At 70.3% G+C, this 56,695-nt stretch carries 54 protein-coding genes and 3 tRNA genes (1 of these 57 cut by a window edge); 38 read left to right on the top strand and 19 right to left on the bottom strand.

What is annotated here, in order from left to right; translation table 11 throughout:
• The first annotated feature begins 70 nt into the window (after positions 1-70).
• From NCG93_RS17690 to NCG93_RS17700, 3 genes are read left to right on the top strand one after another with little or no spacing between them, the layout of a single operon-like run.
• Entirely contained in the window at positions 71-1,144 is a 1,074-nt protein-coding gene (locus NCG93_RS17690) for an ABC transporter ATP-binding protein (protein WP_194413058.1), read from the top strand.
• Positions 1,141-1,980: an ABC transporter permease gene (locus NCG93_RS17695; protein WP_194413059.1), complete on the top strand. Its 840-nt coding sequence runs from the start codon at positions 1,141-1,143 to the stop codon at positions 1,978-1,980. The genes NCG93_RS17690 and NCG93_RS17695 overlap by 4 nt, the downstream gene beginning before the upstream one ends.
• A 56-nt stretch (positions 1,981-2,036) precedes the next feature.
• On the top strand, positions 2,037-3,713 hold the full coding sequence (locus NCG93_RS17700; RefSeq protein WP_252787590.1) for a DUF885 domain-containing protein: 1,677 nt from the start codon (positions 2,037-2,039) through the stop codon (positions 3,711-3,713).
• Between the two features lie 13 nt (positions 3,714-3,726).
• Here NCG93_RS17700 and NCG93_RS17705 read toward each other — a convergent pair whose 3' ends face one another.
• Together NCG93_RS17705 and NCG93_RS17710 are read right to left on the bottom strand one after the other, a co-directional pair.
• Entirely contained in the window at positions 3,727-4,968 is a 1,242-nt protein-coding gene (locus NCG93_RS17705) for a metal-dependent hydrolase family protein (RefSeq protein ID WP_194413061.1), read from the bottom strand.
• On the bottom strand, positions 4,965-6,263 hold the full coding sequence (locus NCG93_RS17710) for an isochorismate synthase (RefSeq protein ID WP_252787591.1): 1,299 nt from the start codon (positions 6,261-6,263) through the stop codon (positions 4,965-4,967). Before NCG93_RS17710 ends, NCG93_RS17705 begins: the two co-directional genes overlap by 4 nt.
• 22 nt (positions 6,264-6,285) lie before the next feature.
• Between NCG93_RS17710 and NCG93_RS17715 the strand changes: the two genes are divergently transcribed.
• The 5 genes from NCG93_RS17715 to NCG93_RS17735 all read left to right on the top strand — a co-directional run bounded on the left by NCG93_RS17715 (position 6,286) and on the right by NCG93_RS17735 (position 11,562).
• Positions 6,286-6,948 (top strand): DUF402 domain-containing protein, encoded by a 663-nt coding sequence (locus NCG93_RS17715; RefSeq protein WP_194413062.1) that lies wholly within the window; start codon positions 6,286-6,288, stop codon positions 6,946-6,948.
• Positions 6,949-6,958: 10 nt separating this feature from the next.
• The gene (gene ubiE, locus NCG93_RS17720; protein ID WP_194413063.1) at positions 6,959-7,750 is read left to right on the top strand and encodes a bifunctional demethylmenaquinone methyltransferase/2-methoxy-6-polyprenyl-1,4-benzoquinol methylase UbiE; all 792 of its coding nucleotides are present in this window, start codon (positions 6,959-6,961) and stop codon (positions 7,748-7,750) included.
• Between the two features lie 55 nt (positions 7,751-7,805).
• Positions 7,806-8,861, top strand: coding sequence for a polyprenyl synthetase family protein (locus tag NCG93_RS17725; protein ID WP_194413064.1), 1,056 nt, complete (start codon positions 7,806-7,808; stop codon positions 8,859-8,861).
• Between the two features lie 77 nt (positions 8,862-8,938).
• Positions 8,939-10,312 carry an FAD-dependent oxidoreductase gene (locus tag NCG93_RS17730; RefSeq protein ID WP_194413065.1) on the top strand — a complete coding sequence of 458 codons (1,374 nt, stop codon included), beginning with the start codon at positions 8,939-8,941 and terminating at the stop codon, positions 10,310-10,312.
• Positions 10,313-10,506: 194 nt separating this feature from the next.
• A complete protein-coding gene (locus tag NCG93_RS17735) occupies positions 10,507-11,562 on the top strand; it encodes an alpha/beta hydrolase (RefSeq protein ID WP_194413066.1) in 1,056 nt (351 codons plus the stop codon).
• Between the two features lie 200 nt (positions 11,563-11,762).
• On the opposite strand, the gene NCG93_RS17740 is transcribed toward NCG93_RS17735, so the two are convergent.
• Both NCG93_RS17740 and NCG93_RS17745 read right to left on the bottom strand, forming a co-directional pair.
• Positions 11,763-12,263 (bottom strand): hypothetical protein, encoded by a 501-nt coding sequence (locus tag NCG93_RS17740; protein ID WP_194413067.1) that lies wholly within the window; start codon positions 12,261-12,263, stop codon positions 11,763-11,765.
• Positions 12,264-12,306: 43 nt separating this feature from the next.
• Positions 12,307-13,065 carry an alpha/beta fold hydrolase gene (locus tag NCG93_RS17745; protein ID WP_194413068.1) on the bottom strand — a complete coding sequence of 253 codons (759 nt, stop codon included), beginning with the start codon at positions 13,063-13,065 and terminating at the stop codon, positions 12,307-12,309.
• A 249-nt stretch (positions 13,066-13,314) separates the two neighbouring features.
• Here NCG93_RS17745 and NCG93_RS17750 point away from each other — a divergent pair, with 249 nt between their 5' ends.
• The 3 genes from NCG93_RS17750 to NCG93_RS17760 all read left to right on the top strand — a co-directional run bounded on the left by NCG93_RS17750 (position 13,315) and on the right by NCG93_RS17760 (position 17,034).
• Complete coding sequence (locus tag NCG93_RS17750) at positions 13,315-14,175, top strand: phosphotransferase (protein WP_194413069.1); 861 nt, start codon at positions 13,315-13,317, stop codon at positions 14,173-14,175.
• Positions 14,176-14,513: 338 nt separating this feature from the next.
• Positions 14,514-15,710 carry a glycosyltransferase gene (locus NCG93_RS17755; RefSeq protein WP_194413070.1) on the top strand — a complete coding sequence of 399 codons (1,197 nt, stop codon included), beginning with the start codon at positions 14,514-14,516 and terminating at the stop codon, positions 15,708-15,710.
• Positions 15,711-15,783: 73 nt separating this feature from the next.
• A complete protein-coding gene (locus tag NCG93_RS17760) occupies positions 15,784-17,034 on the top strand; it encodes a hypothetical protein (protein ID WP_252787592.1) in 1,251 nt (416 codons plus the stop codon).
• A 38-nt stretch (positions 17,035-17,072) separates the two neighbouring features.
• Here NCG93_RS17760 and NCG93_RS17765 read toward each other — a convergent pair whose 3' ends face one another.
• Complete coding sequence (locus tag NCG93_RS17765) at positions 17,073-17,561, bottom strand: YajQ family cyclic di-GMP-binding protein (RefSeq protein ID WP_194413071.1); 489 nt, start codon at positions 17,559-17,561, stop codon at positions 17,073-17,075.
• A gap of 276 nt (positions 17,562-17,837) precedes the next feature.
• Between NCG93_RS17765 and NCG93_RS17770 the strand changes: the two genes are divergently transcribed.
• The 8 genes from NCG93_RS17770 to NCG93_RS17805 all read left to right on the top strand — a co-directional run bounded on the left by NCG93_RS17770 (position 17,838) and on the right by NCG93_RS17805 (position 25,282).
• Entirely contained in the window at positions 17,838-19,067 is a 1,230-nt protein-coding gene (locus tag NCG93_RS17770; RefSeq protein WP_194413072.1) for a sugar ABC transporter substrate-binding protein, read from the top strand.
• An 82-nt stretch (positions 19,068-19,149) separates the two neighbouring features.
• Positions 19,150-20,769, top strand: coding sequence for an ABC transporter permease subunit (locus tag NCG93_RS17775; RefSeq protein WP_194413073.1), 1,620 nt, complete (start codon positions 19,150-19,152; stop codon positions 20,767-20,769).
• Positions 20,770-20,884: 115 nt separating this feature from the next.
• Positions 20,885-21,781: a sugar ABC transporter permease gene (locus NCG93_RS17780; protein ID WP_194413768.1), complete on the top strand. Its 897-nt coding sequence runs from the start codon at positions 20,885-20,887 to the stop codon at positions 21,779-21,781.
• Positions 21,782-21,914: 133 nt separating this feature from the next.
• Positions 21,915-22,415 carry an FBP domain-containing protein gene (locus tag NCG93_RS17785; protein WP_194413074.1) on the top strand — a complete coding sequence of 167 codons (501 nt, stop codon included), beginning with the start codon at positions 21,915-21,917 and terminating at the stop codon, positions 22,413-22,415.
• Positions 22,412-23,353: a PfkB family carbohydrate kinase gene (locus NCG93_RS17790; RefSeq protein ID WP_194413075.1), complete on the top strand. Its 942-nt coding sequence runs from the start codon at positions 22,412-22,414 to the stop codon at positions 23,351-23,353. The genes NCG93_RS17785 and NCG93_RS17790 overlap by 4 nt, the downstream gene beginning before the upstream one ends.
• Positions 23,354-23,475: 122 nt before the next feature.
• Positions 23,476-23,560, top strand: a tRNA-Tyr gene (locus NCG93_RS17795).
• A 59-nt stretch (positions 23,561-23,619) separates the two neighbouring features.
• Positions 23,620-24,177 (top strand): YbaK/EbsC family protein, encoded by a 558-nt coding sequence (locus tag NCG93_RS17800; protein WP_194413076.1) that lies wholly within the window; start codon positions 23,620-23,622, stop codon positions 24,175-24,177.
• A gap of 124 nt (positions 24,178-24,301) precedes the next feature.
• Positions 24,302-25,282, top strand: a complete 981-nt coding sequence (locus tag NCG93_RS17805; protein WP_194413077.1) for a hypothetical protein — start codon at positions 24,302-24,304, stop codon at positions 25,280-25,282.
• A 139-nt stretch (positions 25,283-25,421) separates the two neighbouring features.
• Here the strand turns inward: NCG93_RS17805 and NCG93_RS17810 are convergent, their stop codons facing one another.
• A complete protein-coding gene (locus NCG93_RS17810; RefSeq protein WP_194413078.1) occupies positions 25,422-27,014 on the bottom strand; it encodes a phytoene desaturase family protein in 1,593 nt (530 codons plus the stop codon).
• 119 nt (positions 27,015-27,133) lie between these two features.
• On the opposite strand from NCG93_RS17810, the gene NCG93_RS17815 reads away from it, so the two are divergent.
• From NCG93_RS17815 to NCG93_RS17830, 4 genes are all read left to right on the top strand, one after another.
• Complete coding sequence (locus tag NCG93_RS17815; protein WP_194413079.1) at positions 27,134-27,937, top strand: inositol monophosphatase family protein; 804 nt, start codon at positions 27,134-27,136, stop codon at positions 27,935-27,937.
• Positions 27,938-28,151: 214 nt separating this feature from the next.
• Positions 28,152-30,128: a M23 family metallopeptidase gene (locus tag NCG93_RS17820; RefSeq protein WP_241741589.1), complete on the top strand. Its 1,977-nt coding sequence runs from the start codon at positions 28,152-28,154 to the stop codon at positions 30,126-30,128.
• A 62-nt stretch (positions 30,129-30,190) separates the two neighbouring features.
• Positions 30,191-30,262 (top strand) — tRNA-Thr (locus tag NCG93_RS17825).
• A gap of 36 nt (positions 30,263-30,298) precedes the next feature.
• Positions 30,299-30,372 (top strand) — tRNA-Met (locus tag NCG93_RS17830).
• Positions 30,373-30,457: 85 nt separating this feature from the next.
• Here NCG93_RS17830 and NCG93_RS17835 read toward each other — a convergent pair.
• Genes NCG93_RS17835 through NCG93_RS17865 form a run of 7 tightly spaced genes read right to left on the bottom strand, consistent with a single transcriptional unit; the run spans position 30,458 to position 36,034 of the window.
• Positions 30,458-31,462 (bottom strand): HoxN/HupN/NixA family nickel/cobalt transporter, encoded by a 1,005-nt coding sequence (locus NCG93_RS17835; RefSeq protein WP_206687308.1) that lies wholly within the window; start codon positions 31,460-31,462, stop codon positions 30,458-30,460.
• The gene (locus tag NCG93_RS17840) at positions 31,443-32,219 is read right to left on the bottom strand and encodes an urease accessory protein UreD (RefSeq protein WP_252787593.1); all 777 of its coding nucleotides are present in this window, start codon (positions 32,217-32,219) and stop codon (positions 31,443-31,445) included. The genes NCG93_RS17835 and NCG93_RS17840 overlap by 20 nt, the downstream gene beginning before the upstream one ends.
• 10 nt (positions 32,220-32,229) lie before the next feature.
• Positions 32,230-33,012: an urease accessory protein UreG gene (ureG, locus tag NCG93_RS17845; protein WP_252787594.1), complete on the bottom strand. Its 783-nt coding sequence runs from the start codon at positions 33,010-33,012 to the stop codon at positions 32,230-32,232.
• The gene (locus NCG93_RS17850; protein ID WP_194413081.1) at positions 33,005-33,679 is read right to left on the bottom strand and encodes an urease accessory protein UreF; all 675 of its coding nucleotides are present in this window, start codon (positions 33,677-33,679) and stop codon (positions 33,005-33,007) included. The genes ureG and NCG93_RS17850 overlap by 8 nt, the downstream gene beginning before the upstream one ends.
• 8 nt (positions 33,680-33,687) lie before the next feature.
• Positions 33,688-35,385 carry an urease subunit alpha gene (locus tag NCG93_RS17855; RefSeq protein WP_194413082.1) on the bottom strand — a complete coding sequence of 566 codons (1,698 nt, stop codon included), beginning with the start codon at positions 35,383-35,385 and terminating at the stop codon, positions 33,688-33,690.
• Entirely contained in the window at positions 35,372-35,722 is a 351-nt protein-coding gene (gene ureB, locus NCG93_RS17860; protein ID WP_194413083.1) for an urease subunit beta, read from the bottom strand. Before ureB ends, NCG93_RS17855 begins: the two co-directional genes overlap by 14 nt.
• A 9-nt stretch (positions 35,723-35,731) precedes the next feature.
• The gene (locus NCG93_RS17865) at positions 35,732-36,034 is read right to left on the bottom strand and encodes an urease subunit gamma (RefSeq protein ID WP_194413084.1); all 303 of its coding nucleotides are present in this window, start codon (positions 36,032-36,034) and stop codon (positions 35,732-35,734) included.
• Between the two features lie 458 nt (positions 36,035-36,492).
• Here NCG93_RS17865 and urtA point away from each other — a divergent pair, with 458 nt between their 5' ends.
• From urtA to NCG93_RS17905, 8 genes are all read left to right on the top strand, one after another.
• Positions 36,493-37,800, top strand: a complete 1,308-nt coding sequence (gene urtA, locus NCG93_RS17870; protein WP_194413085.1) for an urea ABC transporter substrate-binding protein — start codon at positions 36,493-36,495, stop codon at positions 37,798-37,800.
• Between the two features lie 93 nt (positions 37,801-37,893).
• Positions 37,894-38,778, top strand: coding sequence for an urea ABC transporter permease subunit UrtB (gene urtB / locus NCG93_RS17875; protein ID WP_194413086.1), 885 nt, complete (start codon positions 37,894-37,896; stop codon positions 38,776-38,778).
• Complete coding sequence (urtC, locus tag NCG93_RS17880; RefSeq protein WP_194413087.1) at positions 38,775-39,908, top strand: urea ABC transporter permease subunit UrtC; 1,134 nt, start codon at positions 38,775-38,777, stop codon at positions 39,906-39,908. The genes urtB and urtC overlap by 4 nt, the downstream gene beginning before the upstream one ends.
• Entirely contained in the window at positions 39,905-40,729 is an 825-nt protein-coding gene (urtD, locus tag NCG93_RS17885; RefSeq protein ID WP_194413088.1) for an urea ABC transporter ATP-binding protein UrtD, read from the top strand. Before urtC ends, urtD begins: the two co-directional genes overlap by 4 nt.
• Before the next feature lies 1 nt (position 40,730).
• On the top strand, positions 40,731-41,414 hold the full coding sequence (locus NCG93_RS17890; RefSeq protein WP_194413089.1) for an ATP-binding cassette domain-containing protein: 684 nt from the start codon (positions 40,731-40,733) through the stop codon (positions 41,412-41,414).
• Positions 41,415-41,487: 73 nt separating this feature from the next.
• Positions 41,488-43,194, top strand: coding sequence for a purine-cytosine permease family protein (locus NCG93_RS17895; RefSeq protein ID WP_194413090.1), 1,707 nt, complete (start codon positions 41,488-41,490; stop codon positions 43,192-43,194).
• Positions 43,191-43,784 carry a TetR/AcrR family transcriptional regulator gene (locus NCG93_RS17900; RefSeq protein WP_241741590.1) on the top strand — a complete coding sequence of 198 codons (594 nt, stop codon included), beginning with the start codon at positions 43,191-43,193 and terminating at the stop codon, positions 43,782-43,784. The genes NCG93_RS17895 and NCG93_RS17900 overlap by 4 nt, the downstream gene beginning before the upstream one ends.
• Before the next feature lie 41 nt (positions 43,785-43,825).
• Positions 43,826-44,371, top strand: a complete 546-nt coding sequence (locus NCG93_RS17905; RefSeq protein ID WP_252787595.1) for a TetR/AcrR family transcriptional regulator — start codon at positions 43,826-43,828, stop codon at positions 44,369-44,371.
• A gap of 20 nt (positions 44,372-44,391) precedes the next feature.
• Here the strand turns inward: NCG93_RS17905 and NCG93_RS17910 are convergent, their stop codons facing one another.
• Entirely contained in the window at positions 44,392-45,156 is a 765-nt protein-coding gene (locus tag NCG93_RS17910; RefSeq protein ID WP_194413092.1) for a GNAT family N-acetyltransferase, read from the bottom strand.
• 197 nt (positions 45,157-45,353) lie between these two features.
• On the opposite strand from NCG93_RS17910, the gene NCG93_RS17915 reads away from it, so the two are divergent.
• Positions 45,354-46,676 (top strand): M20/M25/M40 family metallo-hydrolase, encoded by a 1,323-nt coding sequence (locus tag NCG93_RS17915; RefSeq protein ID WP_194413093.1) that lies wholly within the window; start codon positions 45,354-45,356, stop codon positions 46,674-46,676.
• Between the two features lie 192 nt (positions 46,677-46,868).
• On the opposite strand, the gene NCG93_RS17920 is transcribed toward NCG93_RS17915, so the two are convergent.
• The 3 genes from NCG93_RS17920 to NCG93_RS17930 form a co-directional block, all read right to left on the bottom strand.
• Complete coding sequence (locus tag NCG93_RS17920; RefSeq protein WP_194413094.1) at positions 46,869-48,140, bottom strand: HNH endonuclease signature motif containing protein; 1,272 nt, start codon at positions 48,138-48,140, stop codon at positions 46,869-46,871.
• A 224-nt stretch (positions 48,141-48,364) separates the two neighbouring features.
• Positions 48,365-49,678 (bottom strand): LLM class flavin-dependent oxidoreductase, encoded by a 1,314-nt coding sequence (locus NCG93_RS17925; protein WP_194413095.1) that lies wholly within the window; start codon positions 49,676-49,678, stop codon positions 48,365-48,367.
• On the bottom strand, positions 49,675-50,739 hold the full coding sequence (locus NCG93_RS17930; RefSeq protein ID WP_194413096.1) for an LLM class flavin-dependent oxidoreductase: 1,065 nt from the start codon (positions 50,737-50,739) through the stop codon (positions 49,675-49,677). Before NCG93_RS17930 ends, NCG93_RS17925 begins: the two co-directional genes overlap by 4 nt.
• Positions 50,740-50,949: 210 nt before the next feature.
• Between NCG93_RS17930 and NCG93_RS17935 the strand changes: the two genes are divergently transcribed.
• The 6 genes from NCG93_RS17935 (at position 50,950) to NCG93_RS17955 (ending at position 55,509) form a co-directional block, all read left to right on the top strand.
• Positions 50,950-52,038 (top strand): amino acid ABC transporter permease, encoded by a 1,089-nt coding sequence (locus tag NCG93_RS17935; RefSeq protein WP_194413097.1) that lies wholly within the window; start codon positions 50,950-50,952, stop codon positions 52,036-52,038.
• Complete coding sequence (locus NCG93_RS17940) at positions 52,035-52,826, top strand: amino acid ABC transporter ATP-binding protein (RefSeq protein ID WP_194413098.1); 792 nt, start codon at positions 52,035-52,037, stop codon at positions 52,824-52,826. The genes NCG93_RS17935 and NCG93_RS17940 overlap by 4 nt, the downstream gene beginning before the upstream one ends.
• 52 nt (positions 52,827-52,878) lie before the next feature.
• A complete protein-coding gene (locus tag NCG93_RS17945; RefSeq protein ID WP_194413099.1) occupies positions 52,879-53,871 on the top strand; it encodes an ABC transporter substrate-binding protein in 993 nt (330 codons plus the stop codon).
• Between the two features lie 89 nt (positions 53,872-53,960).
• Positions 53,961-54,653, top strand: coding sequence for a GNAT family N-acetyltransferase (locus tag NCG93_RS17950; protein ID WP_194413100.1), 693 nt, complete (start codon positions 53,961-53,963; stop codon positions 54,651-54,653).
• Positions 54,654-54,884: 231 nt separating this feature from the next.
• Positions 54,885-55,016, top strand: coding sequence for a hypothetical protein (locus NCG93_RS20240; protein WP_284444966.1), 132 nt, complete (start codon positions 54,885-54,887; stop codon positions 55,014-55,016).
• A gap of 91 nt (positions 55,017-55,107) precedes the next feature.
• Positions 55,108-55,509, top strand: coding sequence for an ester cyclase (locus tag NCG93_RS17955; protein WP_194413101.1), 402 nt, complete (start codon positions 55,108-55,110; stop codon positions 55,507-55,509).
• Positions 55,510-55,545: 36 nt separating this feature from the next.
• Here the strand turns inward: NCG93_RS17955 and NCG93_RS17960 are convergent, their stop codons facing one another.
• Positions 55,546-56,631, bottom strand: coding sequence for an LLM class flavin-dependent oxidoreductase (locus tag NCG93_RS17960; protein WP_194413102.1), 1,086 nt, complete (start codon positions 56,629-56,631; stop codon positions 55,546-55,548).
• A protein-coding gene (locus tag NCG93_RS17965; protein ID WP_194413103.1) for a DUF1684 domain-containing protein crosses the window boundary here: on the bottom strand, positions 56,628-56,695 show its end. Its footprint extends 805 nt past the window's final position; 68 of the gene's 873 nt are visible here — the last part of the coding sequence; its start codon lies off the right edge, out of view; it ends in the stop codon at positions 56,628-56,630. Before NCG93_RS17965 ends, NCG93_RS17960 begins: the two co-directional genes overlap by 4 nt.

Genomic DNA, 56,695 nt, shown 5'->3' on the forward strand with positions numbered 1-56,695 from the left:
TCTCGCTCGTTCCTCGCTCGCTCAACGACCGGGAAGCCGCAACCACATTCAAAGGAAGGGATGCTTCGCCATGCCTGAAAACTCCACCGACCGCGGCACCGCCATCGTCGCCCGCGATCTCGTCAAGGTCTATCCGGGCCGCGGCCGCAGACCCGCTGTCCGCGCGCTGGATGGTCTCGGATTCTCGGTCGGCGCCGGACGCGTCTTCGGCCTTCTCGGTCCGAACGGCGCCGGCAAGTCCACCACGACAAAGATCCTCACGACGCTGTCACGCCCGACGAGCGGCACGGCGTCCGTTTCCGGCCACGACGTGTCGACCGACCCCGCCGCCGTACGCGCCGCGATCGGCTACGTCTCGCAGGGCTCGAGCACCGACCCCGTGCTGACCGCGCGTGAGAACCTCGAGATCGCCGGCCGGCTGCGCGGCGTGTCGCCGCGCGATGCCCGCGCCTGGGCCGTGCGCCTGCTCGACGAGTTCGGCCTGGCCGAGGCATCCCGCCGCCCCGTCGGCGCGTTCTCGGGCGGCATGCGCCGCCGGCTCGACGTGGCTGCGGCGCTGGTGCACCGTCCGCGCGTGCTTTTCCTCGACGAGCCCACGACGGGCCTCGACCCGGAGGCTCGCGCCACGATGTGGGCCGAGATCCGGCGGCTCGCGGGGCAGGAGCCGGCAGCCCGCGAGGGCCGGCAGCCGCTCACCGTCGTACTGACGACCCACTACATGGAGGAGGCCGACCGCCTGGCCGACGACCTGCTCCTGGTCAATCGGGGCCGGGCGGTCGTGCAGGGCACACCCGCCGAGCTCAAGGCCGCGCTGCACGGCGACTCGGTGCGCGTCTCGCTGGTCGAACCCGACCCCGCCGCCGTGCGCGCCGCGATCGGGCGCGTGCCGAGCCTCCGCGACGTCGTGATCGAGGCGAGCGGTGTCGACGGTGTGCTCGCCGCCCGCACCGACGATGCCTCTGCAGCTGTCGGGGCCGTCATCGTGGCTCTGGATGCCGCGGGCATCCGCTACGGGCAGGTCGCGGCATCCCATCCCACCCTCGACGACGTGTACCTCCACTTCGTCGGCCACACGTTCGACCCGACCACCAGCGGGAACACCGCGTCCCGCACGGACGCCGACACGACGGGAGTCGCCGCATGAGCACCGCACTCGCTCTCACCCACCACGAGGCCCGCCACACCCGTGTCGGTCGTGCCGGGTGGTTCACGCAGGCCGCACAGGTGCTGCGCCGCTGGCTCATCTCGTCGCTGCGCCAGGCGTGGGGGCCGGTGATGTCGCTCATCCAGCCGGTCATCTGGATCGTGCTGTTCGGCGCCGTGTTCTCGACGCTCGGCGACCTGCCCCAGTTCAGCGCTGCCACGGGAGCCGGGGGATACATCGACTACCTGGTGCCGGGCATCCTCATGATGACGGTGCTCTACTCCGGCGCGTGGGCGGGAACGGGCTACATCGACGACATCGGCTCCGGCGTCATGGACCAATACCTGACGTCGCCGGTGCACCGGTCGGCCATCATCAGCGGCCAGCTCGCCCAGCAGCTGATCATCAACCTCGCGCAGTCGCTGGTGGTCCTCGGCATCGGCTGGCTCGCCGGCGCCCGATACTCAGGCGGCCTCGGCGGCATGCTGATCACGCTCGGCGTCGCGACCCTGCTGGCGACGATCTTCTGCTGCGCCTCGACGGCCGTGGCCCTGATCTCGCGCAGTCAGATCGCGCTGATCAGCCTGTCGCAGCTCATCGTGCTGCCGGCGACGTTCCTGTCGACGACGATGATGCCCGCCGACCTCATGCCGGTGTGGGTGCAGGACGTCGCGCGCTGGAACCCCATGAACTGGGCCGTGGAGCTCGGCCGCGGCGGTCTCACCGGCGAATATCCGGCCGCGGGCTGGTGGCAGGCGGGAGGACTGGCGGTGCTCGCTGCGCTCGCCTTCCTCTGGGCGGTCCGGTCGATCCGCGCCTACCAGCGCTCGGTGTGATGCCGGGACGATCCCGGGACGGCCGCCCCGGGATCGTCGCGCCTAGGGTGGAGCGGGTGAGCACTCCCGATCCGGTCCGCCTCGCCGCCGACGCCTACGTCCGTGAACTCGCCGCCCACGAGCCCGACGCCGCGATGGCGATCGGCACCGCGGGCCCGCCGCTGCCCGACCTCTCACCCGAATGGCTGGTGCGCAAGTACGAGCTGCAGGGCGAGACGCTCGCGGCGCTGCGATCGGCCGGTCCCGGCGACGAGACCCTGCGCGCCGCGCTGGGGGAGCGGCTCGAGCGCGAGCGGACGCTGTTCGACACGGGCTTCACGCCGCGCCTGGTCGCCGGCCTCGCGACGCCGGTGCACCTGGTGCGCTCCTCATTCGAGGGACTGACGGTGACTCCGGATGCCGCCGGCCGGGCGCTCCTCGAGGGTCTGGAGGCGGCGCCGGCCGCGGTCCGCGAATACGAACGGGCCCTGCGCTGGTCGCGCGACCACGCCGATCGCTTCACGGGCACCGGCGTCGCGCCCGTCCGTCAGCTGGACACGCTCGCCGGTCAGATCGACGGCTGGATCGCGTCGGACTGGTTCGGATCCGTTCCGCTCGCCGACGGCGCCAGCGCGACGGACGCGGCCCGCGTGCGGGCGGCGGCCGATGAGACTGCGACCGCGCTCGCCGAGCTCGTCGACGTGCTGCGCGTCGAGCTGCGCCCGGTGGCGCCGGCGGCCGACGGCGTCGGCGAGGATGTCTACGCGGACCTGTCCGCCGGCATGCTCGGAGCCCGCATCGACGTCGGCGAGACCTACGCGTTCGGCTGGGCGGAGCTGGAGCGCCTGACCGGCGAGGCGCGTGCCCTCGCGCGCGAGCTCGGCGGCACGGGGGACGACCCGGTGCGGTCCGCGGCATCCGTTCTCGATGCCGACCCGCGGTACCGGCTGGACGGTGTCGACGCGATCCGCACATGGCTGACCACGCGCGTCGCCGAGACCATCGACGCCGTGGAGCCGGCCTTCGACCTGCCCGCGTCGGTGGGCAATGTGGAGTGCCTCGTGTCGGAGGCGGCATCGGGCGTGGTCTACTACACGCCCGGCGCGCCGGACGGATCGACGCCCGGGCGGGTGGTGTGGACGATTCCGAGCGGCGTTCCGGTCGCGGCCACCTGGCAGGAGGTGACGAGCGTCCACCACGAGGGCGTCCCCGGCCATCATCTCCAGTTCGCGCTCACCGCCGCCTATCCGCAGCTGCACCCCTGGCAGCGGCACCTGTGCCACATCCACGGCTATGCCGAGGGATGGGCGCACTACGCCGAGCAGCTCGCCGACGAGCTCGGTCTCATCCGCGACACCGCCGAGCGCCTCGGGCTGCTCCTCGGACAGATCTGGCGGTCGGTGCGCATCGTCGCCGACATCGGACTGCACACCGGTCGTGCCATCCCCGCGAACACCCTGGTGAGCGAGGGGGAGTGGACGCCGGAGCTCGCCCGCCGCATGCTCGTCGACTTCGCGCTGGTCGAGCCCTCTCTCGCCGGTTTCGAGGTCGACCGGTACCTGGGCTGGCCGGGCCAGGCCCTCGCGTTCAAGATCGGGGCGCGCCTCTGGCTGGAAGCGCGGGCCGCGCGCGAAGCCGCCGAGGGTGCCGACTTCTCACTCCGCGCCTTCCATCGCGACGCGCTCGCCCTCGGGCCGATGGGACTCGACCCGCTGCGCGAGCTGCTGGCAGCGCCGGTGAGCGCAGCCCGCTAGTCCCGGGGCTCGGCTACGCGCTGCGACCGTCGCGGTCATCGCGGACTATCACGCCCGAGGCCATGACGAAGTCGAGCGTGCGGAGCGCCCCGACGCTCGCCGTGGGGTCTTCTCGCATTGCGATGAGGTCGGCGGAGAGGCCGGGGCGCAGCATCCCGTACCGCTCCTCGTCGCCCAGCCAGCGCGCCGGCCCTGCCGTCGCAGCACGGATGACCTCCGTGGCCGAGAGACCGCCGGCCTGCATGTGCTCGAGCTCGCGCACGATGGCGCTGGTGCCCTCGAACGCCCAGTAGGGCGGCATGTCGCTGCCCAGCAGCACCTCGACGCCCGCGTCGAGGGCGTGACGGAACGACTCCAGGTGCCGCTCGGCGGCCCCGAGCGAGCGCTGCTGCATCCATGGCGGCACGCCCAGGTCGTCGAAGAACGCCTGCGCCCGCGTCACCACCAGCGTCGGCACGAGTGCTGTGCCGTGCTCAGCCATGAGCCGCGCGACCTCCGGGGTGAGCGCATAGCCGTGTTCGACGCAGTCGAGGCCGAGCGCGACGGCCTCCGCGATGACCGCCGACGGACCGGCATGGGCGGTGACCTTTCGGCCCCAAGCGTGCGCCGTCGTGATGGCGGCGCTCATCTCGTCGCGGGTCAGCTGGGCCGTCGAGATCTGCTCGTGCTCGCCGGCGATGCCGCCCGAGATCATCAGCTTGATGAGGTCGGCGCCCAGCGCGACCTGGCTGCGCACGCCGCGCGCGAACGCGTCGGCTCCGTCGCACTCGATCGTGTCGTCGGTGTCGTGGCCGTGGCCGCCGGTGCAGCACAGCGCGCGGCCTGCCGTGCGGATCCGCGGTCCGGGCACCTGTCCGGCCTCGATCGCCCGCCGCAGCGCGAAGTCCGCTCCGGCCTTCTCGGCCACGCTGCGCACCGTCGTCACGCCCGCGAGCAGCGTCCGCCGCGCGGCATCCGCCATGTACAGCGCCAGATCGTGCGGCCCCAGCGCACTCACCGCGTCGCCGCCCGGCCCGGGCAGCGAGAGCGAGAAGTGGTTGTGCATGTTGACGAGGCCGGGCATCACGAAGGCGCCGCCCATGTCGACGGACGCGACGGAGGCGGGGACGAATGCCGCGGCCGCTACGTCCGCGATCAGACCGTCCTCGATCACCAGCGCGAGGCCGTCCTGCGGCTCCGGCGTGACGCCGTCGACGAGGCGCAGATTCGTCAGCACCGCGTTCCCGCGGGTCGGCAGCGAAGCGGGTGCGCTCACGCCAGCGCATCCACGATGGGACGGAACTTCACGCGCGTCTCGAGCAGCTCCGCCTCGGGGTTGCTCTGCGCGACGATGCCGGCGCCGGCGTGCGCCACGACGGGGATCGTGTCGCTGTAGGCGGCGAAACGGCGCGCCGGCTCCGCGCCGATCTGCGCGCACCGCAGCGCGATCGCCCATTCGCCGTTGCCCTCGCCGTCGATCCAGCCGACCGGCCCGGCATAGCGGCCGCGATCGAACGGCTCGAGTCGCTGGATCAGGTCGAGCGCGGCATCCCGCGGCGTGCCCGCCACGGCCGCGGTCGGGTGCAGCGCGGCCACGAGATCGAGCGCCGACGCGTGGTCGGCGAGGTCGCCGGCGACATCGGTTGCGAGATGCCAGAGATTCGGCAGCTTGAGCGTGAAGGGCTCGGGGTCGGCGCGCAGATGGCTGACGTGCGGCCGGAGGGTCTCGAGCACGCTCTGCACGGCGAAGCGGTGCTCTTCGAGGTCCTTGGAGCTGTGGGCGAGGGAGCTGGATGCTCCGGCGTCGTCGTGCGCGTCGGTTCCTCGCGGGATCGTCCCTGCGAGCACGCGGGCCGTCACGACGCCGCGTGAGGCGGTGACGAGGGTCTCGGGACTCGCCCCGATGAGACCGTCCACGGCGAACGTCCACGTGTCGGGGTAGTCGTGCGACAGGGCGCGGACGAGGCGGCGCAGATCGGCGCCCGCCGGCACGGTGCCGACCAGGTCGCGCGCCAGCACGACCTTCTCGAGCTCACCGGCGACGATGGCGTCGACCGCCTGCCGCACCGCTGCCTGATAGCCCGCCGGGTCGAGAGTGCCGGGGCCGAGGGTTCCCGACCAGTGCGGTCCGTAAGGCCTCGGCTCGACCACGGGGTCGGTGAGGTCCGTGGAGGTCTGCCGGATCCGCGTGATCCACGACCGTCCGCGGTGCCGCCCGACGACGGCCTGCGGCACGATGAGGCGGCTGGTGCCCGACGACCGCCGGTCGAAGACGAGAGTGCCGAACGCCACGAGGCCCGTGCCGGGCAGGCCGAGCGGGTCGTCGACCTGGGCCGTCGCCGCGATGCCGCGCCAGGTGTCGGCGGCGCTGGGCACCGCGGCCGAGTCGATCCCCGGGGCGCTGTGCGGTCCGCGCTGGTAGCCGCCGACCTCGCCGATGCCGACGATGCCGTCCCCCCGACGCAGCCACGCGAGGGGCTCGTCGGGAGAGGCGTAGGCCAGGAGGTCGTCGACGTGCTCGATCTCGCGGGTCTCGACCACCAGCTGGGGCGGGCGATGCGCAGATGTCACCCCTCCAGCCTAGACTCGCGGGGTGACTGCCGACGCCGACGCACAGCACAGCTCCGTCCCCGCCGAGCGCCCCGCGCCGGGCGCTCCGCTGCAGTTCCGCTGGACGAAGTGGGACGGCGGCGACCACTGGGTCAACGACGGCATCTACCTCGGCAGCGACCGCTGGGGCGACTGGATCGGACAGCCGGACGGCTGGCGCAACGTGCGGCCCGGGCTCGAGTTCGTCGCCGACGGCCCGAACGTCACGCTGCTCCCGCCGAGCGGCGACTACGCCATGACCGTCCACGGATCGCCGCGGCGCGTGCGCATCTACATCGACATCGCCTGGGACGTCCACTGGGAGAACCGCGAGCCGCGCGGCATCGACATGGACCTCGACGTCGTGAAGGCGATAGACGGACGCGGGCTGTTCATCGACGATCGCGACGAGTGGGACGAGCACCGGGTCGCCTACGGCTACCCGATCGACGTGGTGGAGCGGCTCGACGCGCTCGCCCTCGACCTCGAGCGCCGCGTGGCCGCCGCGGAGGCGCCGTTCGACGACGCGACGCCGAACGCCTGGCTCGCCCGACTCGCCGCCTACGACGGGGTCGCCCCGCCGCCGCCCGTGTCGTTCCCCGCCGCTGCCGATGCTGCGGCCGCGGGCGCGGCCGCCGACCCCGCCCGGCCCGGCAGCGCGGCCTAGACTCGAACCCGTGGCATCCCACCCCTCTGATCACGAGCCGAACCGGGCCGACCTGCACAAGGATCCGTCCCGCGTGAGCGGCATGTTCGATCAGGTCGCTGCCGGCTACGACCGCACCAACACCGTGCTGAGCATGGGCAACGACCGGTTCTGGCGGGCTGCGACCACACGGGCGGTCGACCCCCGGCGCGGTCAGCGCATCCTCGATCTGGCCGCGGGCACCGGCGCCTCGAGCGTCGCGCTCGCCGGCCGCGGCGCAGAGGTGGTCGCTGCGGACTTCTCGCCCGGCATGATCGCCGAGGGGGAGCGCCGGCACGGCCGCAGCGCGCCGGGAGGCGGCATCCGGAATCTCTCGTTCGTGCAGGCCGACGCGACAGCCTTGCCCTTCGGGAACGACGAGTTCGACACCGTCACGATGTCGTTCGGGCTGCGCAACGTCAACGAGCCCAAGAAGGCGCTGCGTGAGCTGCTGCGCGTGACGAAGCCCGGCGGGCGGCTCGTGATCTGCGAGTTCTCTCAGCCGCCGTCGAAGGTCTTCAACGGGCTGTACCGCTTCTACAACGGCCGCGTGCTGCCGGTCGTCGCGAAGACGATGAGTTCGAACGCCGACGCGTACGACTACCTCAACGAGTCGATCCGCGACTGGCCCGACCAGCGCACGCTGGCGGCGTGGATCCGCGAGGCCGGCTGGACGGAGGTCGCCCACCGCAACCTCTCCATGGGCATCGTCGCGCTGCATCGGGCGACGAAGCCTCGAGACGCAGCGGCGAAGGCGGGCGGCGCGGGGAAACCCCTGGCCTAGTGCCGATCGACGCCGGCTGGACCGCGACGAAACGCACCCCCGGTAGGCTGGGCGTGTGACACCGACAGCGCCAGGCTCCCATATCGCGGGCAAGCTGGGCCTGACCGACCGCATCTTCGCCGGAGCGCGATCGCGCAGCCTGCTCAAGACTGTCGAGGCAGGCCTGAAGCGGGTCGACAGTGCGCTCGAGCGCGAACTGCGGGTGGCGGACGCCCTAGCGGACGCCACCAGCCGCTATCTCTACGACGCGGGCGGCAAGCGCGTTCGGCCGATGCTCGCGCTGCTGACGGCGCAGCTCGGCGACGGCGCGACCGACGAGGTCATCCAGGCCGCGACGGCGCTGGAGATGACCCATCTCGGATCCCTGTACCACGACGACGTGATGGATGCGGCGGACAAGCGCCGCGGCGTGCCCAGCGCCCACGCGGTGTGGGGCAACAACGTTGCGATCCTGACCGGCGACCTGCTGTTCTCGCGGGCGAGCCAGATCATGGCCCGCCACGGCGAGCGCGCCATCCGGCTGCAGGCCGACACGTTCGAGCGGCTCGTGCTCGGTCAGATGCACGAGACCGTCGGCCCGTCCGAGTCCGACGACCGCGTCGAGTTCTATCTGAACGTGCTCTCCGACAAGACCGGCTCCCTCATCGCAGCCGCGGCGCAGTCAGGCGTGATCTTCTCGAACGGGCCGAGGGAGTTCGAGGAGCCGATGGTGACGTTCGGCGAGAAGGCCGGTGTCGCGTTCCAGCTTCTCGATGACGTGATCGATCTGTCCGCCGACCCCGACGAGACCGGCAAGGTGCCGGGCACCGACCTGCGTGCCGGCGTGCCCACCATGCCGTATCTGGTGCTGGGCGAGCGGAAGGACGACGCATCGATCGAGCTGCGCGAGAGGATCGACGACGGCGTCGCACGCATCGCCGACGGCGCCGATCCCTCGATCCTCGACGAGCCACTCGCGCGGCTGCGCGATCATGAGGCGACCGAGGCGACCCGCGATCTCGCGCACGCCTGGTCGAGCCAGGCGATCGACGCCCTCGAACCCCTCCCGGACGGCGCGGTGCGCGAGGCGCTCACCCGATTCGCGCAGGCCGTCGCCGACCGCTCCAGTTAGACGTTCCCGCGTTTCGTCTCGCTTCGCTCGCTCAACGACCGGGGAATGCGACGAGCCGAGTTCCCGAAAGGACCCCCATGACCAAGCTCCGGCTGGCGATCGTCGGTGCAGGACCGGCAGGCATCTACGCCGCCGACATCCTGCTCAAGGCCGAGCGCAAGTTCGACGTGTCGATCGACCTGTTCGAGCAGCTCCCCGCCCCATACGGGCTGGTGCGCTACGGCGTCGCGCCCGACCATCCGCGCATCAAGGGCATCATCACGGCGCTCCGCGAGGTGCTGGACCGCGGGGACATCCGCATCTTCGGCAACGTCCGGTTCGGCGAGGACATCACCCTCGACGACCTGAAGCACCACTACCACGCCGTCATCTTCGCCACCGGTGCCATCCGCGACACCGACCTCGACATCCCCGGCATCGACGCCGCCGGCTCGTACGGCGCCGCCGACTTCGTGAGCTGGTTCGACGGGCATCCCGACGTGCCGCGCGAATGGCCGCTGGATGCGGCATCCGTCGCGGTGCTCGGCAACGGCAACGTGGCCCTCGATGTGTCGCGGATGCTGGCCAAGCACGCCGAAGATCTGCTTCCCACCGAGATCCCCGACAACGTCTACGAGGGTCTGGTGGCGTCGCAGGTGACCGACGTGCACGTGTTCGGACGGCGCGGGCCGGCGAACGTGAAGTTCACGCCGCTCGAACTGCGTGAGCTCGGCGAGCTGCGCGATGTCGACATGGTCGTCTACGACGAGGACTTCGACTACGACGACGCCGCGCGAGCCGCCATCGCGAGCAACAAGCAGGTCATGGTCATCGACCGCGTGCTCCAGTCCTGGCGCAAGCGCGACTCGGTCAACAACGCCGGCGGCACGGCATCGCGCCGCCTGCACCTGCATTTCTACGCGAAGCCCGTCGAAGTGAAGAAGGATGCCGAGGGCGGGGTGTCCGCGCTCGTCTACGAGCGCACGCGCCCCGACGGGGAAGGCGGTGTCGTCGGCACCGGCGAGCTGCGCGAGGTGCCGATCCAGGCCCTCTACCGGGCCGTCGGCTACTTCGGCTCACCGCTGCCGGGCGTGCCCTTCGACAAGCGCCACGGCGTCATCCCCAACCGCGAGGGCCAGGTCCTGAGCAAGGACTCGAACCAGCGCGTCAACGGTGTGTACGCGACCGGGTGGATCAAACGGGGGCCCGTGGGCCTGATCGGTCACACGAAGTCGGATGCGATGGAGACGATCCGCCATCTCATCAACGACCAGGGCACGTGGTGGCAGCCGGCGGACCCGTCGGAGGAGTCGATCCCCGAGCTGCTGGCGTCGCGCGGCGTGGCGTGGACCGACCTGGAAGGCTGGCACCGCCTCGACGAGCACGAGGTGGCGCTCGGAGCGCCGCATGAGCGGGCCCGTGTGAAGGTCGTGCCGCGCGATGAGATGGTGACGATCTCCCGCGGCGAGTGAGAACCCTCCGGTCGCTGAGCCGGAGCCCCGCTAGCGAGCCGCAGCCCCGGTCGCTGAGCCGGAGCCCCGCCCGGTAGCGAGCCGGAGCCCCGGTCGCTGAGCCGGAGCCCCGGTCGCTGAGCCGGAGCCCCGGTAGCGAGCCGCAGCCCCGGTCGCTGAGCCTGTCGAAGCGCACCGCACCCTAGGCTGAGGCCATGGCCGGGACGACTGCGGCGTGGGCACCCGACATCCTCGGGGAGCCGTTCGAGCAGCTGACGCTGCCGCTCGGCGTGAGCGGCGAGCACGGCGATCTCGTCGCCACTCTGGTGCGCAGCATCCCTCACCCGCTCGCGATCCCGTTCGCGCCGCTGCGCGACGTCGACGTGCTCTACGTGCACGGCTGGTCGGACTACTTCTTCCAGCGCGACCTGGCGCGGTTCTGGACGCAGCGGGGCGCCCGGTTCTACGCGCTCGACCTGCGCCGCTACGGACGCAGTCTGCGCGAGGGGCAGTCCCCGGGCTACATCGACTCGCTCGAGGACTACGACGTCGACATCGAGGCGGCTCTCCAGGCGATGGGGCACCACCCGGCGGCGACCGGAAAGGGACGCCGGGCGCACGGCGTGTTGAAACCGGACAGGCTGGGGGCGCGGAACGGCCGCCGGCTCGTGCTGATGGGGCACTCGACCGGCGGCCTCACTCTCACGCTGTGGGCAGACCGTCATCGCGGCCGCGCAGACGCGCTCGTGCTCAACAGTCCGTGGCTCGAACTGCAGCTAGGCCCCCTCGGTCGTCAGGCGCTCGCGCCGCTCGTCGACATGAGGGCCCGACTGGACCCGCGCGGGACGCAGCCGGCCGTCGATTTCGGGTTCTACAGCCGCGCGCAAAGCGAAATCGGCACCCTTCCGGACGGTGAGCAGCGCGCAGTTTGGCGGCCCGACCGGGGATTTCCCACAGCCCCCGGCTGGCTGTCGGCCGTCATGGCGGGCCATCGCCGTGTGGCGGCCGGCGTCGACGTCGGCTGTCCCGCGCTGGTGCTGCTGTCGAAGGCCTCGACCGCGCCGCTGTCGTGGCGCCCGTCGATGACGTCGACGGACTCCGTGCTGGTCGTCGACGACATCGCCCGCGCGGCGACGCGCATCGGCGGACTCGTGACGATCTCGCGCATCCGCGGCGCGATCCACGACGTCTTCCTCTCGCGCGACCGGGCCCGCACGGCGGCGTACGATGCACTGGACCGTTGGGTGAGCGGGTACGTCGTACCGGACTGACGGGCGGAAATTGTCCCCCGAAGAGGGGACAGCGCATTCCTAGACAGCGGGGTTACCCTTTAAGGGAGATGTCCCCAGCATCTCAGGGAAGGCCCTCCCCAAGAATCCTTCCCGAACCGTCGTCCAGCGCCGCTGACCGGGGGGTTGGTAGCGAGAGCAGACGACGACAGGCCCCGGGTGTCCCCAGCACCCGGGGCCTTTTATCGTCTGTTCGGTGCGGTGGTCGGTGGGGTTCCGCGCGAAAGCACGCGAATGAGCAGCACGTACGTCGTGAGCGAGAGCACGTAGCCGAAGACATACACCAGCAGCTCCTGGGCGAGGAAGCGGCTGTAGATCAGCTCACCGTCGATCAGCGCGGGCGCGTTCTGCCCGAGGAGGTAGGCCGCCGTCTGCCCGGCGGCGAAGATCGCCAGCAGCGCGAGCACGGCGAGCAGCGCGCGCCAGATCCGCGCCCGCCACACCCGCGCGGCGGCCGCCATCGCGGTGGTCGCGGTCCAGGCCGGCACCTCGGGATCGAGCCACCCGTTCACCCTCGGGATCAGGATGATCGCCGCGATGAACGCCGCGTTGAGCAGGGTGCCGCCGACGCCGCTGAACGCCGCGGTGCCGGCATCCCCGCGCACGAGCGGCGGGATCAGCAGGACGACGAGCACCGGCAGCGTCGCGACCACGGCCGACATCACGGCCCGGAGAAAGCGCATGGCCCGAGTGTAGGGCGGCGGTGTCGCCGAGCCGTCTCCCGACTCACGAGGCGAGCGTGAGGATCGCCGAGGCGACGGCCTTCGGGGCGGAGTGCTGCGCGACGTGGCGGTGGCGAGGGATGAGGGCGAGCTCGGCCGCCGGCGCGCTCCGGCGAAGCCGTCGGCACCATTCCAGCCCGGCGATGGGGTCGGCACCGCCCCTGATGAGGAGCAGGGGCACCGCGAGGTCGGGAACGCGCTCCTCCAGTCGGTAGGCGAGCATGTGCCGCAGCTGCGTCAGATACCAGGGGACCCCGCAGCGCAGATAGTCGGTGAACACGATCACGTTCACGGACGGCGGCTCGCCCAGGGTGTCGACGGCGAGTGCGCGCGTCTGGCCGACCATGGTCCGGTACCGGTCGTCAGCGACCGGGCCCATCGCCACGACAGTCGTGACGAGGTCGGGGCGCTGGAGGGCCGTCTCGACGACCCACTGGGTTCCCATCGAATGTCCGAGGAGCACGACCGGCCCGACGCCGAGTCCTTCCAGGACGCGCCCGAGCGCGTGCGCCATCTGAGGCACGCCCACGTCGCGGCGAGGCTTGGGCAGTCCGCCGAAACCCGGCAGGTCGATCGAGAAGACGCTGCGGCGCGCTGCTGCCAGCTCGTTGTGCAGCCGGGAGAGGTAGCGGTGCGATACGCCGATCCCGTGAACGAGCACGATCGCGGGCTCGCGGCTCGCCGGCGCGACCGAGGACAGCACCCGGAACGCGAGGTCCCCGACGTCGACGCGCCGCTCCGCGGGGCGCACCCGGTCAGACATTGACGTCTCGCTCCTCGGTGGCCGCGTGCCACTCTCCGTCGACGTCATCCGGTCACACTACGGCGTGCTGGTGCCGCGGCGACGGCTGTTGACAAGCCGCTGCTGCTTGAACACACCGACTCTTCCGTCGACGACTCGTGCATCGTGCGCCCCACTGGCTGAGACGATCCGCGTGCCGACGAAGCGGCTGCGCACGCCGCGTGGCGCAGAATGGGCACCGTGATGCATGACGGTCAGATCGAGGTCGCCGTGGATGCGCTCGCGTCCGCGCTCGCGTCGCAGTTCCCCGAATCTGCGGGGTTGTCGATCCAGCGTGTGGAGTCTGCCGGCACCGTCGTCGCACCGTTCCGTGTGGGCGTGGAGCTCGTCGCGCGATTGCCGTTGGTGCCGAGCGACTCCGACGCGGTACGCAAGAGTGTTCGCCGCGAGCAGGAGTACGCGGCCGTTCTGGCCGATCACCTTCGAGTAGCGATCCCGCGGCCACGGGGGATCGGGGAACCGTTCGAAGGGTATCCGGGCATCTGGTCGGTCTGGACCTGGTTGCCTGGGCGTTCACTCGATCGGCTTCCGATGGCTCAGGACCGGCGTCTCGCACGGGACCTCGCCGAACTCGTCGGAACGATTCACGCGCTTCCGACAGGAGGTCGATCGTGGAACGGCGAGGGCCGCGGGGGCACCCCACTCGCCGACACCCCGTGGGTGCGGGAGTCCATCGAGAGATCAGCCCATCTGATCGATCCGCGCAAGGCGACTGCCGTCTGGGAGCGGGCGCTTGCAGCCTGTCCTCACCGAGGTGCCGCCGTCCGCATCCATGGTGACCCGATGCCGGGCAACTTCCTCGTGAACGATGGTCGACTCACGGGGATGGTGGACGTCGCGCCGCCGGCCTTCGGCGACCCGGCAGCGGATCTGCAACCTGCCTGGGTTCTCTTCGAGGAACCGGCGCGCAGTGTGTTCCTCTCTGCCACGGGGCTCGACGAGTTTGCTCAAGAACGCGGACGCGGCTGGGCTTTCGAGATGGCGATCGGTGGCGCGCACTACTACGAACACACCAATGCTGTCTTCTTCCAGCAGGCGATGCGGACTCTCGAGCGGCTCCTGGAACAGTGAGCGGCGGCGGGGCTCGGCAAGAGTGCCGCCGCGGGACGCGCCCCGCCCCGTCCGTCAGCGGCGATCACTGCCGGTAATCGACGATCTGCAGCGACGCCGGCGGCCGGTCGTGGTTCACCGCGTAACGATGCGCCCTTCTCCCCGACACCGAAACGGTGCGGCGGTCGTTCACCGGATGCACACCTGCGATTCATCGACATCGCCCCCGCCAGGCCGGAGCATTGGTGCATTCGGCGTCGGCGCCGCGCATCGACAACACCGCTGGGACTGCGTGGCACAGGCGTGACGAACGACCTCTGCGACGCGGACCCCGCTTCACGACACAGAGGAGCTTCGCCATGGTCCGACCTACTCGTGTGCTCTCGCTGTACGAGGGCTTCTTCGCCGGTGGTGCCCGCATCCTGCACTCCGACGTCGTTTCCGGACTCCACGCCGGAGGCGATCAGCATCACAGTGTGCTCGCGATCGCCTCTCGGACGCATCGAGAGGCGACCGTGCAGCGGGTGGAGGACGATCCCCGCTACCACCGCCTCGTGGGCGCGGGTGTGCGTGTCAGCACCCTCGGAAGGCTCGGCGACGGCGACTCGGCCGGGCCGGACAGCTTCACGGATCAGCAGTTGCGGGTCGCTGCCGAGGTCGTGAACTCGGCCGACCTGATCCTCTCCCTGAAGGAGCAGCCCCTGGGTATCCTGCTGGCGCTGCGGTCGCGCGGGATGATGCCCGCCATCCCCGTCGCTGCGTGCCTGCACCGCTCGGATCCGCGGCATTCCGGTGCCGCTTTGGGGTGGCTGACGGATGCCGCGGCAACGGGCCTGCTCACCGCCACGGTCTCGTGCGCCGAGGCCACCGACCGCGCCTACGCGCACGCCGGCGTCACCGCAGAGAGTCGCTACGTCATCGCCAACGGCATCGACACGGACCGGTTCCGTGCCGCGGGCCGAGCGGACCGTCAAGCGACGCGGCGGGGCCTCGGCATTCCGCCGAACGCCCCCGTGATCGCCTACGCCGCACGATTCGATGCCATGAAGGACCCGGGCCTCTTCCTGCGCGCACTCGCGGTCCACTCGCGTCGGCATCCCGGCGCGCACTACGTGCTCTGCGGGGCGGGCATGTCGTGGGAGAACGCGGCGTTCCGTGCGCTCGCGGCGGAGCGGGGCGTGCCACGTACCGCCCACATCCACGCGCTCGGCATCCGTCAGGACATGCCCTCGATCTACCAGATCGCCGATGTGGTCGCGCTGACAAGCGCGTTCGGGGAGGCATCGCCGCTCTGCCTCATCGAGGGTGCGGCCTGCGGTGCGACGCCCGTGACGACGAATGTCGGGGATGCCGCTGCGCAGGTGGAGGGGATCGGAGTCGTCACTCCGCGCGACGCTGAGACGATCGCCGAGGTGTGGCAGTTCGTCCTGCGGAACCGCGGCGCCTTCCGGCGCCGTGCGCTCGCCGCGCGGCCGCGGCTCGGACGGGAGCGCATGCTGACGGAGTACCGCGCGGTGACGCACGACTTGCTGCGGCGCGAGGAAGTCGCCGCGTGACCCGCCCGAGATACCGACGCCGCCGTCCTGAGCGGCTCGCGGCCGCTCATACCCGATCGGCGCGAGGCGCGCTGTGACGCCGGACACCGCTCCAGAGTCCGTCCTCGAGCGAGCGGCGACGAGACGCGCCGACGAGGGGCGCTCGCGGCGGGCCACGCCCGCGGTGCGGATCGCCGGCATCTACCTGGCCTCCCGGCTCGTCACCACCGCACTCTTCCTCCTCGCTGCACGGCTGTCGCCGTCCGGCTCCCGGTTCGGCCCGGACGCGGATCTGGCCACCTATGTCGTGGCCTGGGATGCGCAGTACTACCTGCGTATCGCGTCAGAGGGCTACCCGGCAGAGCTGCCGCTCACGGCCGCCGGCGAGGTGGCGCAGAACGCGTGGGCGTTCATGCCGTTCTTCCCGTGGGCGGCCGGCGCGGCCGGATGGCTTCTCGGCTCATGGGCGGCCGGAGCGGTGGCGCTGGCCATCGTCGCCGGATACCTCTGCTGCCTGGTTCTCCGCAGCATCCTGAAGCCGGCGATCGGCGAGACGGCGGCGCTCTGGGCTGTCGTGTTCTTCGCCTGTGCTCCGCTGGCGGCGATGTTCCAGCTCGGCTATGCGGAGGCGCCCTTCCTGCTGCTGGTCCTCCTCGGCATCCGCAGCGTGCAGCGACGGCAGTACGGACCCCTGTACGCGATCATTCCCACGATGGCGTTCACCAGGCCGGGCGTGCTGGCATTCGCGTTGTTCCTCGGCCTGTTCGGCATCCATCGATGGCTGAACCGGTCGCGGGAGCCGTTCGCGCGCCGGGAGGCTCTGCACATCCTCGCACTCGCGGGCATCGCGACCCTGCTCGGCTTCTCCTGGCAGGTGATCGCGGGGCTGGTGACCGGGCGTGACGACGCCTATCTCGCGACGGAACTCGCCTGGCGGCGGCTGTGGGTCGGTGACGCGGGCGGATTCGTGCCCTTCGAAGGCTGGCCGCAGGCGGCGGACTACTGGTTCCGGTCCTGGGGACTCGACCCGGTGTGGGGCCTGGTCGGCCTCGGACTTCTCGTCGTGGCCGGCGGCGCCCTGCTGGCGTTCAGCCCGCACGTGGCCCGTCTCGGACCGGAGATCCGGCTGTGGGCGGCCGCCTATCTGGCCTACCTGCTGGCGGTCTTCCTCCCGCAGTCCAGCGTGTTCCGGATCCTCTTCCCGCTGTCACCCCTGTGGGGTGCGGTAGCCGCGCCGCGCAGCCTTCCGTGGCGGCTCGCTGTGCTCGCCGCGTGCCTGATCGGCCAATGGTGGTGGATCTGGAACATGTACGGGCTCGGTACCGAGTTCTGGCATATCCCCTGACCGCTCGGCGCGGCCGGCTGCGATGAAGGGCGAGTGCGCTACCGGTAGTTGACGAACTGCAGATCCACCTCGAGGTCGGCGGCCTTCAGCAGGCGCTGCACCTCCTGCAGGTCGTCGCGGGACTTCGACTGCACCCGCAGCTCGTCGCCCTGGATCTGCGACTTGACGCCCTTCGGGCCTTCGTCGCGGATGATCTTGGAGATCTTCTTCGCGTTCTCCGAAGAGATGCCGTCCTTGATCGTCGAGACGATGCGGTACTCCTTACCGCTGGCGAAGGGCTCGCCGGACTCGAGGCTCTTGAGCGAGATGCCGCGCTTGATGAGCTTCGATTGGAAGACGTCGAGGACGGCCTTCGCGCGCTCCTCGGTGCTCGCCTTGATGAGCACCGACTCGCCGCTCCACTCCACCGAGGCTCCGGTGCCCTTGAAGTCGTAGCGCTGCTCGATCTCTTTGCGCGCCTGGTTGAGGGCGTTCTCCGCCTCCTGGTGGTCGACCTTGCTGACGATGTCGAACGAAGAATCTGCCATGCGGGGAAGTTTAGTGGCCGACGGGATGCCGCGCCCCGGCGTGCCGGGCAGGTTCCGGCCGACCGTCTCCGGCTGACGCCACGCAGCCACGTGCAAGCGATTCCAAATCCGTCTTCTTTATCACGGCGGGATATCGATACGGAGGCCGTGTTGCCATATGGGGCGCTCCGAGGTAAGAATGTAAGCGCTTGCATTTTGCAGCGCGAGTCCCAGCCGCACCGTCGCGATCGGCACTGCGGCCGAACTCACTCAGTACTCCAGAGAGGCACGGCACCGATGAAGGTGAACAAGAAGAGCTGGCTCGCGATCGGTGGAATCGCCGTCGCGTCGATCATCCTCGCCGGCTGCGCAGGCAGCGGCGACGACACCGCGGGCGGCGACGACAAGGACGCCAGCACCACGCTGACCGTCTGGGTCGACTCCGAGCGTGTGGACGCGCTCAAGGGAGCGGCCGACGCATACTCCGACAAGACCGGCGTCAAGGTCGATCTCGTCGGCAAGGAGACCGGCAAGATCAAGGACGACTTCATCCAGCAGGCGCCGACCGGCAAGGGTCCGGACGTCGTCATGGGCGCCCACGACTGGCTCGGCGAGCTGTCGACCAACGGCGTCGTCGCTCCGATCGAGCTCGGCGACACCGCCGGCGACTACCTGCCCGTCGCACTGCAGGCGTCCACCTACGAGGGCACCGTCTACATGCTCCCGTACGCGGTCGAGAACATCGCTATCCTCCGCAACGCCGACCTCGTCCCCGAGGCCGCCACGAGCTTCGACGACATGATCGCGAAGGGCCAGGCAGCCGGACTCACCACCCCGTTCGTGGTGCAGCAGGGCGTCGAAGGCGACCCGTACCACCTGTACCCGTTCCAGACGGCGTTCGGCGCACCGGTGTTCGGCACCGACGCCGAGGGCAACTACGACCCGACCGATCTGCAGATCGGCGACCAGGGCGGGTTCGACTTCGCCAACTGGCTCGGTGCGCAGGGCGCGGCCGGCAACTTCAACACCGACATCGACGGCGACATCGCGAAGACGAAGTTCACCGACGGCGAGGCGGCCTTCTGGCTCACCGGGCCGTGGAACGTCAGCGCCGCGACCGACGCCGGCATCAACGTCGCGATCGACTCGATCCCCAGCCCGACCGGCGCGCCGGCACAGCCGTTCGCCGGCGTGAAGGGCTTCTTCGTGAGCTCGGAGTCCGACAACAAGGTTGCCGCGAACGACTTCCTGGTCAACTACATCGGCACCGAGGACGTGCAGCTCGACCTGTTCAAGGCCGGCAACGTGCTCCCCGCGCTGACCGCCGCGGCCGACACGGCCGCCGCCGACCCGATCATCGCCGGCTTCCAGAAGGTCGGTGCGGACGCCGTCCCGATGCCCGCGATCCCGGCCATGGGTGCGGTCTGGCAGTACTGGGGCATCGCCGAGGCCGCCATCATCAACGGCGAAGACCCGACGGCGACGTGGCAGAAGCTCACCGACGACGTGAGCGCCGCGATCAAGTAACAACCTGCGGTCCCACGACCGCGACACGCGACCGGGACGGATGCCGAGGCATCCGTCCCGGTCCCGATGATGAGGACGATCCATGACCGACACAGTCACCGCCGACACGGACGAGAAGGCGCCGCCGCAGACCCCGCGCCAGCGCAGTGCCGCCCGCATCGCGGATGCCGCGTCCGGCCGGGTGCGATGGCTCGTGCTGAAGATCGCGCTGCTCGCGATCGTCGACGCCGTCGCCCTGTACGCCGTGTTCGTGCTGTTCCTGCACAACCAATGGCTCGTGCTGGCGCTCGTCGTCGCGGTGACGGTCCTCGTCAACTGGATCTACTTCTCCCGCAAGGCCATCCCCGCGAAGTACCTGACGCCGGGGATCATCCTGCTCGTCGTCTTCCAGATCTTCACCCTCAGCTACACCGCCTACATCGGCCTCACGAACTACGGAACCGGCCACAACGGCAGCAAGGATCAGGCTGTCGCGTCGCTGATGCGGTCCTCGCTCGTGCGGGTCGAGGACTCGCCGACGTTCGAGGTGACGGTGGTCGAGGGCTTCAACGAGCTCGGCCTGCTCGTGACGGATCCGACCGACGGTGAAGCGTCCCTCGGCACCAACACCCAGCCGCTGCACTCCGTCGATGCCACCATGGAAGGCGGCAAGGCGGTCGCCGTGGACGGCTGGACCTCGCTCACGTTCGCCGAGGTGCTCGAGCGCAGCAACGAGGTCGAGCAGCTGGCCGTCGCCTACAGCGACGACCCCAACGACGGGGCGATCCGCACGCAGGACGGCCAGAAGGGGTATCTGTACACCTCGACGCTGGTCTACGACGCCGACGCCGACACCATGACCGACGTCACCACCGGCACGGTGTACGCCGACAACGGCGACGGCGCCTTCACCTCCGAGTCCGGCGAGCAGCTGCTGCCGGGCTGGCAGGTGTTCGTCGGCTTCGACAACTTCGTCCGCGCGCTCACCGACACCACCATCCGCGGACCGCTGCTGGCCGTGACCGCGTGGACCTTCGTGTTCGCCGCGATCTCCGTCGCGTCCACGTTCTTCCTCGGGCTGCTGCTCGCACTGGTCTTCCAGAACAAGCGCATGCGGTTCAAGAACGGCTACCGCATCATGCTGATCCTGCCGTACGCGTTCCCGGCGTTCCTGTCGGCCCTCATCTGGGCGGGCATGATGAACAAGAGCTTCGGCTTCATCAACCAGGTGCTGCTCGGCGGTGCCGAGATCGGCTGGCTCACCGATCCGTGGATCGCGAAGTTCTCCGTGCTTCTCGTGAACCTGTGGCTCGGCTTCCCCTACATGTTCCTGGTGTGCCTGGGCGCGCTGCAGGGCATCCCCGAGGAAGTCAACGAGGCCGGCGTCATGGACGGCGCGAACCCGTGGCAGATCTTCCGCCGCATCAAGCTGCCGCTGCTGCTGGTGACCGTGACGCCGCTGCTCATCGCGTCGTTCGCGTTCAACTTCAACAACTTCAACCTCATCTACATGCTCACCGGCGGCGGTCCACGCTTCTCCGACGTGTCGATACCCGTCGGTCACACCGACATCCTGATCTCGATGGTCTACAAGGTCGCTTTCACCGGCCAGAACCGCGACTACGGCCTGGCGTCGGCCTTCACGATCCTCATCTTCATCGTGGTCGCCGCCATCTCGATCATCAGTTTCCGCAAGACCAAGGCCCTCGAGGAGCTGAACTGACATGTCCGAGCCCCAGGACCGACTGACGCGGCCCGGCCGCGTCGATGCCGACAACGCGGCACTCGCCGTCGCTTCGGGCGGCAGCGCCGAGCAGTTCGAGACCGCCTCGGCCGGCATGATGCCGGCGCCCCGCGCCGAGAGGCCGGTGCGCCGCCGCTCGTTCGGCCGCTGGTTCGGCGACACCGGATGGCGGCATCTCGTCGCGATCGTGGTCTCTGTGTTCGCGATCTTCCCGCTGCTCTACGTCCTGTCGGCGTCGCTGAACCCGAACGGCACGCTGACCGGCAGCAATGCGCTCTTCTCCCGGATCGGCATCGATGCCTACGTGCGCATCCTGACCGATCCCGCGGTGCCCTACCCGATGTGGTTCCTGAACACCCTGATCGTCGCCACGGTCACCGGCTTCGTGATGGTGTTCATCGGGGCGCTCGCCGCATATGCGTTCTCGCGCATGCGCTTCTCCGGTCGCCGTGTAGGACTGATCACGATCGTGGTGGTGCAGATGTTCCCGCAGCTGCTCGCGGTCGTCGCGATCTTCCTCATGATGAGCGCGATCGGCGACTGGTTCCCCGCCATCGGCCTCAACACGCTGAGCGGCCTGATCCTCATCTACCTCGGCGGCGCGCTCGGAGTGAACACGTACCTCATGTACGGCTTCTTCAACACGATCCCCAAGGAGCTCGACGAGGCGGCCAAGATCGACGGTGCCGGCCATGCGCGCATCTTCTTCACGATCATCCTGCGCCTGGTCGCTCCGATCCTCGCGGTCGTGGGCCTGCTGTCGTTCATCGGCATCGTCAACGAGTACGTGATCGCGAGCGTCATGCTGATCGACCCCGAGCAGCAGACCCTCGTCGTCGGGCTCACCAAGCTGGTGTCGAACCCGCGCTACGCGGACTGGGCGGCCTTCTCGGCCGGCGCCGTCATGGCGGCGATCCCCGTCGTGGTGCTCTTCCTGCTGCTGCAGAAGTACATCGTCGGCGGTCTTACCGCAGGCGCCACCAAGGGCTGACGCACCTGATCGTGCAGCAGAGCGGATGCCGCGGCATCCGCTCTGCTGCATCCATGCCGCGGCGCGGGTCTCGGTCGCGCGCGGGGTGGCGGACGCATCCGTCGTTCGTAGACTGGGCGGGCGAGGAGGTGCCATGCGCCCACTGACCGAAGAAGAAGTGCGTTCGTCGTTCGTGAACGCCACACCGGATGACCTGCGGCTCATCACGCTGCCCGCCGACTTCATGATCACCGACTGGGATCACCTGGATTTCCTGGCGTGGCGCGACCCGCGCAGCCGCGGCCGCGGCTACCTGGTGGCCGAGATCGACGGTCAGGCTGCGGGAATCGTGCTGCGCGGGGCCGAGGGCTCGTCGCACGCGCATGCCGCGCTGTGCAACCTGTGCCACACGATGCAGCCGGCCGATCAGGTGGTCATGTACACGGCCCGCAAGGCAGGGGAGGCCGGCACCCACGGCGACAGCGTCGGCACGTACATCTGCGCCGACCTGTCATGCCATGAGAACGTCCGGCTGGCCGCCCCGCTCGCGCCGAACGAGGTGAGGGCGAGCGTCGACCGGAAGATCGACGGCACCCGGCGCCGCACCGAGGCCTTCGTCGGGCGCGTGCTCGAGACCGCGGGCGTCGCGCGATGACCGTCGTCGTCGTCGGCGACGCGCTCATCGACGAGCTGCGCGACGACCACGGCGTGCGCGAGTTCGTCGGCGGCGCCGCCCTGAATGTCGCCGTCGGGCTCGCGCGGCTGGGCGTGCCCGCGACCCTCGTCGCCATGCTGGGTGATGACGAGCCCGCGTCCCGCGTACGGCGCTACCTCGCCGATTTCGGTGTCGAGCTCATCGCGACGCCGTCGCTCTTCGGTACGGCGCGCGCGGTGAGCACCCGCTCCGGCGGTGGCGAGCCGGTCTACGAGTTCAACGAGGCGGCGCAGCGCCGCCGCATCAGGTTCGCCGACGCCGAGCGGCGGGCGTTCGCGGATGCCGACGTGGTGGTGGTGAGCTGCTTCGCGTTCGACGACGTCGAGCAGTCGGCGGAGCTGGTCGCCGCACTCGAGGAAGCGAGCACCCTCGCGCGGACCACGGCACGCGGCGAGGTGCCCGTCGCCGTCGACCCGAATCCGCGGACCGGGATGCTCCACGACAAGGCAGAGTTCGTACGCGGCTTCGAGCGGTTGGCGGCCGGCGCTGCGCTGGTGAAGGTCGGCGAGGACGACGCCGCCGTCCTGTACGGCGACCGCCTCGACGTCCTGCGCGCGCGCCTCGTCGATCTCGGCGCTCAGGCCGTGCTGGCGACGGAGGGCGCGGCCGGCGCCACGATCGAGGCGGGTGCCGTGGTCGTGACACGACCGATCTCGAATCTCCCCGGGCGCATCGTCGACACGATGGGCGCCGGCGACGCAGCCTTCGCGGCGACGGTCGCGGCGCTCGTCGACGGCGCGCCAGTGGATGCGGACGGCTGGGAGGCGGTGCTGCAGTCAGCGATGGATGCCGCGGCCGCCACGTGTCGCTTCGAAGGCGCGCTGCTGCGCACGCCCGATGCGCTCGGCGGTCTCGATCTCGACCGCATCGGCACCTAGCCAAAAGCGATCTCGGCACGTCGCGCGCCCCTCGATGCGAGCGGATTTCTGACCTCGCGCATCTACGCGTAAGATTCTGTATCGCGCCTCCGGTCGTCTGGAAAAGTCGGGTGGGTGCGCCTGGCGAGTTACCCAAGCGGCCAAAGGGATCTGACTGTAAATCAGACTGCTCAGCATTCGGGGGTTCGAATCCCTCACTCGCCACCACTCGAAAGCGCCCCCTCGTGGGGCGCTTCGTGGGTTCTGCGGTCGGTAGCCTGATGCCCATGACCTGGACCGCCACCGGAAACCTCATCGCGGAGGCCGCGACGCGGCATCCCGAACTCGTGAGCTCTGCCGTCTCCGACGGTCTGGCGCGACTCGATCCCGAGATCGCCGCGACAGTGGGTGTCGCCGCCATCGACCCGGCGCTCGCCGACACCGCCGCGTTCTGCGAGCGATATGGCGTCGCCCCTGACGTGTCGGCCAACTGCGTCGTCGTCAAGGGCAAGCGCGGCGGCGAGGTGCGGTTCGCCGCCTGCCTGGTGCTCGCCACGACACGGGCGGACGTGAACGGGTTCGTGCGCCGACGACTGGACGTGCGCAGCGTGTCGTTCGCTTCGATGGACGAGGCAGTCGCGCTGACAGGGATGGAGTACGGCGGCATCACGCCGATCGGGCTGCCGTCCGGCTGGCCGATCCTCGTCGATGCGGCCGTCGCGGATGCTCCGGAAGTGGTCGTCGGCGGGGGAGTGCGCGGCAGCAAGCTCTTCCTGCCCGGCCGTGCGCTCCTCGCGCTGCCGGGAGCGGAACGAGCCGAGGGGCTCGGGCGCGCGGCGGCGTGAGGCATCCGCTTCCGCACAGAGCGACGGCTGTACCCGCGGACCGAGGAATCGGCATCCACGCGGTGGGGTGGGGCGTGTCAGGATGGGCGTGCAGGCACTCCGCCCGCGTCACGAGAGGAACGCCATGACCGCGCCCGATCCGTATGCGCCGCCCGCCCCGACGCACGCCGCTCCCGCCGACGGCTCCCGCTCGTCGCTGCTGCGTGCCGCCATCTGGGTGGCCATCGGCGCACTCATCGCTGCCGCCGTCGTGTGCGTGCTGTGGGTGCTGCTGGGCTCGCAGAGCGACATCATCGGCCGGGCGTTCCTGACGATCCTGCTGCTGGCTGCCTTCGCCGGCGTCGCCATCCTCGACGCGCACCTCGCGCCGACGCGTCCGGCATGGTTCGCACTGGCCAGCATGGCCTCGTGGATCGTGGCGCTGCTGCTCGGCGCCGTCATGATCTGGATGCCCGAGCGCTTCCCGTGGCTGGGCTTCTCGCGGTTCATCCAGTTCCTGCTGATCGTGCTGATCCTGCAGCTCGTGCTGCTGCACCTCCGGTTCTATCTGAAGGCGTTCCAGCGCCATGACACGCCCTTCACCCGCACGGTCGCGATCATCACGATCGCACTCGTGGTCGCGCTGGCGGCGCTGCTGATCATTCCGCTGGCCTTCGGCGAATGGCTGTACCTCGCCGACATCTACTGGCGCATCGTGGTGGCCGTCGCGATCCTCGCGGCGCTCGGCACGGCGCTCGTGCCGCTCGTGAACGTCCTCTTCGCGCCCAAGAAGCAGCGCGCTCCCCTGACGTACGGCCCGGTCGCGCCCGCAGCCGGTCCGGCACCGACGGCATCGTCCACCCCGGCCGCGCAGGAGCTGCTCCCGTGGCCGACCTACGTCGACGCCGTCACGCCGCTGCCCATGCTGCCGGACGGCTCGCCCGACTGGAACGCGTACTACACGGGCTACCCGTCGCCGGGCGCGCACGTCTTCACGGCGGTCGAGCCGGCCGCGCCCGCCGCACCGCAGGCGGTGCCGACGCAGCCTGCCGCTCCGGCGCAGCCCGCGCCGGCGCCAGGCTACGAGGGATACCCGCCGCCCCCGCCGCTGCCGCCGCGCTCGTAGCGGGCGGTGCCGCGCCGCGGCGCGGGGAGTGTCGACATCGTGTGATCTCGCCGAGGGCACGCGCCCGATCCGCGCGCAGCGTGTGCGTTCGGCGAGATCACATGAACTCGACGGGATGCTGACGCCGACGCCGACGGCTTCAGCGGGCGAGCATCTCCAACGCCGCCATCGCCGCGTTGTGGCCGCCCAGTCCGCTCACCCCGCCGCCGCGGCGCGCCCCTGAGCCGCACACCAGCACGTTCGCGTGCGCGGTGGCGACGCCCCAGCGCGCGGCGGCGGTCACGAGCGGATCGTCGTCGTCGGCCCACGGCCACGACAGCCCGCCGTGGAAGATGTCACCGCCCACCATCCCCAGCGAACGCTCCAGGTCGGCCGTCGTGCGCGCCTCGATGCACGGCGAACCATCGGGCGCCTCGTACACGCAGTCGGCGATCGGCTCGGCCAGGACCGAGTCGAGCGAGCGCTGAGCCGCGTCGAGGAGCGCCGCGCGCGCGGCATCCGGATCCCGCCCCTCGAGGAGTCGATGCGGCGTCTGCAGTCCGAACAGCGTCAGGGTCTGCGCGCCCGACGCGCGCAGCGCGGGGCTGAGGATCGAGGGGTCGGTGAGCGAGTGGCAGTAGATCTCGGCCGGCAGAGGATCCGGGATGCTGCCACCGAGCGCCGTCGTGTACGCCCCGTCGAGCTGAGACATGGTCTCGTTGACGTGGAAGGTGCCGGCGAACGCGGCCTCGGCAGCCACCCGCTCGTCGCGCAGACGGGGGAGGCGCCGGAGCAGCATGTTGACCTTGAGCTGTGCGCCCTCCGCCGCGGTGGGCTCCTCGACGGATGCCGCGGCCCCACCCGCGGCGAGCAGCGACGCGAGCACAGCCGGGCCCACCCCGCTCAGCACCAGTCGCGCCTGGACGGCGGTGTCGTCGCCGAGCGTGACGCGGCCGTCGGGTGACACCGCCACCACCACGGCGCCGGTCCGAAGGTCGGCGCCTGCGGCGATCGCGGCGCGCGACAGCTCGGCCGTCACGCGGCCCATGCCGCCGACGGGCACGTCCCAGTCGCCCGTGCCGCCGCCGATCACGTGGTAGAGGAAGCAGCGGTTCTGCCGAAGGCTCTCGTCGTCGGCCGACGCGAAGGTGCCGATGAGGCCGTCGGTCAGGGCGATGCCCCGCGCGATGTCCGTATCGAGGGACGACCGCAGCAGGCTGCCCAGCGGATGCACGAACAGCGCCTCCCAGAGGGCGTCGTCATCCAGCCGGGCGCGCAGCTCGGCGGCGCGGCGCAGCGGCTCGGTCATGGACGGGAAGAGCAGTCGTGCGACGGGTGCGAGGCGTGCGGACAACTCGGCGACGCGCGTCGCCTCGCCGGTGCCTCCGGTGACCCGGGCGAAGGAGTCCGCAGTGGCCGCGGCATCCGCCGTGTCGATGAGGATGCCGCGCGACGGGTCGCCGGGATCGGGCGTGTAGGACGAGAAGCGGCGGCGACGCAGCCGGATGTCGAGGCCCAGGTCGTCGATGATGGTCCGCGGCAGCAGGCTCACGAGGTAGGAATAGCGCGACAGTCGCGCGTCGACGCCCTCCCAGGGCTGCTCGGACACCGCGGCGCCGCCGACGTGGTCGAGGCGCTCGAGCACCACCACGGAGTGGCCGGCTCGCGCCAGGTAGGCGGCAGCGACGAGGGCGTTGTGCCCGCCGCCCACGATGGCGACGTCGTAGATGGGGGAGCGGGCGCCGGCAGCCATGGCCTCACGCTAGCGAGCCGCGGCCGCTGAGTGCAGGGTCTGTTCTCCGCGCCTCGGCCTGTGCAACGCGCATCGGGTGAGGGAGGGTCGCCGGCCCGGCCGCCGGATACCGTGGAGGCATGAGCCTCGAGCACGACCTCGAATCCCTTGCCATCGACATCGCGCGTGAAGCCGGTGAGCTCGCTCGCACGCGGCGCGACGCCGGGGTGGCCATCGCGGCGACCAAGTCGGCGCTCGCCGACATCGTCACGGAGGCCGACCGCGAAGTCGAGGCGCTGATCCGCACCCGTCTGAAGGAGGCCCGGCCGGACGACGGCTTCCTCGGCGAGGAGAGCGGCGCCGAGCGCGGGGCCGGGGACGTGACCTGGGTCGTCGACCCGATCGACGGCACCGTCAACTACGCGTACGGCATCCCGACGTACGCGGTGAGCATCGCCGCCGTGCAGGGCGAACCCGCTCCCGGCGAGTGGACGGCATTGGCCGGCGTCGTCTTCGCGCCGGTCAGCGGTGAGGTCTTCCACGCCGCCCGCGGCGAGGGCGCCTGGCTGGGGGTGAACCGGCTCGCGGTCAACCCCGAGGTCGGACCCGCCGGCGCACTTCTGGCGACGGGGTTCGGGTACGACCCCGCGACCCGCCCCGGAGACCTCGAGATGATCGCTCGGGTCATGCCCTCGCTGGCCCGGGACCTGCGCCGCGCGGGAGCCGCCTCGCTCGACCTGTCGTACGTGGCGGCCGGTCGCCTCGACGGCTACTTCGAGCGCGGGCTCGCCCCGTGGGACCTTGCGGCCGGCTCTCTGCTGGTCACCGAGGCCGGCGGCCGATTCGGTCGCGCCGAGCCCGACGGCGGCCCGCGTGCGCCGCTCGTCGTCGCGGCCACTCCGGCGATCTTCGATCGCCTGGCTGAGGCCGCCGGACTGGCGTGACACCGGCCGTCTCATCGAACTTTCACGAAATGCGCAGGACGAAATCCGAGTCTTACATGGCATTCCCAGCACGCCCGGGGTAGTGTTTACCCGATCGTTACCTTCGCCGCCCGAACGGCGGAGGTGGTCCTAGCCCGACTGACCGCCTTGCCGCGTGCATCCCCCTCGCGGCACGACCTGAGAGCCCGACTCCGCTTTGCCTTTTGATGCCCCCATGGCTGAGCCTGCGCCCACGCGCCGATCCAGCCGCACCTCCCCGACGCCTGTGCAGGCGACGCCGGAGACCCCGGGGACGGGCCGCGCCACGGTACGGCGGCAGGCGGCGAGCACCGCTCCCGAGCGTCCCGCGGTGGTCTGGGGTCGTCCCGTAGATGCCAAGCGGACGGATGCCGCGGGCCTGCCCGCTGCGCAGACTCCGGCGCCGTCAGGCGGGAGCGCTCCCCTCGCAGCCGCACCCGCGCTTCCTCCCGTCGCCGCGGAGCAGGCGAGCCGGCGCACGCGACGCGCGCAGACCGGCCCGCAGTCGACGATCGCTGTGTCCTCGAGCATCGCGCCCTCGGGAACCGTCCCGCCGATCGCCGCGCAGGCGCCGGCAGCACCGGAGCGCCCCGCGGCCACGTTCGAGGCCGAGCTGCCGACGCGCGAAGAGCCGGCGCCGTTGCTGGACACCGTGCTCGTTCCCGCCGAGCCGTTCGAGCTTCTCGAGCCTGCTGTCGAGGCCGCTGCCGCAACGCCGGTCGCCGTCGCCGAGACGGTTGCGCCGACGGGCGCCGACACCGGCTCCGCGTGGGTGGCCGACACCTTCGCGAAACTGCTCGCCGCTCAAGCGGCCGCCGCGGCCGCGGTCGCGTCGACGCCGGCGGTGGTCGAGACCGGCGTCACCGCGAACAACCCCGCGACGCACACGCCGGCAGCGCCGCGTGTCGCAACACCCCAGAGCACGGCTCAGCCGCAGATGGCGGGCACGTCAGCGCCGCAGACGTCCGAGTCGCCGTCGATCGCCGTGCCGTCGGCGGAGACGCAGGCGCAGACCACGGCACCGTCGCTCGCGGTGCCCGGCCGTCGACGCACCGCCGCCGCCTCGCAGACGCCCGCGCCCGCAGCGACCATCGGCTCCCCGCATGTCGCGCAGCAGACCGCCGCGCCGACCGCGCCGCCGACCGCCGCCCCGCGGACCGCAGCACCCACCACGCCTCAGGCCGGCGCGTCGCAGTCCACCGGCGCCCCGTCGCAGCACGCCGAGCAGCCCCGCCCCGAGCGCGTGGGGCCCTTGACCGGACCGATTCCTCAGCCCGCGGCATCCGATGTCGATGAATTCGAGGCAGCCGCGCGGCTGTTCTCGTTCACGGGCGAGACCCCGGTCCAGCGGGCTCCGCGCCCCGCCGGTCCCGCACCGGAGGCGGAGTCCACTCAGCGCACGACCTCGCCGTCCCCGGCACGTCGCGGATCCGCCTTCCGGCGGACGGCGACGGCGTCGTTCTCGGTGGGTGTGCTGGGGATCGTCGGCCTCCTCGCGGTCGGGATGACCACGCCGGCGGAGGCGGTCGCCGCCGTGAACGGCACCGACGCGCCGCTGTCGGTCGTCGCGGCGGGCGACAACACCGTGCCGGTCATCGACGAGGCCGAGATCCAGGCGTACGTCGCCCCGGGCGATGCGCAGAACGACACCCTTCAGCGGACTGAGAACTACACGACCACGACGACCGCGCAGCTGGCGTCCGAGGCCGGCATCAAGAACTTCTCGAACCTGTTCCACAACAATCCGAACTCGAACATCCAGTGGCCCTTCGCGGTCGGCGTGACGATGTCGTACGGGTTCGGAATGCGCTCGGGACGCATGCACGAGGGCATCGACTTCACGCCGGGCAACGGCGCGCCCGTGCAGGCGATCGCCGACGGCACGGTGCGTGTCGCGTCCGAGGCGGGCGGCGCCTACGGCGTGCACGTGATCATCGACCACATCGTCGACGGCGAGCTGGTCTCGAGCCACTACGCGCACATGCAGTACGGCTCGCTCCAGGTCTCGCCCGGCCAGCACGTGACCGTCGGCACCGTGATCGGTCACACCGGCAACACCGGACGCTCGTACGGTGCCCACACGCACTTCGAGATCCTGAAGAACGGCACCACCGCGATCGACCCCTGGCCGTGGCTCCAGGAGCACACCGACGGCACCCACACGGTGGGCTGACCGGTTCGGAAGGATGCCGGGCCTCTGGTATCCTCTTCTAGTTGCCTGCTCGCAGGCAGCACGCCCCGATAGCTCAGTGGCAGAGCACTTCCATGGTAAGGAAGGGGTCGTCAGTTCAATCCTGACTCGGGGCTCGCAGCATCCATCTTCATTCACCTCGGATGCCGTGCGGCAGGGTAGCTCAGTTGGTGAGAGCGCACGACTCATAATCGTGAGGTCGCGGGTTCAAGCCCCGCTCCTGCTACGGATCGCCCCGGAATCTCGCCGATTCTCCGGGGCTTTCTTCTTGCCCTGGATGATGTCCGGGAGTCAGCGGGCCGGCTGACGCGTCAACTCGTCGCCCGAGACCGTCGCATGGCCACCAATACGACGGCCCAGGTGATGAGCAGCACGCCCGTCAGTGCGAACCCGAGGCCGTCGATGCCGATGGATGCCACCCAGGGCAGCGGGCCGCCGAGACCCAGATTGGCCACGAGGACGTCCGCCAGCTGGACGACCGCGATCAGGACCGCGGCCAGCACCGAGATGCCGGTCATCGCGAGCGCGTAGACGTCGCCCAGGTGGCGACGACCGGGCCGCCAGCTGTACGCGCGGCGCATCACCGCGCCCTGGGTGGTGTCGAAGGCGCTCATTCCGGCGGCGAACAGGATCGGCAGGGTGAGCGCCGCCCACCAGGGCACCGCTGCGAACGTGGCCGCACCCGCGAGGGTGAGCAGTCCGATCTCCGTCGCGGTGTCGAAGCCGAGACCGAACAGCAGCCCGACGACGTACATGCGCGATGGCCGGTCCACTGCCCGCTCGAGGGGACCGAGCATCCGCAGCACCGGCCCGCCTGCGTGCCCGTGGCGATGCCGGAGCGATGCGATGTTGAGGGCGGCGATGATGAGCAGGAAGACGCCCGAGACGGTCGGGCCGATGATGCCGGTCCAGGTGCGGAGGGCGGAGGAGTCATCGGCGAGGGAGGTGCCGATCGCGCTGATCCCCAGTGCCAGCAGGATGCAGAGCACCACGACGATCGTCGAGTGGCCGAGCGAGAACCAGAATCCGACGGTGCCGGCCGGCTTGCCGCGTTCGGCGAGGCGGCGGGTGGTGTTGTCGATCGCTGCGATGTGGTCGGCGTCGAACGCGTGGCGCACCCCCAAGGCATAGGCGGTGACTCCGACGCCGAGCGTGACGAGCGCGCCGCCGCCGCCACCGAGCGGGATGCCGGCGGGGATCACCAGGAGGACGAGGACTCCCCAGCCGAGCACGTGCAGGAGGATGATCAGGGAGACGACGCCGATCGTGCTGCGACGGAGGCGCGTCGTGGGCCGGTCACCATGCAGGGCTGTCACTGTGAGTCCTTTCCGGCTCGGGCGTGCCTTCCGGCTCCGGCGTGCCTTCTGATTCGAACGTGAGCGAGCGCTCTCGTGCATCCGCGACCCAGCCCTCCCACACGCGGTCGAGGGGCGAGCCGTGGGTGTGATCCGAGAGGTGACGCGCCACGGCTCCGGGCTGATCGAACTCGAGATCCCCTGCCTGAGTGGGTGGGCGGAACCCGACGGCGATCACGGCATCGATCACGCGGTTGCTGCCGAGCACCCCGGGCTCGGGCGCATCGCCGGCGGCCTCCAGTCGTTCCACCAGGATCGGTCCGCCGCTGTCGCAGACGTCGAGCGCCGAGGCCAATCGCCCGCCCCGCTCGCCGTACCTGCCGAGCACGAGCGTCTCGCGGATCACCGCGCGCGCGTCCGAGCCGAGTGTGAGGGAGGTTCGGCGTTCGGCGTCCGCCCCGTCGGTGACGACGAAGGGCAGCCCCTGCCACAGCAGCGTCCCGCCGGCTCCGATCGCGACGTCGAGAACCCACGAGGAACGCGCACCGCGATACGCGACAGTACCCCCGACATCCTCGATCTCGACGGTGCAGCCCGGGCCGACCTCGATCTCCATGTGCACGTGGTCGCCGCCGAGCAGCACCATGCCGGCCGCCGCGACGGCTATGCGCGCATGCATGCGATCGCGCGAGATGAGCCGCGGTGCGAGCGCGCCCACGGCAAGGTCCACGTGTGCGCGCGGTTCACCCGCGGTCACGGCGATGCGCGTGGAGCTCACTCGTCCGTTCTCAGCCTCGCGCGGCGGGTGTGCGCGAATGGTCGTGGACGGGGGTGGCGTCGGAGGATCCGTGTTCGTGCGAATGGACGAAGCCACCGTCCGGGTGGTCCTCATCGGCGTGGAAGTGCGGCGCCATCGGGCCGGGATCCTGGGGGATGTGGGTTCCTCCGCGGTGACTCGCGAGCATCGTGAGCACCCAGGCCCGCAGCGCCGCGACCGACGCGGCGTCGTGCCGTGACAGGGCCAGCACGGCGCGGCCCTCGCGCGCGGCTTCGGCATCCGTCACCATCTGCTCCACATCGACGCCGACGTACGGCGCGAGGTCGGTCTTGTTGACGACGAGCAGGTCGGCGCGTGCGATGCCCGGGCCGCCCTTCCGCGCGACATCGCCGCCGCCGGCGACGTCGAGGACGAAGATCTGCGCGTCGACGAGGGCCGGCGAGAACGTCGCCGTCAAGTTGTCCCCGCCCGACTCGATGAGCACCACGTCGAGGGGCGCGAAGTCCCGCTCGAGGTCCTCGGCGGCGAGCAGGTTGGTGGTGATGTCGTCGCGGATCGCGGTGTGCGGGCACGCGCCGGTCTCGACGGCGCGGATGCGCTCGGGGTCGAGCACGCCGGCGGACCGGAGGAACCGGGCATCCTCATCTGTGTAGATGTCGTTCGTGATGACGCCGAGGCGCAGCTCGGTCGCAAGGGCGCGGCACACCGTGGCGATCAGCGACGACTTGCCGGTGCCGACGGGACCGGCGACGCCGAGCCGCAGCGCGCGAGGAGCGGTGGATGAGTCAGGCACGGAAGAGTCTCCTGTTCGTGAGGGCGTGGACCTCTGTCCACGCTTCGGCTTGGGGGGCGCTCGCCGCCGGGATCGCCTCGGGTGAGTCGACCGCCGCCAGCTGGGGGACGAGGGGATCGACCGCCGCGCACGCGTCGATGACGAGCCGGACACCGTCGACAGGGTCGCCGGGGTCGAGCTTGAGAAGGGCCGCGACGCCGCCGGCCATGTCGTCGTAGACGGCGACGCGCACGAGCGTCTCGGCATCGAGCCCCGCGTGGACGGCGATCGCACCGAGCACGATCGGGCGAGGCGGCGTCGCCGCATCGCCCGCGGTCAGCGCGGCGATCGCGGGGGACTGCGGCCACAGGCGCTGCGCGAGGCGCAGCAGCCCGCGGCCCAGGTCCATGGAGGCGATCCGCGCGGCGCGGCTCGGGGTCCGCGCCGCCCATGCTCGTTCGATCGGCGCATACGGTGTGCCGCTCAGACCCGCACGCCGCGCCACGACGGCGGTCGCGGCATCCACCAGCGTCGTCGTGCGGGCACGTCCGCGCAGGAACGCCCCGACGTCCGCTCGTGCGAGCCCGGCCTGGATCGCGGGCTCGACACCCGCCGAGAACGCGTGCCCACCCGAGGGAAGACGTGCGTCGGCGAGCAGCATGGTGACGGTGTGCGCGGCGGAGTCCATGGTGCGTCTCAGAACAGGTTGTACAGCTGGGCGAGGGGGAGGGATGCCGCGGGCGCCGGTTCGACGTCCTCGCCGTCGATCGCGATCTCGAAGGTGTCGGGGCGGATGCGGATGGAGGGCAGCACGTCGTTGTTCTTCATGTCGGCCTTGCCGATGTGACGTGTGGGCTCGACGGCTGCGAGCCGCCGGCGCAGACCGAGTGTCTCGGCGAGGCCGTCCTCGAGGGCCGCGGGCGAGACATAGGTGACCGACAGGTCGGCCCCGATCGTGTCGCCGAAGGACGGTCGCATCATGACGGGCTGCGGTGTCGGGATCGACGCGTTCGGGTCGCCGAGCGCGGCCCACGCGATCGCTCCGCCCTTGATGACCACGGCCGGGCGGACGCCGAAGAACTTCGGGTCCCACACCGTCAGGTCGGCGAGCTTGCCGACCTCGATCGATCCGACGTCGTAGGCGATGCCGTGGGCGATCGCGGGGTTGATCGTGTACTTCGCCACATAGCGCCGCGCGCGCTCGTTGTCGGCCGGCATCCCCCCGTCCAGCGGGCCGCGACGGTGCTTCATGACGTGCGCCACCTGCCAGGTGCGCGTGACCACTTCGCCGATGCGGCCCATGGCCTGCGCGTCGGACGAGGTCACCGACAGCGCTCCGATGTCGTGGAGGATGTCTTCCGCGGCGATCGTCGTGGCGCGGATGCGGGACTCCGCGAACGCGAGATCCTCCGGCACCGCGGGGTTGAGGTGGTGGCAGACCATCAGCATGTCGAGGTGCTCGGCGACGGTGTTCATGGTGTGAGGCAGCGTCGGGTTCGTCGATCCCGGGATCACGTTCGGCAGGCCCGCGATCGACAGGATGTCGGGCGCGTGACCGCCACCGGCGCCTTCGACGTGGAACGCGTGGATCGAGCGTCCGCCCATCGCCGCGATGGTCGACTCGACGAAGCCGGCCTCGTTCAGCGAGTCCGAGTGCAGGGCGACCTGTAGACCCCACTCCTCGGCGGCGCGCAGCGATGCGTCGATCGCGGCGGGGGAGGAGCCCCAGTCCTCGTGCACCTTGTAGCCCGCGGCGCCCGCGAGCGCCTGCTCCTTCAGCGCAGCCATGGACACGGTGTTGCCCTTGCCGAGAAGCAGGACGTTGACGGGGAGGGGGTCGAGCGCGCGGTGCATCGCGGACAGGTGCCAGGCGCCCGGAGTGACGGTCGTCGCCTTCGATCCCTCGGAGGGGCCGGTGCCGCCGCCCACGATCGTGGTGATCCCGGTCGCGAGGGCCTCGTGGATCTGCGAGGGCGAGAGCAGGTGGACGTGCGAGTCGATCGCGCCGGCGGTGACGATGCGGCCCTCGCCGGAGATGACGTCGGTCGAGGGCCCGATGATCATGTCGATGCCGTCGCTGATGTCGGGATTGCCGGCATGGCCGATTCCGACGATGCGACCGTCACGGATGCCGATGTCGGCGCGGATGATGCCCCACCAGTCCAGGATGATCGCGTTGGTGATGACGGTGTCGAGCGCGCCGCCCGCCCGGGTCGTCGTGGCCTGCGCCATCGATTCGCGGATGGACTTGCCGCCGCCGAAGACGGCCTCCTCTCCGCCCGCGGTGAGGTCGCGCTCGATCTGTATCCACAGATCGGTGTCGCCCAGACGCACCTCGTCGCCGACGGTCGGGCCGTAGATGGCGGCGTACCGCGACCGGTCAAGCCAGACCATCGAGCAGCTCCTCTCCGTCGGTCTTGATCCGGATGCCGGGGACCCGACGGGCGCCGCGCAGCGCGACGGCGTCGAGCTCTCGCGATGCCCCCGGCTCGAAACGCTGCGAGGTTCCGGACGCGATGTCGAGGCGGAACCCGTGCGCCCGCACGCGGTCGAACTGCAGTGCCGGATTCACATCGGGGAGGTGGATGTGCGAGCCGATCTGGATCGGCCGATCGCCGGTGTTCACGAACACGAGCCGGATGCGCTCCGTCTCGCTCCGATCGGCGTTGAGCTCGATGCGTCCCGGTCGGATCCGGTAGGCGCCGGGGCCCTGGAAGGTAGCGGATGCCACAGCGACTCCTCAGTCGATCGGGTGGTGGACGGTGACGAGCTTGCGACCATCCGGAAAGGTCGCCTCCACCTGCACGTCCGCGAGCATCTCGGGAACGCCCGCCATCACCTGGTCCCGCGTGAGGACCGTGCGGCCCTCCTGCATCAGCTCGGCGACGCCACGGCCTTCCCGGGCCCGTTCGATCACCCAGGAGGACAGCAGAGCGACCGTCTCGGGGTGATTGAGCAGGATGCCGCGCTCGAGCCGGTCGCGGGCGACCATCGCTGCGACCGACAACAGGAGCTTCTCGGTTTCGGCGGGCGTGAAGTGCATTCGGACCTCCGGCGGGTGATGTCAGAAGTGTGCCATATCGCCAGTATTCACCGGAGGTGGCGAAAAGCCGCCGGTCTCGGCATCCGGTCAACGAGCCCCGGAATCACGGTTCACCTGGCTCGCGGGGCGGCTGACGATTAACAGGATCGGAACAACCGAGAAATGTCAGAGCAATGTCACGCGCCCATGCTGGCAATGACCGCAGCAGTCGGCGACCACCTTCCGCCGATCCAACCGGCACGCGAAGCCCGGCACCAGCAGGCATCGAGACGCACCACCGGCCCACCTCTGCACCACACGTCTGACTCACCGATCAGCGCGCTCCGTCACACCCGCGACACGCCCTTCCTTCGGCGTTCCCGTGGGCGGTGCCGGTGCGACGGCGTCATCCGGCGTGCCCGCAGGACGGGCCATCACCCGAGAACGCACCACCTGCATCACACAGAAACGGAGTTCCCATGACAACGAACAGGACACGGCGGGCGCGCAGCCTGCTGGCCGTTCCCGCTCTCGCGGCGACGGTCGCCCTCGTGCTCGCCGGCTGCGGCTCCCGCGCCGGCGATGCTCCCACTGCCGCCGGATCGGATGCCGCAGCCCCGGCGAGCTGCATCGACACCTCCGGCGACACGATCAAGCTCGGCTTCCTCAATTCCCTCACCGGCGGCATGGCCATCTCGGAGCAGACCGTCTCCAATGTCCTGCACATGGCCGCGGACGAGATCAACGCCGACGGCGGCATCCTCGGCAAGCAGATCGAGTACATCCAGGAAGACGGTGCCACCGACTGGCCCACCTTCGCGGAGAAGACCGAGAAGCTGCTCACCCAGGACTGCGTCGCCGCGATCTTCGGCGGCTGGACCTCGTCCTCTCGCAAGGCCGTAAAGCCCGTCGTTGAGGAGAACAACGGACTCTTCTTCTACCCGGTGCAGTACGAAGGCCTCGAGTCGTCGCCGAACATCTACTACACCGGCGCGACCACCAACCAGCAGATCATCCCCGCGATGGACTACCTCGCCGCGCAGGGGGTGAAGACGCTGTTCCTCGCCGGCTCCGACTACGTGTTCCCGCGCACCGCGAACGCGATCATCAAGCTCTACGCCGAAGAGCTCGGCATCGAGATCGTCGGCGAGGAGTACGTGCCCCTCGACAAGGACGACTGGACCACCCAGGTGTCCAAGATCGTGGCGGCGAACCCCGATTTCGTCTTCAACACGATCAACGGCTCGTCGAACGTCGGCTTCGTCAAGGCCTACTACGACGCCGGTCTCACCCCGGAGACGACTCCGATCATCTCGGTGTCGATCGCCGAGGAGGAGGCGCCGGCGATGGGCCACGAAGTCACCGGCAACTACGCGTCGTGGAACTACTTCCAGTCGATGGACACGCCCAACAACCCGGCGTTCATCGAGCGTTGGAAGGCCTACCCGGGCAGCAGCGGTGTCACCTCCGACCCGATGGAGGCGGCGTACATCTCGCTCTACCTCTACAAGGAGCTCGTCGAAGCGGCAGGTTCGTTCGAGGTCGACGACGTGAATGCGGCCGCCGCGGCGGGTGGGATCACCGTCGATGCGCCGGAGGGCGTCGTCACGCTCGACGGCGAGAACCACCACATCTCGAAGCCCGGCAACATCGGCAAGATCAACGCCGAGAACCAGTTCGACATCGTCTGGTCGTCCGACGGCTTCATCGAGCCCGACCCGTACCTCGAGGGCTACGACTGGTTCCCCGCCGACGTCCGCGATGCGCTGGTAGCCGCCGCGGGCTGATCCTCACCGGAGCCGGGGTCCCGTGTCCACGCGGGCACGGGACCCCGCTCCCACACCGCTCCAGACTCCCGACCGCACAGAGAGCGAAAGCACGTGGATGCACTCTTACCGCCCCTGCTGAACGGCACCGCGCTAGGTGCGCTGCTGCTGCTGGCAGCGCTCGGGCTCACCCTCACCTTCGGCCAGATGGGGGTGATCAACATGGCGCACGGCGAGTTCATCATGGCCGGCGCCTTCATCGCCTATGTGACCCAGCTGGTCGTCACCTCGAGCAACATCTCCATCCTGCTCGCGCTGCCGCTGGCGTTCCTCGGGGCGGGTCTGCTCGGCCTGCTTCTCGAGATCGGCATCATCCAGTGGATGTATCGGCGGCCGCTCGACACGCTGCTGGTCACGGTCGGGGTGGCGCTCATCCTGCAGCAGGTCGCGCTGCAGATCTTCCCCGCGCAGGGCGTCCCGGTGGAGGCCCCCGGGTGGCTCGACGGGCAGATCGACGTCTTCGGCTACGCCTGGCCGCTTCGGCAGGTGTTCACCATCGTGCTGGCCGCCGTGTGCCTGGTCGCATTGGCGGCGTGGCTGAAGTACTCGTCCTTCGGGCGCCGGATCAGGGCGACGGTTCAGAACCGCGATCTCGCCGAGACCAGCGGCATCCGCACCCGCAACATCGACCGCATCACCTTCTTCGTCGGTTCGGGCCTCGCCGGTGTCGCCGGCGTCGCCGCCTCCCTGATCGGCGGCACGAATTCTCAGATGGGCACGCAGTACATCATCCCCGCGTTCCTCGTGGTCGTCGCGGGAGGTGTCGGCCAGATCAAGGGCACGGTGATCGCCGCGTGGGCCCTGGGCATCGCGCTGTCGTTCTTCGCCGACTGGACGACCGGGAGCATGGCGCAAGTGCTCGCCTTCGTGCTGCTCGTCGTATTCCTGCAGTTCCGCCCACAGGGCCTCTTCACGGTCCGCACCCGGGGGTTGACATGACCAAACTCAAGCCGTGGCTTCCGCTGATCGGCATCGCGGTGTTCGCCGTGCTGCTCCTGGTGGTCGCGCCAGCCGTCCTCTCCATGCACTGGATCAACAACCTCGGCAAGTACTGCTGCTGGGCGATCGCGGCAGTCGGGATCGGCCTCGCCTGGGGTCGCGGAGGAATGCTCGTCCTCGGTCAGGGCGTCTTCTTCGGGCTCGGTGCCTACGCCATGGCGATGCACCTCACGCTGGAGAGCACGGCACCGGGCGGCCTCCCCGTCTTCATGATCCTGTACGACCCGTCGGCGTCGCTTCCGGCCTTCTGGGAGCCGTTCCGCAGTGACGCGTTCACGCTGGCGGCCATCCTGCTGCTGCCGGTCATCGTGGCCGGCGTGCTCGGCTACGCCCTGTTCAAGCGGAGGATCAAAGGGGCGTACTTCGCGATCCTGTCCCAGGCGCTCGCCGTGGCCCTCGCCGTCCTCATCAGCTCGACGATCCGCGAGACCGGTGGCGATACCGGGCTCAGCGACTTCAAGTACTTCTTCGGGTACGTCCTGAACGACGACGCGAACAAGGTCATGGTCTTCATGATCGCCGCGTCGCTGCTCATCCTGTGCCTGCTCGCGGTGTGGCAGCTCAACCGCAGCCGCTTCGGCGAGCTGCTGATCGCCACCCGCGACGCCGAGGAGCGCGTGCGGTTCCTCGGCTACGACCCCGCCAACATCAAACTGGTCGCCTACGTGGTCGCCGCCGTCATGGCCAGCATCGCGGGAGCCCTCTTCGTTCCGATCGTCGGCATCATCACCCCGGCCGAGATCGGCGCCTCGGCCTCGATCCTCATGATCGCCGGAGTGGCGCTCGGAGGCCGCGCCTCGCTCTTCGGCCCGGCTCTCGGCGCGATGGCCATCGGATGGGGACAGTCGAGTCTCGGGTCCAGCTGGCCGGACGGGTGGATCTACATCCTGGGGCTGGTCTTCATCCTGGTGACGCTCTTCCTCCCGATGGGCCTGTCGTCGCTGTTCGCGAAGGCGAAGGGTCTGGTGTGGCGCCCGCGCGACACACCGCCCGCTTCGCTGCCCGACCCGGCACCCGTGCTGGAGCGCGTCGAAGAGCCCGGGCGCGTCGCAGAGGAGGTGGCGAAGTGACCGCCGCCGAGGATCAATCGCTCGTCGTCACCGACCTCCGGGTCGAGTTCGATGGCTTCGTCGCGGTCGGCGGCGTCTCGTTCGACGCCCACCCGGGTGAAGTCCGCTTCCTCATCGGCCCGAACGGCGCCGGCAAGACCACCTGCATCGACGCCATCACCGGCCTGTCCAAGGGCACGGGCTCGGTCACGCTCGCAGGGCAGGAGCTCCTGGGCAAGTCGACCCAGAAGATCGTGCGGCTCGGAGTCGGGCGCACCTTCCAGACCGCGAGCGTCTTCGAGCAGCTCTCCGTGCTGCAGAACCTCGACATCGCGGCGGGGCTGCACCGCTCCTCGCTGTCGCTGCTGCGAGCGCGCCGCGGCGTCGACCCGGCGATCGAGTCGGCGCTGGAGGAGACCGGCCTCAGCGGTGAGCGCGACACACCCGCCGGCATCCTGTCCCATGGCCAGAAGCAGTGGCTGGAGATCGGCATGATGCTCGTGCAGGAACCGCGCGCCCTCCTGCTCGACGAGCCCGTGGCCGGAATGAGCCAGGATGAGCGCACCGCCACGGGGGAGCTGCTGCAGCGGATCGCCCAGCGACGAATCGTCCTGGTGGTCGAACACGACATGGACTTCATGCGCCGCTACGCGTCGCGCGTCACCGTGTTGCACCAGGGCAAGGTGCTCTCAGAGGGGGCGGTCGCGCACGTGCAGGCCGACCCCCGGGTTCAGGAGGTCTATCTCGGCACGGCCGGCGCGGCCACCACTGCCGCGATGGCCGTGATGCCCGATGCGACGACGGCGACCGCCGATGCCGCACTGCAGGAAGAGGGAGTCTGACGTGCTCGAGCTGAATGAGATCCAGGCGGGGTACGGACCGACCCTCGTGCTGCACGGTGTGACACTGCCCGCCGCCAAGGTGGTGGCCGTGCTCGGTCACAACGGCGCCGGCAAGTCGACGCTGCTGCGCGTCGCCATCGGGCTCATCAAGCCGCGGAGCGGTCAGGTGATCTTCGACGGCGACGACGTCACGTCGCTGCCGCCCAACAAGCGCGTCGCGCGTGGCATGGCGTATGTCCCGCAGGGGCAGCAGTCCTTCCCGCAGCTCACGACCATGGAGAATCTGCAGCTCGTCGCGGACGGTCGCAAGCGCGGCAAGGTGCTCATCGAGCAGCAGCTGTCGCGGTTCCCCGCGTTGGAGAAGTTCGCGGGCCGCAAGGCCGGTCTGCTCTCGGGCGGGCAGCGCCAGCAGCTCGCGATCGCGCGGGCGCTCATCACCGAGCCGAAGATGCTCATCCTCGACGAGCCGACGGAAGGCATCCAGCCCACGATCGTGGCCGAGATCGAGCACACGGTCATGCAGCTCGCGAGCGAGGGGCTGTCGGTTCTCCTCGTCGAGCAGCACATCGGCTTCGCGTTGGAGGCCGCCGACAAGTACCTCGTGCTCGCGAGCGGCTTCGTGTCCAGCGTGGGCGACGGGGGAGCCTCCGCCGCGGAAGGGGTGCGAGCGGCAATGGCGATCTAGCGCCGTCCGCCCGCAATGCGGCTGTAACACGCGGGGCGCACAATGAGCCTGACGCGAGCCGCAGGGGGTCCGGGTGGGCAGGGCAGACAACGCGCGGGCAGCCGCCGAGGACAGCCTCGAAGACTACGCCTTCCGCTATGTCCCGCGATCGTTCCGGCGCTGGAGCGCCGGTTCCATCGGTGTCACCGCCCTCGGCTCGATCGCCTTCCTCGCCGACTTCTCCATCGGCGCCAGCGGCGGGATCGAGCATGGCACGCACAACGCCGTTCTCGGCATCCTATTCGCATCCATCACGATCTTCCTCGTCGGGCTGCCCATCGCCTACTACGCCGCCCGCTACAACCTCGATCTGGATCTCATCGCGCGCGGGTCGGGGTTCGGCTACTACGGCTCGTCGATCACGACCGTCATCTTCGCGGTGTTCACGTGCATCTTCTTCGCCCTGGAGGGAGCGATCATGGCGCAGGGGCTGCACATCGCGGTCGCGATCCCGCTGCCGGTCGGCTACCTCATCTCCACGGTGGTGGTGATCCCCATCGTCATCTACGGCATGCGTGCACTCGAGCGGCTGCAGTTCTGGACCACGCCCCTGTGGCTCGCGCTGGCCCTCCTGCCGCTGCTCTGGGTGATCGTCTCCGATCCCGCAGCAGTGAGCGCGTTCGTCACGTTCCCCGGCGAGTCCGATGGGGAGGTCAGCTTCCAGGCGATCGTCGCGACGGCCGCCCTCTGCTTCGCCCTCACCCCACAGCTCGCCGAGCAGATCGACGTCATCCGGGCGATGCCCCCGCGTACTCCCCTGAATCGGCGGGCGTGGTGGGGTTCGCTGCTGTTCGCCGGACCCGGCTGGGTGATCTTCAGCGGCATCAAGCAGGTCATCGGGGTGTTCCTGGCGGTCTACCTCATCACGCGTGTCGATCCGCAGCTCGGTCAGAGGGCCGCCGAGCCGGTGCGGCAGTTCATCGCCCTCTACGAATCGATCATGCCGGAATGGCTGGCGATCGGGCTGGCGCTGGTTCTCGTCGTCGTCGCGCAGGTGAAGATCAACGTCACGAACGCCTACTCCGGCTCGCTCGCCTGGTCCAACGTCTACACCCGCCTGACCAAGACCTACCCGGGAAGATCCGTCTTCATCTTCTTCAACCTCGCCATCGCGCTCGCGCTGATGTGGATGGACGTCTTCAGCCTCATCAGCTTCGTCCTCAGCCTGTACGCCAACGTCGTGATGGCCTGGCTGGTGACCATCGCCGCCGACATCGCCATCAACAAGCACCTCCTTCACCTCTCGCCGTTGTTCCCCGAATTCCGGCGCGGGATGCTGCGCGACTGGAATCCGGTCGGCCTCGTGTCGGTCGGTCTGGCGTCGCTGCTGTCGCTCGCGGCATTCGCGGGTGCGTTCGGAGAGGCGGTGCGGCCCCTCTCGGTACTGATCGCGATCGGCGTGGCGGTGGTCACGACGCCGCTCATGGCCGTGCTGACCCGGGGTCGGTACTACCTGCGACGCCAGACGGACGGCATCGCCTCACCGATCCTCGATGTCGACGGAAACCCGTCAGGTGAGCGGCTGCGCTGCCACGTCACCGGCTATACGTTCGAGCGGCCGGATATGCTGGCGTCGGCGGAGCGCGGGACCTACGGCGAGACCCAGTACGTCTCGTCGCTCGCGCTCACGCTGGACGACTCGGATCGATATCTCCTGCCCGCCGAGCCGGCGTCCCGGCAGAACGAATCCCCGGGACGGACCGCCGAGCAGGCCGAACGGCAGAAGGGACGAGGCGGATGATGGCGGAGGGCGTCGACACTCCGACCGCGATCCTCGCCCACGCCGCCGCGGCCCTGCGCGAGCACCCGTTCGACGACATCTCGTATCGCACCCTCGGCGACGCGGTGGGGGTGTCGGAGCGAACGGTCTACCGTCACTTCCCGACGAGATCGCATCTCCTCGAGGGGCTCGCCGGGTGGATCGAGGCCACGGAGTTCCCGTTCCCGCCTTTCGTCACGATGGGGCAGTTCCAGGATGCCGCGCGCGCCAGGTTCCACGCCTTCGACGCGTCGCCGGCATTCGCGTTCGTGTGTGCCCGGGCGGCGACGATCTCGCCGACCGGCGAGGCGGAGCCGACGTTCTTCACGAGGGCTCTCGTGGCGATGCTCGCCACGAATCACCCCTCTCTGAACGAGCGGGATCTGCGACGGGTCGCGGCTGCGTTGCGGTATTTTGCGTCAGCCCCGTTCTGGGCTCGGATGCGCACCGGCTTCGACATGAGCGCCGCCGAGATGGAGGACGTCTTCGACCACACCGTCGCGCAGGTGCTGGGGGACCGGTGGAGGGCGAGCGAGACCGAGATGGGTGCCTCGCGACGGGACGGCCGATGACCGTGCCGGCGAGCTCCGACGCGGATGCGCGGGCGTCCGACGTGAGTCGGACCCAGGAGGCGATCCTCGCGGCCTACGCGGAGCTCATCGAGGAGCTCGGCACCGACGACGTGTCGTTCCGGCTGATCGCCCGACGGGCGGGTGTCGGCGAGCGTACCGTCTTCCGCAACTATCCGACGCGGGTGGATCTGCTGCTCGCGACGGCGGCGTGGATCGAGCAGAGGATCTTCCCCCGGCAGGAATCCACGAGCATCTTCGACACGCCTCTGGCCATTCGCGCGGCGATGGAGTCGTACGACCAGCGCCCGGAGCTGGCGCACGTGGTGGCAGAGACCACGATGCGCGGGATCAGCGGCGCGGCACCCAGCCCGAGGCGCGCGCGGCTGGAGCAGATGATCGATGCCGAGATCCCCTCTCTCGGACGTGCTGAGCGCATCGCGATCGTCGCAGCGCTGTCGCACCTCGACTCGGCCGCCACGTGGGTGACCTTTCACCGGGAGTTCGGAATGAGCCGTCGCGACATCGCCGACGCCGCAGCCTGGGCCGCTGAGGCGGTGCTGGACCCGGTTCGGTCACGCGTCGGCTGACAGCAGCTCGCGCGCCGGGATCAGGCCGGTGTGCGTCCGAACGCGAATCGCGTCGAGCGGCGCAGTGCGAATCCCAATCGCTCGTAGGCCGCGATGGCGTTCACATTCGACGCGGCCGCGTGCATGAGCGCCCGATCCCCGCGCTGCTGGATGTGGAACGCGACGTCGAGCACCAGCCGGGAGGCCAGACCCTGCCGTCGGTATGCGGCGTCCGTGGAGACCGCGCTGATCTCGGTCCAGCCGTCCGGGTGCAGGCGCTCGCCGGCCATCGCGACGAGCCGCCCATCCCGGCGGATGCCGATGTAGCGGCCGAGCTCGTGCGTGCGCGGCCGGAAGGGGCCGGGCTGGTTGCGTTCGACGATCGCCAGCATCTCCGCGACGTCGTCCGCTCCGAGGTCCACGGCCTCGGCATCCGGTCTCGGCTGCAGCGCGTCCGTCTCGACGAGCTGCACGCCGTCGCCGCCGCCGAGATCCTCCCACCCGGCAGGAAACGGCTGCTCGACCGCGGAGAGCCCGACGGGTGCGCCCGGTCCGACGAGATCGCGCAGCGCGTCCCACACCTCGGGGTCGTCCCACGTCCGCACCGCGACGAAGGGAGCGACGTCTTCGGGGTAGCGCCGCACGAGGTCGTTGCCGATAGCGAAACGGGCGTGCGGACCGGTGAGTGCGTGCCAGGCAGGATTGTCGAGCACGGCAGCGTCCGCGTGCGGAGCCTCTGCCGCGGACGGATGCTGCGGCTCAGGGTGCTCGGCCGGGTCTGCGATGTCGATGGCGGTGTCTGACATGGATCCAGCGTGCTCCCGCTCGGGGCGAGCGGCAAAACCGGCCTGTCATCCCCGGCAATGCAGGAGCGGCGGTCTCGGCCGGAGTGCGACTGTGACGTCGGACGACCGTCCGACGGGCACGCCTCGGGGCTCCGCCGTTAGGGTCGGCGGGAGCGCGCCCGCGCGCCTCGACCACCCACAACACCACGAGGAGCTCCGTGTCCACACTGCTGGAGGATGAGACGCTGCAGTTCGTTCGCGAGCTCATCCGCATCGAGAGCGTGAACACCGGCGTGGCGGCGACCATCGGCGACGGCGAGACCCGTGCCGCGCGGTTCGTGCAGGAGCGCCTGGCCGAGGTCGGCATCGTGTCGGAGCTCGTCGAGCCCCGGCCCGGGCGCGGCTCGCTCGTCGCCCGCATCGCCGGGAGCGATCCCGGCGCGGGAGCTCTGCTCGTGCACGCGCACCTCGATGTGGTGCCTGTGGAGGAGAGCGACTGGACGCATCCGCCGTTCGGCGCCGACATCGAGGACGGCATCCTGTACGGGCGGGGCGCCGTCGACATGAAGAACTACGCCGGCACGATCCTGGCCGTCGCCCGGCACTTCGCGCGCGAGGGCATCGTTCCCCGTCGCGACCTGGTGTTCGCCTTCCTCGCCGACGAGGAGAGCGGGGGAGTATGGGGTGCGGGCTGGCTCGTCGAGCGCCGCCCGGAGCTGTTCGCCGGCGTCACCGAGGCGCTGAGCGAGGTGGGCGGCTTCTCGGTGCCGCTCGTCGCCGACCCGGCGGACCAGCGGCGCGCGTATCTCGTCGCCACGAGCGAGAAGGGTGTCGCGTGGTCCACGCTCACTGCGCGGGGCCACGCCGCCCATGGGTCTCGCCCCACCGACGACAACGCCGTGGTGAGGCTGGCGCGCGCGGTGTCGGCTGTCGGCTCGCACCGATTCCCCGTCGTGCGCACACCGGCATTGCAGCGGTTCCTCGACGTCTTCGGTGAGGCACGCGGACTCGCCTTCACCGACGAGTCGCTCGCCGACGATCTGGCGAGCCTCGGTTTCATGGCGTCGCTGGTGGGAGCCACGACGCGCAACACCGCGACGCCCACGGTGCTGTCGGCGGGGGAGAAGACGAACATCATCCCCGCCGAGGCGTCGGCGCGGCTCGACATCCGCATCCTGCCGGGACAGGACGAGCAGCTCCGCCAGGGGCTCCGCGACCTCGCCGGTGACGACATCGACATCCGCGAGGGACGCTGGTGGTCGGCGACCGAGGCGCCGCTGGACGCCCCGATCATCGGTGTGCTGCAGGACGCGATCACCGCGCACGATCCAGAGGGGATCGTCGTGCCGTACCTGCTGCCCGCGAGCACCGACAACAAGCACTTCGCCAAGCTCGGCATCCACGGCTACGGATTCGTGCCGTTGCGGGTACCCGGCGACTTCGACGTCTTCGCGCAGTTCCACGCGGCCGACGAGCGCGTCCCGGTCGACGCGCTCCACTTCTCGGCGCGTGTCACCGAGCGCATCCTGCGGACCGCCTGAAACGACGGCGGCCCCCGCCCGCCCGCGAAGGATCGACGGCGTACACGACGGGGTGCCTGGCATTCGTCGAAGACGCGATCGTACGCGCGAACGACCTCGGGATGTTCGGCGGCGACGACGCGGCGGATTCCGCCCGCGCAGCGGCGCCCAGGTTACGGCGTTCGCGCCGCAGGTCTCGCCATCGAAAGGCGATCAGAAAGGGGCGCCGCTGCTCTCCGCGGAGCGGAACACGGGCACTGCGCGCTCCGGCTCGACGAGGTAGTGGCGGCCGGAGGGCGAGGTCCATCGGATCGCGCCGCCCGAACCGGCGACCTGTTCGATTCTCCAGTCGGTGTGGTGCCGGACGGTGTGATGACCTTCGCACAGCGGCCCGAGGTTCGTGAGTTCGGTGCGTCCGCCGAGGGCCCAGTCGACGTTGTGGTCGACGTCGCACCGGGAGGCCGGCATCCCGCATCCCGGTCCCATGCACCGATCCGCTCGCCATTTCACCAGCTTCTGAAGCGCGGGTGGTGGCCGGTACTGGTCGCGGCCGACGGAGAGCACCATGCCCGTCTCAGGGTGGGTCAGCACGCGCGTCCACCCGGACGCACCGCCCGCGAGTTCCCGCGCGACAGGCAGTGGGATCGGCCCGATGCCTTCGACGACCGGCGGATCGATACCGGCCGCCGCTCGGGAGGCGTCGGACTCGTGGAGGAGCGCGAGCACGGGAGCGGTGACGAACACCGTCGCCTTCACGCCGCGCGCCTGGCCAGGGTGACTCTCGACCGCGCCGTCGATCAGAAGGTCCAGGACCACGTCGGCGCGCACCTGGTCGAGCGTGCGCGTCTCGCCGTCGCCGCCCACGATGGCTTTCGCCATCGCTGTCGTCCGGCCGAAGGCGGCATGGAGCGCGACCAAGGGGCCATAGACGTGTGCCCATCCCATTCCGTCACGATCGGGCTCGACCACGACCCGTCGCCCCGTCAGCGCCCATTCATATCGTTCGGTGAGGGTGGCCGAGCGCACCTTGTCAACAAGCGTGCGCAGCTTGCGGCGGAAGGTGCCGACCGGCTCGGACTCCGCCAGTGCGATGCCCGGCTCGAGCACCCGCTCCCGGAACTCCGGTTCGACTTCGTCCACAGCGGCGATCAGGATCTGCGCGTGCCGCTCCGTGATCCGGGCCCGCTCCATCGACGCCAACACCGCCGGATAGGAGTGCACCATGGCCTGCGAGAGGCTCAAGAGGTCGCCGGCGGCATGCTCGGTGATCCGGAGCGCAGCCGCGAGCTCCAGCCGAACGCCCCGCTCCACGACCTCGGTCAGAACACGGCCGTTACGGGTGGCGTCGCGAAGCGCCTCCCGCCGCATGGCGTCGATGCGCACAAGCCGCTGCGCCGCGAGCACCGTCATCATGTCGGCCGCTTCGATGACCAGGTCGAGTTCATCGGGAAGCACCAGGTGAGGGAGTTGGGGATCGATGAACATGCTTCGACTTTAGAACATACCTACGACATTGCGATGGGTGGAGAGGCAACCCGCGAGGCGACTCAGGAATTGCTCACCTCGACTCTCGAACACGTCCTGCGCACGTTCGGAGCACCGCGCCGCGCCCCGAGCCGACCTCTCGACCGGCGCGGTGAGCCTACCCGGGTCGCCCGCCCGCCCGCGCGGTGCGCGGGCGGACGGGCGGCCGGACGCCATCGTCGATGTCAGGCGGCGATCTCGGCGCGCTCGCCGACGGCGGGCAGTCCCAGGTTCTCGCGCAGCGTCGTACCCGGGTACTCGGTGGGATACACCCCGCGCTCCTGCAGCTCGGGGATGAGCCCGTCGACGATGTCGTCCAGGCCCTCCGGCACCAGGTACGGCGAGACGTTGAACCCGTCGACGGCGTGCGCGTCGACGTACTGCACGATGCGGTCGGCGATGGTCGAGAAGCCGCCGACGAACGTGCGCAGCGACGAGCGCTTGATGACGAACTCCCGGATCGACAGACCCTCCGCGGCCGCGCTCTCACGCCACTCCCGCGCCGTCTCGACCGCACGGCGGCCCTGGAACAGCGATCCCCGCTGGCCGTCGACCTCGTCGACGACCGGGTCGAAGCTCGGGAGCGGTCCGTCCGCGTCGAGCTCGGAGAGGTCGCGACCCCAGATCGGCTCGAGGAAGCGGATCGCGGTCTGCGGCGATACCTGCTCGCGGGTGACCCACTCGGCCTTCTCGCGCGCCTCGGCGTCGGTCGCGGCGAGGATGAACTGGGCGCCAGGGAAGAACTTGAGCTCGTCCACGCTCCGCCCGTGCGCGGGCAGGCGCCGGCGGACGTCCGCAGCGAACGCGATCGCCTCGTCGAGTCCCGGGTGGGCGGAGAAGATGACGTCGGCGCTCGACGCGGCGAACTCGCGACCTTCATCCGAGTCGCCGGCCTGGAAGAGCACCGGCCGTCCCTGCGGACTCGGGGGCAGCGGCGCCGGCCCGGTGAACGACACCAGATCGCCGTCGACCGCGACCGGCGTGCCGACGCCGTCGGCTCCGGCATCCCACAGCCGCTGAGCGGCGTCGACGAACTGCGCCGCACGGCGGTACCGGTCGGCGTGGTCGAGGTAGCCGCCACGGCGGAAGTTGGCCCCGGTCCACGCGTTGTCGGTGGTGACGACGTTCCAGCCGGCGCGGCCGTCGCTCAGCAGGTCGAGCGAGTTCAGGCGCTTCGCGAGGTCGTAGGGGTCGTTGTAGGTCGTGTTCTGCGTGGCGACGAGGCCGATGCGGTCGGTGACCGCGGCCAGCGCCGCGAGCTGCGTCTGCGCGTCGGGACGCCCGGCGATGTCGAGATCGTGGATGCGGCCGAAGTGCTCGCGCAGCCGCAGCCCCTCGCCGAGGAAGAACGCCGAGAACAGTCCGCGCTCGGCGGTCTGCGCGATGCGGCGGAACGACTCGAAGTCGTACTGCGATCCGCTGCGGTCGCTCGACCAGATCGTGCCGAAGTTGACGCCCTGGAAGAAGACTCCGAACTGGATGCGGCGGGACGTGGTCATGCGAACTCCTTCACGGCGGATGCGGCGTAGCGGCTGAGGGGGCGCTCGAGACCGAGCGCGTCGCGGAGCGTGTCGCCCGGACGGGGGGAGCGGAATCCGATCCGCTCGCGGAGGCCGGGGAGCACCGCACGCCCTGCCTCCTCGAGGTCGACGTCGAGCTCGGCGACGTGCACCCGCACGCCGTCGACCGATGCCGACAGCTCGGCGAGCAGCGCGACGAGGCCCGGGGCATCGCCGACGTGGCGGATGCGGCCGTTCTGCGGCCACGCGCCCAGGGTCTCCAGCCGCTGCGCAGCCGGCACGCCGCGCGCGCCGAGCAGCACCTCGACCTCGGCCCACACGAGCGGTGCGCCTGCGGCGCGCGCCCGGGAGGCGGCATCCGCGATCGCCGCGATGTCGGCGCCCTCGACGAGGGCGACGTCCGCACCCGCGGTGCCCGCGGACGCCACGACGACCAGCTGCCCCTGCGGCGGGCGCGGCGTGATGAGCGGCCCCTTCACGGAGAAGCTCTCGCCCTCGAAATCGACGTAGTGCAGCCGATCGGCGTCGAGGTAGCGGCCGGTGGCGACATCCTGGATCACCGCGTCGTCCTCCCACGAGTCCCACAGCCGGCGGGCGACCTCGATGACGTCGTCGCGCTCGCGGCGCAGCTCGTCGTCGGCGATCGCCTCGCGCCCGTAGGCGGCGGCTTCGCGGGCGGTGCCGGATGCCGCGGCGATCCATCCCGCTCGGCCGTTCGATGCCCAGTCGAGGCTGGCGAGCTGCGTGGCGACGTGGAACGGCTCGCTGTATGCCACGTGCGCGACGGGGATGAGGCCGATCGCAGAGGTCACGGGCGCGGCGAACGCGGCGCGCTGCACGGCGTCGAGCCGTGCGGTGTTGCCGGCGGCCGGCAGCGGCGAGTCATCGAAGGTCGCCGCGGTGAATCCCCAGCGCTCGGCGCCGGCTGCGCGCGTGGCGAGGCGTCGCGCTGAGAGCGCGCCGGAAGGGGTGGCGGAGGCCGCGGGGTGGGCGCCGTCGGCGTCCAGCTCGAGCGCGACCACGAACGGTGTGTCGGACATGCGAGCCACGGTAAGTGTCCTGGCGCGGAGGCGGCCGGCGTGCGTCGGTGCATTCCGGAGTGTGACGCCGCGTTGCGGACCGTCACGATCCGTGTCGCCGCGGTTCCCCGCCAACTGGGTCGCAGACGCGGTGCAGCCCTAGCTTCGGCCTACCGACGCACCCCAGACACCGACCCCGCAGACCCCGCGCCACCGACCGAGGAGCACCTCATGACCGACACACTCCCGCGCCAGACAGGCGCCGCCGAAGACGCACCGCCGTCGACCGCGGCGTCGTCGCGCGTCGACCTCGGCGACCTCCGCGTCGTCCACACGCGGCATTGGTTCCGGTGGTCGATCGGCATCGTCGTCCTATTCGTCGTCGCCCAGTTCGCGTGGTCGCTGGTGACGAACGAGAACTACGAGTGGGATGTCTTCGCCCACTACTTCCTGTCGGAGCCGGTGCTGCAGGGCGTCGGCATCACACTGGCACTCACCGTGATCTCGGCAACCATCGGCTTCTTCCTGGGCACCCTGCTCGCGCTCGCCCGCCTCTCGAAGTCGCCTCTCCTGGGCTCGGCCGCATGGCTGTTCATCTGGTTCTTCCGGTCGGTGCCGCTCGTCGTCCAGATCATCGTCTGGTACAACCTCGGCTACCTGTACCCGACGCTGGGTCTCGGCACCCCCTTCACCACAGATTTCTGGATCGTCGAGTTCCCGACGGTGCAGCTGATCAGCGCGTTCGCGGCGGCGATCCTCGGCCTCAGCCTCAACCAGGCGGCGTACTCGGCGGAGATCATCCGCGGCGGCCTGGTGTCGGTCGACCAGGGCCAGCTCGAGGCGGCCGCGGCCCTCGGCATCCCGCCGCGTCGTCGCCTGACGCGCATCATCCTGCCGCAGGCCATGCGCTCGATCATCCCGAACGCCACCAACGAGGTGATCGGCCTCGTCAAGGGCGCGTCGGTGGTCTTCGTCATCGCGATCCCCGAGGTGTTCTACGCGGTGCAGGTCATCTACAACCGCAACAGCCGTGTGATCCCGCTCCTGCTGGTCGCGGTCGTCTGGTACACGATCATCACCACGGTCCTGAGCATCGCGCAGTACTACATCGAGCGGCACTACGCCCGCGGCACGGTGCGCGTGCTGCCGCCGACGCCCCTGCAGCGCGCGCGCCATTGGGCCGGCGTGCAGTGGGCACGCCTCGGCGACTCCGAGACGGGGCCGGCGCCGCTCGTCGGCGTCGATGCACCCGTCGTCGCGAAGGCGACGTTCCAGGGCTCGAGCAACGATGCCAAGAACTCCGGAGGAGCAGGAGCATGACCACCGTCATCGCAGAGACCGCCACGCGCGGACTCGTCGAGATCCACAACGTCCACAAGAACTACGGCGGCGTCGAGGTGCTCAGCGGCATCGATCTGACGGTGCAGCCGGGCGAGGTCGTCGCCATCCTCGGGCCGAGCGGCTCGGGCAAGTCGACGCTGCTGCGCACGATCAACCACCTCGAGAGCGTCGATCGCGGCTCGGTCACGGTCGACGGCCAGCTCATCGGCTACGAGCTGCGCGGTGGGAAGCTCTACGAGCTGCGCGAGCGGGAGGTGCTGGAGCGACGCACGCAGATCGGCATCGTCCTCCAGAACTTCAACCTCTTCCCGCACCTGACCGCGCTCGAGAACATCACCGAGGCGCCCGTCGCGCTCGGCCGGCTCTCCAAGGACGACGCGCGCGAACTCGCCCTCGGCCTGCTCGACCGCGTCGGACTGAGCGACAAGGCGGAGCACTACCCCCGGCAGCTGTCGGGCGGCCAGCAGCAGCGCGTCGCGATCGCGCGAGCCCTGGCCCTCAAGCCCAAGGTGATCCTGTTCGACGAGCCGACGAGCGCGCTCGACCCCGAGCTCGTGGGCGAGGTGCTCGACGTCATCCGCGATCTCGCGCAGCTCGGCACGACCCTCATCATCGTCACGCACGAGGTCGGCTTCGCCCGCGAGGTCGCCGACCGCGTCGTGTTCCTCGACGGCGGCCAGGTCATCGAGCAGGGCCCGCCTGCGGAGGTCCTCGTCGCGCCGAAGCACCCCCGCGTCCAGGACTTCCTCGCAAAAGTCCTGGCCTGACCCATAGAGATCTCGACTTCGAGTCCTCACACCCGAGAAAGGAAACACAGCAATGGCACTGAGCAAGAAGCAGGGCATCGCGATCGGCGTCGGCGTCGTCGCGGTAGCCGCGATCGTCGGCGGCGTCGTCTGGGGCGTCAATCAGAACGCTCCGGCAGAGGCTGCCGCGCCCGAGCCCAGCGAGTCGTCGGCGAACGTCGCGACCGGCGACATCCAGTGGGTCCGCCTCGACGAGCCGGTCGCCGAGGCCGTCGAAGCCCTCGAGGAGAGCGGCTTCGAGCCGGTCGAGCCGGGCAAGCTCACCGTCGCGCACTCCGCGTACGTCCCGCCGCTGGGCTACATCCCGGAGGGCGAGACCGAGCCCGCCGGCACGGAACCCAACATCGGCGCGCTGATCGCCGACGCGCTCGGCCTCGAGTACAACCCCGTCGTCGTCGCGTGGGCGGACTGGCCCCTCGGCATCCAGTCGGGCAAGTACGACCTCATCACGTCGAACGTCACCGTGACCGAGGAGCGCAAGGAGCTCTACGACTTCGCGAGCTACCGCGAGGACCTGCTCGGCTTCTACGTGCGCAGCGACAGCGACATCGAGAAGATCGAGGAGTCCGCCGACATCACCGGGCTCAAGATCGCGGTCGGCTCCGGCACGAACCAGGAGCAGGTGCTGCTCGCCTGGAACGAGGAGCTCGAGGCCGCCGGCGAAGAGCCCGCCGAGCTGCAGTACTTCGACGACAACGCCGCGACCGTGCTGGCGCTGCAGTCGGGGCGCATCGATGCGACGTTCGGTCCGAACGCGACGTCCGCGTGGGCTGCACGCGAGACGGGTGACACGAAGGTCGTCGGGCTCGTCCCGGGCGGCTGGCCGCTGACCGCGAACATCGCCGCCGGCACCGCGAAGGGCAACGGACTCATCGAGCCGGTCAACATCGCGCTCAACTATCTGATCGAGAACGGACAGTACGACGAGGTCCTGAAGATCTGGGACCTGCAGTCGGAGGGCATTGAGAAGAGCGAGATCAACCCCGCCGGGCTTCCGAAGTCCTGACGAACCTCAAGCCGGCCGGATCCGTCGGGGTCCGGCCGGCTTCCCGCATCCATCGTCGCCGTCCGGCAGCGTCCGCCTCAAGGAGCCCCATGTCGCCCGTCCCGCTCGCCGACCCGCCATCCTCCTCCGAGGCGGGGACGGATGCCGAAGCCCGTCGTCTCGCGCCGGGTTACGGTCGATGGGTGCACAGTTCCTCTTCCCCCGACCAGGGCGCCGTGTCCTTCCCCTCGACCGACGGAAGCGCCGAGGCCGCGGCATCCGGTTCCGCCGAGTGGACCATCCGACCAGTCCGCCCCGATGAGTACGAGCGCGCCGGCGAGGTCACGGCGGACGCCTACCTGACCAGCTACGGGGAACTGTCGGATGAGTACGTGGCGTCCCTGCGTGACGTCGCCCGGCGGGTCCATGAGGGCGACGTCTGGGTAGCGGTCGATGAGGCCGGCGACATCCTCGGCACGGTGTGGGTCGCGCGCGAGGGCAAGCCGCTCGCGGACATGGCCCAGCCGGGCGAGACGGACTTCCGTCAACTGGCCGTCGCACCGGCGGCGCGCGGACGCGGCATCGGCGAGGCGCTCACCCGTCACGTCATCGAGCTCGCCCAAGAACGCGGCTCGCACCGCGTCGTGATGAACAGCGGACCCGAGATGACCGGCGCTCACGCGCTCTATGCGAAGCTCGGCTTCCAGCGACTGTCGGAGCGGGAGGGCATGTGGGAGGTGCAGCCGGGCCGGTGGATCGAGCTGTACGCGTTCGGCTACGACCTGGCTCCTGCGCTCCGCTGACATCTCACCCGGCGGCGACGGATCCCGAGAGCTCCCGTCACCTCCTTGCATCGGGTGCGCTCGACCTGATCTGTGGAAACACGCGACATCCGGCCGTAATGCGCCTACCCTTGGCCTGGCGCCCCAGACCTCGGCGTGCATCTCGGCACACAGGCCTTCGCGCGAGCCCGCTCCTCGGTTCGTCGACGTTCCGATCCTGTTGTGCCCGCGCGCGATCGGCAGGGGCCTGACATGACGGAGCAAGACCACTCGTTCGGCAAGGCGCTGTTCGGGCGTCGCTGGAAGTCGATCACACCGGTCTTCGGCTGGGCCCGCAGGGCGTGGCGCAGGGCGCTGACGTCGGCACGCGACTCGGGACGGTGACTCCCTGCTCCCGGCTCGTCAGCCGCCCGGAATGACGCGCTCCGGGGTCAAGGGCCGCCCAGGATGATGGGCCTCCCGGGATAATGGCTCGGTGGAACCGTGGGAGATGCGCGAGTGGCACGCCGAGTACCTCGACGCGTGCAACCGGCACGACCTCGACGCCGTCCGATCGTTCGTCGACCCGGCGGTGCGGCGTGCGCACCTCCCCGGTGGGGTCGAGGCGTGGGTCGCCGACATGGCCGACCTCTTCCAGGGCTTTCCTGATTGGCGGTGGCGCCGCATCCAGCTCATCGTGGAGGACGACCGCCTCGCCGCACATCTGCGTGGCAGCGGCACGCACCTGGGTACGTTCCGGGGGATCGCCCCGACGAGGCGCCACGTCAACGTCGCCGAGTTCGCGATGTACCGGGTCGTCCACGGGCTGATCACCGAGTTCACCGGTTCCGAGAACGATCTCGAACTGCGCGCGCAGCTCGGTCTCGCCGAACGGTAGCGAGGACGAGCTCCGCGTCGGCGGCATCAAGCGAGCTCAGGCGGCAACGAGCTCGGGGGTGCGCCGGCCCTGGGGGTCGGCATCCGTCCACAGCGTCGTCGGGAACTCGCGGCGCAGCACCGGCGCCACCTCGTCGGCGAAGCGCTCGAGGATCTCGAGCTGCCGAGCGAACGGCACCGTGGTCGGCAGGCTGATCGACTGGAGGTCGTGCCCGAGACGTCCGTGGAAGCGGGCGATCTTGTCGATCACCTGCTGCGGCGTGCCGACGAGGGCCGGGCCCTCGGCGACGGCGTGCTCGATGTCGCGGAACGGGGTGTTGTTCCCGGGCACGTTGGTGGCGGCCACGATCGCGTTGTAGACCGGACCGTACTCGCGGATCGCCTCCTGGGTGGTGTCGGCGATGAAGAGCGCGCCCGAGCCGGCGGCGACGAACGCCCCCGCCGGGTCGTGGCCGTGCCGCGTGTACTCGGAGCGATAGTGGTCGACGAGCACGCCGTAGTTCTCGAGCGGCTGAATGGCGTTCGCGCTGAACAGTGGATCGCCGAAGCGTGCGGCGAGACCCGCCGAGAAGAGCGTCGTGGCCGACCCGTGCCAGACACGGGGCGCACCCGCGAAGGGGCGCGGCAGGGTCGTCACGCCGGTCAGCGGCCGGGTGAACTCGCTGCCCGGCCAGGTGACGTCCTCCTCGCGCCAGAGGGTCCGCAGCAGCTCGTACTTCTCGGCGAGCAGCTCCCACTGGTCGTCGATGTCGAGGCCGAACAGCGGGAACTGCGCGACCTCGTTGCCCTTGCCGATCGTGATGTCGAGGCGGCCGCCGGACAGCTGGTCGATCGTCGCGTAGTCCTCGGCGACGCGCACCGGGTCGAGCACCGAGAGGACCGTGACACCGGAGTTGAGACGGATGCGGGAGGTCCGTGCCGCGATCGCCCCCAGCAGCACCGTCGGGGACGACGAGATGAAGTGCCCCGCGTGGCGTTCGCCGATGGCGACGGCATCCAATCCGAGCTCCTCGGCGCGCACCGCCTGCTGCAGCGTCTCGGCGAACCGCTCGGACGGCGAGACCTGGCGACCGGTGAGGGGGTCGGCGCGGTACGGGACGATGTCGAGCAGCTGGAATCTCATGCCGTCACCGCCGGCGCGACGAGCTCGGCGTCGGAGCGCACGCGCGACAGCGGTGTCTTCTCGC

The organism is Microbacterium yannicii (assembly GCF_024055635.1).
GTDB classification, from domain to species: Bacteria; Actinomycetota; Actinomycetes; order Actinomycetales; family Microbacteriaceae; genus Microbacterium; species Microbacterium yannicii.

Bases quoted from the DNA above. Each gene is read 5' to 3' on its own strand.
- NCG93_RS17960 (WP_194413102.1), bottom strand. From the start codon at position 56,631: ATGAGATTCCAGCTGCTCGACATCGTCCCGTACCGCGCCGACCCCCTC.
- NCG93_RS17925 (WP_194413095.1), bottom strand. From the start codon at position 49,678: ATGACCACGTCCCGCCGCATCCAGTTCGGAGTCTTCTTCCAGGGCGTC.
- NCG93_RS17775 (WP_194413073.1), top strand. From the start codon at position 19,150: ATGACCGACACAGTCACCGCCGACACGGACGAGAAGGCGCCGCCGCAG.
- NCG93_RS17815 (WP_194413079.1), top strand. From the start codon at position 27,134: ATGAGCCTCGAGCACGACCTCGAATCCCTTGCCATCGACATCGCGCGT.
- NCG93_RS17950 (WP_194413100.1), top strand. From the start codon at position 53,961: ATGTCGCCCGTCCCGCTCGCCGACCCGCCATCCTCCTCCGAGGCGGGG.
- NCG93_RS17690 (WP_194413058.1), top strand. From the start codon at position 71: ATGCCTGAAAACTCCACCGACCGCGGCACCGCCATCGTCGCCCGCGAT.
- urtC (WP_194413087.1), top strand. From the start codon at position 38,775: ATGACCAAACTCAAGCCGTGGCTTCCGCTGATCGGCATCGCGGTGTTC.
- NCG93_RS17850 (WP_194413081.1), bottom strand. From the start codon at position 33,679: ATGGACTCCGCCGCGCACACCGTCACCATGCTGCTCGCCGACGCACGT.
- NCG93_RS17770 (WP_194413072.1), top strand. From the start codon at position 17,838: ATGAAGGTGAACAAGAAGAGCTGGCTCGCGATCGGTGGAATCGCCGTC.
- NCG93_RS17940 (WP_194413098.1), top strand. From the start codon at position 52,035: ATGACCACCGTCATCGCAGAGACCGCCACGCGCGGACTCGTCGAGATC.
- NCG93_RS17735 (WP_194413066.1), top strand. From the start codon at position 10,507: ATGGCCGGGACGACTGCGGCGTGGGCACCCGACATCCTCGGGGAGCCG.
- NCG93_RS17930 (WP_194413096.1), bottom strand. From the start codon at position 50,739: ATGTCCGACACACCGTTCGTGGTCGCGCTCGAGCTGGACGCCGACGGC.
- NCG93_RS17780 (WP_194413768.1), top strand. From the start codon at position 20,885: ATGATGCCGGCGCCCCGCGCCGAGAGGCCGGTGCGCCGCCGCTCGTTC.
- NCG93_RS17745 (WP_194413068.1), bottom strand. From the start codon at position 13,065: ATGTCTGACCGGGTGCGCCCCGCGGAGCGGCGCGTCGACGTCGGGGAC.
- urtA (WP_194413085.1), top strand. From the start codon at position 36,493: ATGACAACGAACAGGACACGGCGGGCGCGCAGCCTGCTGGCCGTTCCC.
- NCG93_RS17810 (WP_194413078.1), bottom strand. From the start codon at position 27,014: ATGGCTGCCGGCGCCCGCTCCCCCATCTACGACGTCGCCATCGTGGGC.
- NCG93_RS17865 (WP_194413084.1), bottom strand. From the start codon at position 36,034: ATGCACTTCACGCCCGCCGAAACCGAGAAGCTCCTGTTGTCGGTCGCA.
- NCG93_RS17900 (WP_241741590.1), top strand. From the start codon at position 43,191: ATGATGGCGGAGGGCGTCGACACTCCGACCGCGATCCTCGCCCACGCC.
- NCG93_RS17695 (WP_194413059.1), top strand. From the start codon at position 1,141: ATGAGCACCGCACTCGCTCTCACCCACCACGAGGCCCGCCACACCCGT.
- NCG93_RS17765 (WP_194413071.1), bottom strand. From the start codon at position 17,561: ATGGCAGATTCTTCGTTCGACATCGTCAGCAAGGTCGACCACCAGGAG.
- NCG93_RS17790 (WP_194413075.1), top strand. From the start codon at position 22,412: ATGACCGTCGTCGTCGTCGGCGACGCGCTCATCGACGAGCTGCGCGAC.
- NCG93_RS17910 (WP_194413092.1), bottom strand. From the start codon at position 45,156: ATGTCAGACACCGCCATCGACATCGCAGACCCGGCCGAGCACCCTGAG.
- NCG93_RS17805 (WP_194413077.1), top strand. From the start codon at position 24,302: ATGACCGCGCCCGATCCGTATGCGCCGCCCGCCCCGACGCACGCCGCT.
- NCG93_RS17730 (WP_194413065.1), top strand. From the start codon at position 8,939: ATGACCAAGCTCCGGCTGGCGATCGTCGGTGCAGGACCGGCAGGCATC.
- NCG93_RS17855 (WP_194413082.1), bottom strand. From the start codon at position 35,385: ATGGTCTGGCTTGACCGGTCGCGGTACGCCGCCATCTACGGCCCGACC.
- NCG93_RS17785 (WP_194413074.1), top strand. From the start codon at position 21,915: ATGCGCCCACTGACCGAAGAAGAAGTGCGTTCGTCGTTCGTGAACGCC.
- NCG93_RS17740 (WP_194413067.1), bottom strand. From the start codon at position 12,263: ATGCGCTTTCTCCGGGCCGTGATGTCGGCCGTGGTCGCGACGCTGCCG.
- NCG93_RS17935 (WP_194413097.1), top strand. From the start codon at position 50,950: ATGACCGACACACTCCCGCGCCAGACAGGCGCCGCCGAAGACGCACCG.
- NCG93_RS17920 (WP_194413094.1), bottom strand. From the start codon at position 48,140: ATGTTCATCGATCCCCAACTCCCTCACCTGGTGCTTCCCGATGAACTC.
- NCG93_RS17945 (WP_194413099.1), top strand. From the start codon at position 52,879: ATGGCACTGAGCAAGAAGCAGGGCATCGCGATCGGCGTCGGCGTCGTC.
- NCG93_RS17820 (WP_241741589.1), top strand. From the start codon at position 28,152: ATGGCTGAGCCTGCGCCCACGCGCCGATCCAGCCGCACCTCCCCGACG.
- NCG93_RS17800 (WP_194413076.1), top strand. From the start codon at position 23,620: ATGACCTGGACCGCCACCGGAAACCTCATCGCGGAGGCCGCGACGCGG.
- NCG93_RS17755 (WP_194413070.1), top strand. From the start codon at position 14,514: ATGGTCCGACCTACTCGTGTGCTCTCGCTGTACGAGGGCTTCTTCGCC.
- NCG93_RS20240 (WP_284444966.1), top strand. From the start codon at position 54,885: ATGACGGAGCAAGACCACTCGTTCGGCAAGGCGCTGTTCGGGCGTCGC.